Here is a 54200-nt window from a genome sequence, read left to right as displayed (position 1 = left end):
TGCTCGATCTGCAGCCCAGCGCCCCGCGCCAGGTGGCCGAGGCCATTGCCGCCCGCATCCGCGGCTGGATCGATGCGCGTCGCCCGCTCACCGGCCGTGGCCGCGCCGTCACCGCCGATGATGTGCTGATCCTGGTGCAGTCGCGCGGCCCCGTGTTCCAGGAGGTCATCCGCGCCCTGCGCAAGGCGGGCCTGCCCACCCCCGGCGCCGATCGCCTCGGCGTCACCGGCCATATCGCCGTGCTCGATCTTCTGGCGCTCTGCGATGTGCTGCTCAATCCGGCTGACGATCTGCAATTGGCGGCCCTGCTGCGCTCGCCGTTGTTTGATATCGATGAGGACCTGCTGTTTGCCGTGGCGCAGCCGCGCGCCGACCGCCAGACGCTCTGGCAGGCGCTGGCCGCCCATGCCGACCCCGCCGCTGTCGCCGCCGCCGAGCGCCTGGCCCGCTGGCGTGGCGAGCTCGATTTCGAGCGCCCCTTCGAATTCCTCGCCCAGGTGCTCTATGCCGAGGGCGGCCTCCGCCGCTTCCACACCCGCTTTGGCCCGGAGGTCGACGACATCGTCGCCGAACTGCTGGAGCTGGCGCTCAGCCACGAGCAGGGCGCCCAGCCCTCGCTGCAGGGCTTTGTCGCCGACATGCGCCAGCGCTCGGGCACCATCAAGCGCGAATTGCCCGATGCCGGCGCCGGTGTTCGCGTCATGACCGTGCATGGCGCCAAGGGCCTGGAAGCCCCCATCGTCATCCTCGCCGATGCGGCCACCAAGCCCAGCAAGCAGATGCTCGGCAAGCCGGTCTATCTGCTCGCCGAAGCCCCCGGCCCGCTGCTGGTCCATGCCGCCGGCAAAGGCGATCACGTCGAGGCCACGCTGGGCATTAAACAGGCTGTCGATGACAATCTGGAGCGCGAATACTGGCGCAAGCTCTATGTTGCCATGACCCGCGCCGAGGACGAGCTCTATGTCACCGGCGCGCTGACCCCCGGTTCCGAAGCCGCCACCCAATTGGCCGGCAGCTGGTACGAGGCCGTTGAAACCGCGCTCCGCCCCCTGTCCGAGACGCAGACGGACGATGCCGGGGTCGAAACCGCCATCATCTATCCGCGTGAGCGCATTGCCCCAGTCCCGGTGCCGGATTCGGCGCCCACGGCCGATGCCGGCCTGGCGCCCTTGGTGTTGCCGCCCCTGCCGCCGGCGCCGGTGATCACCCGCGTCTCGCCCTCCCAGGCCGCCACTGGCGCCAGCGCGACTGCCGCGCTCGATAGCCTCGCCGAACAGCTGCGCGACGCCGAAGCCGCCCGCCGCGAGGGCATTGCGCTCCATGCCCTGCTGCAACATCTGGGCACGCTCGACCGCGCCATCTGGCCAGCCATTGCCGAAAAGGCGCTGATGGCTCTGCTGCCTGATTCGCCCGCTGATCATCCGCGCCTGGCCACAAAGGCCATGTCCATCCTGCGTCGCCCCGCGCTGGCGCGGCTGTTTGGCCCCATGAGCCGCGCCGAAGTCCCCTTTGCGCTGGACCTTTTGCGCGACGGCGAGCCTGTTCGTCTCAGCGGTCGCATCGATCGTCTGGTGATTGACGAACAGGGGGTGTTGGTGGTCGACTACAAGTCCGATGCGTCGGTGCCACAAACCGTGGCCGAGGTGCCGGGGAACTACATCACCCAGCTCGGATTGTATGCGTTGGTTGCAGGTCAGCTTTTCCCCGGTCAGGTCATACGGGCGGCAATTTTGTGGACGAGTTTGGAATCATTGATGAATCTGCCATCAGATGTGTTGGTGGCGGGCGCCCGCGGCTTCACCATGCGGTGATCTCTGTTGCGCCCACGCTGGACTCTTCCCAGCTTTAGGCGCACACAGACCGCCGCTTTAAACAAAAGGCAAAAACCCATGACTAGTCACGTTTCCGATGCCAATTTTGGCGAGGAAGTCCTGAACTCCAAAGAACCCGTCCTGGTGGACTTCTGGGCGGAGTGGTGCGGGCCCTGCCGTGCGATCGCACCCGTGCTCGATGAGCTGTCCGTCGAACTGGCCGGCAAGGTCAAGATCGTCAAGCTCAATGTCGATGACAACCCGGGTACCGCCAGCAAGTATGGTGTGCGCTCCATCCCCACCATGATCCTGTTCAAGGGTGGCGAAGCCGCCGACATGAAGATCGGTGCAGGCACGCCCAAGGCCGGCCTCACCAAGTGGCTCGAAGGCCACGCCGCCTGATCCTTCGGGCGCCAGCGAATTTGTGAGCACCGCCGGGGCAACCCGGCGGTGCTTTTCTGTGTTTGGCGCCTTCTGCCGGATAATTGCCTTGGTTCCGCTGCAACCAGCCATCTGCTAAGCCTTGCAGCCAACAAGAAGACTGGGGAGGAAGCCAATGGCTCCCATCGATCTCGCCGCCGCGCCGTTTCACCTCGATGATGCCGCCATGGCCTGGGTCCATGCCACCCGCGACGCCCTGAGCCCGCGTGACAAGCTGGCCCAGCTCTTTGTGCTCTTGGCCCGTGGCACGCCCGAGGAAACCATCGAGGCTGTGCGCAGCTTCAAGCCGGGCGGCATCACCCGCATCTATTCGGACGATCTGATCGCCGAATACAATCTGGCGCGCGAACTGTCCGCGCTCAGTGCCATTCCGCTGCTGGTCAGCGCCGATCTCGAAGGCAGCCGCATGAGCCTGCCGCTTGGCACCAGCGTGCCCAATCCGCTGGGCCTGGCCGCGGTCGATGATCTCGAAGCCACCACCGCCATTTCCACCCTCATGGCGCGCGAGGCCAATGCCGTCGGCCTCAACTGGAGCTTCACCCCCGTCATCGATCTCAACATCGCCTGGCGCAGCGCCATTGTCGGCACCCGCTCCTATGGCAGCGACATCGACAAGGTCGAGCGCCACGCCCTGGCCCAGATCGCCGCCTTCCAGGCCAATGGCGTCGCCGCCACCGTCAAGCACTGGCCCGGCGAGGGCTTCGACGACCGCGACCAGCATCTGGTCACCACCGTCAATCCGCTCTCCATGGCCGATTGGGAGGCCAATTTCGGCCGCCTCTACCGCAAGGCCATCGATGCCGGCGTGCTCTCCATCATGTCCGCCCATATCGCGCTGCCGGCCTATGCCCGCGCCATCGATCCCGATTGCGGCGCCGAGGCCTATCGCCCCGCCTCGCTGTCGCGCCTGCTCAATCACGATCTGCTGCGCCGCGAACTGGGCTTTAATGGCCTGATCGTCTCCGATGCCACGCCCATGGCTGGCATGGGCGATTGGGGCCCGCGCGACCAGACCCTGCCCGAAGTCATCATCGCGGGCTGCGACGTCATCCTGTTCAGCGACGATCCCAATGCCGACCTGATGCGCCTGGTCAAGGCCGTGGCCGATGGCCGCCTCAACCAGGATCGGGTCGACGAGGCCGTCACCCGCGTACTGGCCCTCAAGGCCCATCTGGGCCTGCATGCCGCGCCCGAGGCGCCGACCCTCGAATCCGTCGCCGGCCTCGTCGCCTCCGACGCCCATCTGGCCACCGCCAAGGCCGTCACTGCCCGCGTCCCCACCCTGGTCAAGGATGTCCAGGGCCTGCTGCCGCTGTCCCCGCTGCAGCATCGCCGCGTGCTGGTGTTCTCGGGCGGCGCCGTCGTCCCCTTCGTGCCCCATCCCTTGCCGCTGAGCCTGCCCGACCGGCTCTCTGCCGAGGGCTTTGAGGTGACGCTCTTCACCCCGGACCTCGAGATCAAGCCGACCGATTACGATCTGGTGCTCTATCTCTTCGCCGAAGAGACCACGCTCACCCGCAGCCGCATTTTCCTTGATTGGGTCAAGCTCACCGGCTCGGTCTTTGGCGGCATGCGCCGCTATTGGCACGATCTGCCGACCCTGATGGTGTCGCTGGGCTATCCCTATTATCTCTACGACGCCCCGCGCGTGCCCACCTATGTCAACGCCTATGGCTCTTCGGAAGCCATCCAGGCGGCCGTTGTCAATGCCCTGCTGGGCCGCACGCCCTTTGCTGGCACCAGCCCCGTCGACCCCTTCTGCGGCAGCGATCAGGCCCGCTACTGAGCGGGCCGCGCCATCAGTCCGGCGGCGTCTGGTTCTTGGCCAGCACGTCGCCGGCCAGATAGAGCGAACCACAGATCAGCACGCGGGCATTGGGCACCTCGGCCGCCGCCTTGAGTGCCGACAGGATCGAGCGCTTCGGCGCTGCTGCAAAGCCCCTGGCCCGTGCCGCGCTGGCGATGTCATCGGCCTTGTGTGCATTGGGCTCGCCTGGCACGGTCAGCGTATAGATCTGCTGCACCTGCCCGGCGAAGGGCATCAGGAAATCGCCGGGATTGCGCGTGTTCATCATGCCCATGATCAGCACCAGCGGCGCCGATCGCGTGCGGTTCATCTCGGCAATCGCCGCCGCCAGTGCCGTGGCGCCATGCACATTGTGCCCGCCATCCAGCCACAGTTCGCTGCCGGCATGCAGCATGTCGCGCAGCTTTCCATGTAGCGGCATCATCCGCGCCGGCCACACCACTTGGCGCAGGCCCGTGGCGATATCGGCGTCGCTCACCGGCAGCCCGAAATGCCGCGTGGCGGCAATGGCCAGCGCCGCATTGTGGAACTGGTGCCCGCCGATCAGCGCCGGTGGCGGCAGGTCGAGCAGCCCGTCCTCGTCCGAAAAGACCAGCCGCCCGTCCTGGGACTGGCCATGGAAATCCTCGCCCTGCCAGATCGGCCGCACGCCCAGCCGATGCGCTGTCCGTTCGATCACGGCACGGCCCTCCGGCTGCTGCAGCCCGATGACCGCCTTGCTGCCGCGTTTGAGAATGCCGGCCTTGTTCACCGCGATCTCGGCAATGGTCTTGCCCAGGAAGCCCTGGTGGTCGAGATCGACCGGGGTGATGATCACGCCCAGCGGATGCTTGACCACATTGGTGGTGTCATAGGTGCCGCCCATGCCGGTTTCGAGCAGTAGATAGTCGGCCTTGGTCTCGGCATAGAGCAGCATGGCGGCCACCGTGGTCACCTCGAAAAAGGTGATCGAGCGCCCCGCATTGACCGCCTCGACCCGCTCCAGCGTCGCATTGAGCCGGCGCGTATCCACCAGCTTTCCGCCCAGGCGAATGCGCTCGTTGAAGCGCACCAGATGGGGGGAATTATAGACGTGCACGCTCTGGCCGGCCGCTTCGAGGAACGCCCGCAGATAGGCGATGGTCGAGCCCTTGGCATTGGTCCCGGCCACATGGATCACCGGCGGCAGATGCTCCTGCGGATTGCCCAGATCGGCCAGCAGCGGCATCATGCGATCCAGGCTCAGGTCGATCAGCTTGGGGTGCAGCCCCGAAAGGCGCTTGAGGATGGCATCAGTACGCGACATGGCAGCGGTCCATTGATCTGGGCCCGCTGAGTTAGCGCCGATTCTGCCCCGGCTCAATGCTCAGTTGCACGGGCCGGGGCTGCAGTCTGGGCAGGGCCAGGGCTTTAGAACTCGTTCCAGTCCTGTTCGGCCGGCGCCGCATTGCCGCGGCGCAGGTAATTGCCCGCCACCGCCTTGAGCTTGTTCTGCATGCCGCGCACCACATTTGTCGCGGTCGCGGTCGAGGGCGCCGGCGCAGCGGCCGGCTTGGCCGGCGCATTGCCGATGGTGAAGATGTCAACGATCCGGTCGAGCTCGCTGGCCTGGGCCTCGGTCTGCTCGATGGCGGCATTGGTCTCTTCCACCAGCGCGGCATTGTGCTGGGTCATCTCGTCCATCTGCCGCACGGCGATATTGACCTCTTCGAGCGCGCTGGCCTGCTTGCGGCTGTCGTCCGAAATGGCGCGCAGCGCGACCGTGCTGCCGCGGATGCCGTCCAGCATGCTGGCCAGCTTTTCGGCCGCCTCGGTGACCAGGCGACTGCCGCTATTGACCTCGCTGGCCGATTGCTCGATCTGCGTCTTGACGTCGGCCGAGGCGCTGGCCGCGCTCTGCGCCAGGCGCCGCACTTCCACCGCCACCACGGCAAATCCCTTGCCGGCGTCGCCCGCCCGCGCTGCTTCCACCGAGGCATTCAGCGCCAGAAGGTTCGTCTGGAAGGCGATATCGTCGATCAGCCCGATGATATTGGAAATCCTGGTCGACGACTGCGTGATGCGCTCCATCGCCTGGGTCGCCTTCTCCATCACCACGCCGCCCGCTTCGGCGGTTTCAGACACGGTGATGGCCTGCACGCTCGCCGTCTCGGCCTTCTTGGCATTGCCCAGCACCGTGCTGACCAGCTGTTCCATGGTCGCCGAGGTTTCCTCGATCGTGGCCGCCTGGCGGGTGGTGCGTTCGGAAAGGTCATTGGCGCCACTGAGGATTTCCCCGGTCGCGCGCTTGAGCGCCCGCGAGGTGTCGCGCAGCTGGCCGACGATCTCGCCCAGCTTCTCGGCCACCGCATTGGTATCCTGCTTGAGCCGGGCAAAGGCGCCGTCATAGTCGCCGCGCACGCGCCGCGTCAGATCGGTATCGGCCAGCGCCGCCAGCACTTCGCCGGTTTCGCCCAGCCCGCGGTCCACCGTTTCCACCAGCACATTGACCGATCCGGCCAGGGCATTGAGCTCGGCATCGGGGAAGCGCGCATCCACGCGCTTGGAAAAGTCGCCGGCAATGGCCGCATCCACCACATGGCCAAAGGCCTGCTGCAGCTCGGTCATCATCGCCGCGCGCTCGGCCTGGCTGCGGATGATCTGGGCCGCCTCGGCCTCGGTCATTTCCGTCATCTTGATGCCATTGGCCCGGAACACTTCCACCGCCCGCGCCATGGCGCCCAGCTCGTCCGAGCGGTCGGCGCCGCGCACTTCGATGTCCAGCTGCCCCTTGGCCAGCGCTTCCATGGTGCCGGTCAGGCGGGTGATCGGCCGGGTAATGCGCTGCGAAAAGATCAGGCCCAGCGCCGCCACCACGGCCAATAGACCCGCGCCGATCGCCAGCATCAGATTGCGCATATTGGCGACCGGCGCCAGGATCTCGTCCTTGCCCATCACCGCCACTGCCGCCCAGTTCTGGCCCGGGGTGGTGATCGGCGCTGCCGCCACGATCATGTCCATGGCGCGATAGCTATTGGTCTCGCCTTCGCTGCGCGTGCCGGCCAGTGCCGTATTGAGCACAGGGCCGGCAAAGCCGGTCACCATGGCGTCATTGTCGGGCGTAAAGCTGGAATCATTGCGCAGCAGCCCATCCGAGCCGGCCACCAGCACTTCCCCGGTCTCGCCCAGGCCGGTGCGGTCGCCCACCACGGCGTCGAGCCGCTCTGATGGCAGCTGGATGGCCAGCACGCCCACCTTGCGCCCCTGGGCATTGAACACCGGCTTGGCAAAAAAGGCCGCCGGCAGCCCGCCCGCCGGCCCATAGGCGGCAAAATCGGCAAAGGCGATGTCGTCGGGGTTCTCGATGGCCAGCGCCTGCGTAACCACAGCGCCCAGCGTCGTGGTCTCAAACGGGCCACCCTCGGCAAAGCGGGTGCCGAAATCGGCAGATTTGGTCACCGAATAGACCAGGAAACCCTTGAGATCGAACAGATAGAGGTCGCGATAGCCGCGTGCCGCAATGGTATTGCGGAAGCCGGCATGGAAGCGGGTATGGGTCGCGTCATAGGCGCCCGTCGTCCCCAGCGTTTCCAGCGCCGCCAGATTGTCCGGATTGGGATTGGTATCGACATAGAGCTTGCGCACTTCAGCGGTCGGGTCGACCTTGAACTGCAGCCAGGCGCCGCCGAAATCGCGCAGCGACTGCACGGTGGCCTCCGATCGCGAGGTCGACACCAGATCGTCCCGCACGGACTTCAGATAGGTGGAGACCGCGGACGCGCGCTCGCTGGCCAGGGTCATCAGATTGGTCTCGGCCGCGCCGCGCAGGGCCTGGCTGCCGATCATATAGCTGCCGATGCCCACGCCCAAACTGACCAGCAACGCACTGCCCAGCAGTGCCAGAGGCAGTTTGCGGGCAATTGGAAGCGAAAAGATCGACATGAAATGACCCCTGCTGCTGCCAACAAACAACCGGCCGCGCCAATGCGACTGTCGTGCAGCTTTCCAGCACGGTAGGTCAGGGGTGTTAAACAGCCGTAAAGGCTGTTCCGCCGCAGGAGCTATTCGGCGTGCGCTGCCGCTGGCATGGCGCCGAGGTCCGCGTCATCGCCTTCGGCGGCAACAGCGGCGTCGCGCAGGCTGGTGCCACGCACCACACTGGGGCTCATCGCGCTGGTCAGCGCTTCGGGCGCATCCGCCTTGGTCAGGATCGCGGCGAGCGAACCAATGGTCGAGCGCAGATTGTGCCGATGCACCACCATGTCCACCATGCCGTGCTCCAACAGATATTCGGAACGCTGGAAGCCCTTGGGCAGTTTTTCGCGGATGGTCTGCTCGATCACGCGGGCGCCGGCAAAGCCGATCACCGCGCCCGGCTCGGCCAGGTGCACATCGCCCAGCATGGCATAGGATGCCGTCACGCCGCCGGTGGTGGGGTTGGTCAGCACCACAAAGAATGGCAGGCCGGCCTCGCGCAGCCGCAGCACGGCCACGGTGGTGCGCGGCATCTGCATCAGGCTGAGCACGCCTTCCTGCATGCGCGCGCCGCCCGAGGCGACGAACAGCACGAACGGCGTCTTGCGGGCAGCAGCGGTCTCAAGCCCGGTGATGATGGCCTGGCCAGCGGCCATGCCCAGCGAGCCGGCGAGGAAGTCGAAATCCTGCACCGCCACGGTCACCGGCCGGGCAAACAGCTTGCCGGTCGCCACAATGACCGAGTCATCATAGCCGGTCTTGGCGCGGTTTTCCTTGAGCTGGTCGACATAGCGCTTCTGCGCGCGGAATTTCAGCGGATCAGCCGGGGCCGAGGGCACCGGCACCAGCTCATAGGCGCCGTCATCCAGGAAGGTCTTGAGCCGGTCCACCGGCTTGATCTTCATGTGATAGCCCGAATTGGGCACCACCCACTGATTAGCCTCAAGGTCCCGGTAGAACACCATTTCGCCGGACTCGGGGTCCTTGACCCACAGATTCTCCGCAATGGTCGGCTTGGTGCCGAGAATGGAGCGAATCTTGGGGCGGACGAAGTTGTCGATCCAGTTCATGGCAGGCCTCGTGCGGTGACGCTGAGGCCACCTAAGCTAGAATTGTGGCAATTCTTATCAGGGTGGCGCCATCAGCGCAAAGGGCGCCGCCATCGGCCTGTGGACAGCGGGGGACTAGCCCCGCGCCCGCTTCACCCCGCTGAAGATCTCGGCGACCAGGGTCCGCACGGCGTCCACGGTCTGGTCGGTCGCCTTGCCGTCCACCAGCGAGCGCGCCACCGCGTCCACCAGCACCGAGCCCACCACGATGCCGTCGGCATGCTTGCCGATCTCGGCGGCGTCCTCGGCGGTCTTGATGCCAAAGCCAACCGCCACCGGCAGGTCGGTATGGCTCTTGATGCGGTCCACCGCATCGCCCACCGCCCCGCGCGACTTGATCACCGCCCCGGTCACCCCGGTCATGGAGACATAATAGACAAAGCCCGAGCTGTTCTTGAGCACAGCCGGCAGGCGCTTGTCGTCGGTGGTCGGCGTGGTCAGGCGAATGAAATTGAGCCCCGCAGCCATGGCCGGCAGGCAGAGTTCGTCGTCTTCTTCGGGCGGCAGGTCGACGATGATCAGCCCATCGGCGCCAGCGGCCTTGGCCGCCGTCACAAAGGCCTCGACGCCAAAGCTATAGACCGGGTTGTAATAGCCCATCAGCACGATGGGCGTTGTTTCGTCCTTGCGGCGGAAGTCTTCCACCATGCCCAGCACGCCGCGCAGCGTCTGCCCGGCAGCCAGCGAACGCTGCCCCGCCAGCTGGATGGCCACGCCATCGGCCATCGGGTCCGAAAACGGCATGCCCAATTCGATGATGTCGGCGCCCGCCTGCGGCAGGGCTTCGAGAATAGCCTGGCCGGTGGCCAGGTCCGGGTCGCCCGCCATCACATAGGTGACGAGGGCCGGGCGGCCCTCAGCCTTGAGGGCGGCAAAACGAGTATCGATACGCGTGGTCATGACTAGAGCAGCCCCAGATATTTACCGACGCTCTCGACGTCCTTGTCGCCGCGCCCAGAGAGGCACAGCACGATCGATTGGTCCTTGTCCATGCTGGGCGCCACCTTCATCAGCTGCGCCAGCCCATGCGCCGATTCCAGTGCCGGGATGATGCCTTCAAGCCGCGTGCACAGCTGGAAGGCCTCGAGCGCCTCGGTGTCGGTGATGGGCGCATAGGTCACGCGCTTGCTGTCGTGCAGGAACGCATGTTCCGGCCCCACGCCGGGATAGTCCAGGCCCGCCGAAATCGAATGACCCTCGAGGATTTGCCCGTCCTTGTCCTGCAGCAGATAGGTGCGGTTGCCATGCAGCACGCCCGGGCGGCCGCCGGTCATGCTGGCGGCATGGCCGTTCTCGACGTCGATGCCGTGCCCGCCCGCTTCGGCGCCATAGAGCTTGACGTCAGGATCGTCCAGGAACGCATGGAAGGTGCCGATGGCATTGCTGCCCCCGCCCACACAGGCCACCACCGCATCGGGCAGCTTGCCCTGGGTGCGGGCAAACTCGTCCTTGATCTCGGTGCCGATCACCGACTGGAAGTCGCGCACCATTTCGGGATACGGGTGCGGGCCCGCCGCAGTGCCGATCAGGTAATAAGTGCTGTCCACATTGGTCACCCAGTCGCGCAGCGCCTCGTTCATGGCGTCCTTGAGCGTGCCGGCGCCGGCCGTGACGGGGCGCACTTCGGCGCCCAGCATCTTCATGCGCAGCACATTGGGCATCTGCCGTTCCACGTCCGTGGCGCCCATGAAAATGGTGCAGGGCAGTTCGAACTTGGCGCAGACCGTCGCCGTGGCCACGCCATGCTGGCCCGCGCCGGTCTCGGCGATCACCCGCGTCTTGCCCATGCGCTTGGCGAGCAGGATCTGCCCCAGGCAATTGTTGATCTTGTGGCTGCCGGTATGGTTGAGCTCCTCGCGCTTGAACCACACCTTGGCGCCGCCCAGGTGCTTGGTCAGCCGCTCGGCAAAATACAGCGGGCTCGGCCGGCCGGCATAATGCACCGACAGGTCATTGAGCTCGGCCTTGAACGCCGGATCCACCTGGGCCGCGCGATAATGCGCCTCCAGGTCCAGGATCAGCGGCATCAGCGTTTCGGCGACAAAGCGCCCGCCAAAAATACCGAACCGGCCGTCGTCGTCCGGGCCGTTGCGCAGCGAATTGATACCGGTGGTGTCCACGTCTGCCTCAAGAATGCTCTGGCGTCCGATCATCCGGCCCGGCGGGGCAGGGCGATGCTGAACGCCAACAAGGGTCTGGCCAGGGCCTGTGCGGTGGCGCGTCTGCCACCTGGCCCGTTGCGGCCATCCTCCCCGATTGGGGAGGGGCGAATGTCTTATACGGCGGCGCGGGCGTTTCGGATGAACGCTTCGATCAACCGCTTGTCTTTTACGCCCGGCGCGCTTTCCACCCCCGAGGACACGTCCAGCCCCATCGGGCGCACGGTCTTGATGGCGTCGGCAACGGTGTCAGGCGTCAGCCCACCCGAAAGCATGAAGGGGATGGAAGGGTCAAGCGCCTTGAGCAGGCCCCAGTCGAAGGTCTCGCCCAGCCCGCCAGGGCGGTCGGCGCCCTTGGGCGGCTTGGCGTCGAGCAGCAGCCGGTCTGCCACCTCGGCAAAGCCGGCCACATGGGCCACGTCCTCGGCGCTGCCGATGGGCATGGCTTTCATGATCTCCACACCCGCCTCGGCGCGGATCGCCGCCACGCGATGCGGCGTTTCCGGGCCATGCAGCTGGATCCAGTCCGGGCCCAGCGCCGCCACCTCGGCCACGCAGCTATTGTCGGGATTGACCAGCACCACGCAGGTTTCCACCCGCCCGCGGGCTTCGGAAATCAGCGTGGCGATGTCTTCAATCGACACATGCCGGGGCGAACGCGCAAAATGCATGAAGCCCACCATATCGGCGCCTGCCGCAATGGCAGCCTCCAGGATTTCGGGGGTCTTGATGCCGCAGATCTTGATCACAATAGGGTCGGCCATGGGGGTGCTCAGCGCAGCTCCAGCAGATCGTCGACTTCGGTTTTTGGTGTGCTCTGGCGCTGCGTCTTGCGCAGGCCCTTGAGCTCTTCATTGAGCAGATGGGCTTCGCGCCGCCAGTGCTTTTCCCGGCGGCGGTGATGACCCTGCGCAAACCAGGTTGCCGTGCCGCCCAGCAGCACGCCCACCAGCAGCACCACATAGAGCACCACAAACAGCGGCACGCCAAAGCCGGGCAAGGCCGTGGTGTCAATTTTCGCGAAGGGGTTGAAGTTGATGGCCACCAGATGGGTGTTCGCCAGGGCGATCACGATCAGCCCCACACTCAATGGAACAAGGACGATCCAGCCGACGATTTTATTGACCATGCCTATGGTTGCCTATGGAGCCCTGGCCCCGTTACGAGCGGTTCAGCCGCTCGCGGATTTCCTTGCCGGCCTTGAACTGCGGCACGTATTTCTCGCCCACATCCACCTGCTCGCCAGTGCGCGGATTGCGACCGACGCGGGCCGGGCGGTTCTTCACCGAAAAGGCCCCGAAGCCGCGCAGCTCCACCCGGTCACCCCGGGCCATGGCGTCGCCGACCTCATCGAGGATGGCGTTGACGATATTCTCGATATCGCGCTGGAACAGATGCGGGTTCTCTGCCGCAAGCTTCTCGACGAGTTCCGATTTGATCATCTTGGTCTCCCGATCGCAGTCGTTTTGCCTCGCCGGTTCATGAGGCTGGTCCAACCTGCCAAAGCGAGACAAGGCCGTCAAGCGGCATGGCGCCATCGGCCAGGCCAAGCAGGCTCTTGGCCTGACCACCCAGTATGGTGCCAACCAGGTCAAATCCGGTCTCCGGCCGCGGCCAGGCGGTGTGCACATCAAGGTCCTTGGGCACGCCTTTCTCGTCTTCCAGCCAGGCAATAGCCTCCAGCTCGCCGCCAATGGCGTCGATCAGCCCGGCGTCGATGCCCATGCGGCCGGTGACGATGCGGCCGTCGGCCAGCGCTAGCGCCGCCGGGCGGGCCAGCCCGCGGCGTTCCGCCACAATATCGACGAACCACTGGAAGCTGTCGTCCACCAGGGCGGCAATCGCCGCCCGCGGCGCACCCTCCATCGGCTCGTCAAAATCCGGCTCGGCCTTCAGCGGCCCCGAGGCCACCTTGTCGAAATCCACCCCGATGGTGTCGAGCAGCTTGCCGGCGTTGACATGCTGGAACAGCACGCCGATCGAGCCCACGATCGAGAGGCGCCGCGCAAAGATGCGGTCGGTGGCAATGGCCGTCATATAGGCCGCCGAGGCGCCCAGCTCCTTGATCACCGCCACGGTCGGCTTGGCCGCCCGCAGCTGGCCCAGCGCTTCATAGAGCTCTTCCCCGCCCGCCGTAGTGCCGCCCGGCGAATTGATCGCCACAATCACCGCCTTGACGCTGTCATCCTCGGCCAGCGCATTGATCGCCGCCAGCCGCGCCGGATCGGTGGCAATCGTGCCATCGATCACCAGTCGCGCAATATGGTCCCCGCTTGCCTGCGGCAGGCCAAAGCGCCCCAGCCCCAGGATCACCGCCAGCGCCAGCGCGATAAAGGCCAGCACCCGCCACAGCCCGCGCGACGTGCGAAAGCGCTCCGCCGCGATAACAGCATGGGGGTCAGTGGGGGCGTGGTCGGTCATGGCCGGCTCCGGGACAATTGGCCCTATGGGCTAGTCCGCCCCAGGCGGTTTGGCAAGCGGCCCGCCCGGGGCGTCTTGCCTCAGGCCGGCTTGACCATGAAGCGGGCGCTGGCCTCGTAGCTTTCGAGCTTTTCGGCCAGTTCGGGCGCCTTGACGGCGCGAAAGCCATGCTTGTGCCAGAAGGGCACCGAGCCATTGACGGCGACCAGGCTGGTGGTCGGCAAGCCTTGCGCCCGCCCGTGCCGCAGGATGGCGCCCACAATGGCCGCTGCCGCGCCCGTGCCGCGTGCCTTGGGCATCAGCGCCAGATCATGCACATAATAGGTGTCGGCATCCGCCGGCAGGCCGCCCAGCAGCGTATTGAGCGCCGGCAGGTCCATATAGCGCCAGGGGTGGCTGAGCAGATAGCCCGAGGCCAGCCCGTCGATCTCGAGCAATTGCGTGCCGTCGGGATAGAGCGCCAGCCGCTCGGCGAACACCGCGTCGTCCTCGGGGAAATCCGGATGCACCTGCCGCGCGATCTCGGTCACGGCGGGCAGGTCGCGTTCGGTCAGGGGACGCCAGGCAATGGTGCTGTTCATGGCTGTCCTTAAAAAGCAAAAGGCCCGCGCTGTGAAGCGCGGGCCGATCGATTGCAGCGAACAAAGATTACTCTTTGTCGCGATCCTTGAGGGCAGCGCCCAGGATGTCGCCGAGCGAAGCGCCCGAAGCGGACGAACCGTAGTTGGCCACGGCTTCCTTTTCCTCGGCGATTTCCAGTGCCTTGATCGACAGCTGGATGCGCTGGGTCTTGCGATCGTACTGGGTGACGCGAGCGTCGACCTTCTCGCCCTTGGAGAAACGCTCCGGGCGCTGGTCGTTGCGATCGCGGCTCAGGTCGGCACGGCGGATGAACGCGGTCATCTCGCTGTCGGCGATGCGCACTTCGATGCCGCCATCGTTGACCTCGGTCACGGTGCCGGTGACGATCGAACCCTTGCGGATGCCGCCTTCGGTGCCGGCCGTGTCGGCGACTTCGCCGGTCGACAGCTGCTTGATACCAAGCGAGATGCGTTCCTTCTCGACGTCAACATCGAGGACCTTGGCCTGAACCATGTCACCGCGGTTGTAGTCTTCCAGGGCCACTTCGCCCGACTTCTGCCAGTCGAGGTCCGAAAGGTGAACCATGCCGTCGACATCGCCGTCCAGGCCAATGAACAGGCCGAATTCGGTCTTGTTCTTGACTTCGCCTTCGATGACAGCGCCCACGGGGAACTTCTCGGCGAAGCTTTCCCACGGATTGGCCAGGGTCTGCTTGAGGCCCAGCGAGATACGACGCTTGTCGGGATCGACCTCGAGCACGACGACTTCGACTTCCTGGGAGGTCGAAACGATCTTGCCGGGGTGGACGTTCTTCTTGGTCCAGCTCATCTCGGACACGTGGATCAGGCCTTCGATGCCCGGCTCCAGCTCAACAAAAGCACCGTAGTCGGTGATGTTGGTGACGCGGCCAGTGAACTTGGCCTCGATCGGGTACTTGGCCTCGATGCCTTCCCACGGATCAGCCTGCAGCTGCTTCATGCCCAGCGAGATACGGTGGGACTCGTGGTTGATGCGAACGATCTGGACCTTGATGGTCTCGCCGATCGTGAGCACTTCGGACGGGTGGTTGACGCGACGCCATGCGATGTCGGTGACATGCAGCAGGCCGTCGATACCGCCCAGGTCAACGAACGCACCGTAGTCGGTGATGTTCTTGACCACGCCGTCGACAACCTGGCCCTCTTCGAGCTGCTGCACGATCTCCGAACGCTGTTCGGCGCGCGACTCTTCGAGGATAGCACGACGCGACACGACGATATTGCCGCGACGCTTGTCCATCTTCAGGATCTGGAACGGCTGCGGCACATTCATCAGCGGTGCGATATCGCGGATCGGACGGATGTCCACCTGCGAACGGGGCAGGAAGGCCACGGCGCCTTCCAGGTCCACGGTGAAGCCACCCTTGACCTGGTTGAAGATGGTGCCTTCAACGCGCTCGTTGTTGTTGTACATGACTTCGAGCTTGACCCAGCTCTCTTCACGGCGGGCCTTCTCGCGGCTCAGCACGGCTTCGCCGGCAGCGTTCTCGACGCGGTCCACATAGACCTCGACGACCGAACCCACCTTGATGGTGCCGTCACGGCCAGCCTGGCCGAATTCCTTGAGCGCAATACGACCTTCGGTCTTGAGACCAACGTCGATGATCGCCAGGTCCTTTTCGATCGCAACGACCGTACCCTTGACGACGGCGCCTTCCAAAGGCTCGTTGTCAACGAACGAGTCCATCAGCAGCGATTCAAAGTCTTCTTTCGTCACAGTTTGCTGTGCCAAATGTCTTCTCCAGTCGTACCGGTGGTTGGGGGTTGGCATCGCCAGAAACGAGACCCGCCTGCTGACATCATCAGCAGCCGGTACACGGGGCCCGTTCGGAAACGGCGATGAAATTGTATAAGTCCGCCTGGCTACGCTGAAGGCTGATTGTCGGGGCCGGGTCAGCGCAAGGTTGGATTTAGGGCGTTTGCCCTGCCTTGCGCGCCATGGTCCCATCGACAATCGCGATGGCTGCGCGGAGTGCGGCTTCTATATCGAGAAGTGTCGTATCGAGCAAGTGCGCGTCCGCCGCTTTGTAAAAGCCGCCATGCGGATTGGCCATGTCCCGGGCGTCACGCTCTTCGATCTGGTGATAGAGGGCGTAGCGGTCAACCACCTGGCCGCGCGCTTCGAGCTGCCGGGCCCGGCGCTCCATGCGCGCCTTGCTGTCGGTCTGGATGAACAGCTTTACATCGGCATCGGGCGCAATTACCGTGCCGATATCGCGTCCGTCGAGCACCGCGCCGCCGGGCTGGGCGGCAAAGCCGCGCTGAAAGGCAAACAGCGCCTGCCGCACCCCTTCGATCACCGCCACCTTGGAGGCCAGCACGCCCGCTTCGGCGCTGGTCAGCGTCGCGGTGTCGCTGAGGTGCACGGCGTCGAGCCCCTGCGCCGCCGCGATGGCCTTGGCCTCGAAGGCCGGCGTGTCGACCGCATCGCGCACCGCCCAGCCCACGGCGCGATAGAGCAGGCCCGTGTCCAGATGCGGCAGCCCATAATGGCGCGACAGGCCCGTGGCCAATGTGCCCTTGCCCGATGCGGCGGGTCCGTCCACGGCAATGATCATGCTCTAGCGCCCCTTGAGACTTGGGAAGTGCCCGCCCAGCGCCGCCATGGCCTGCACGAACCCCGGAAATTGTCTGTCGATGGCGGTGACATCCTCGATCACCACCTTGTTCTTGCTGCCCAGCCCCAGCACGGCAAAGCCCATGGCCAGCGCCGCATCGCCCTGGCTGGACACCGCGCCGCCGCCCGGCACCTTGCGCTCGCCAGAGATCACCAGCCGCCCGCCCTCGAGCCGCGCCTTGACGCGATTGGCGGTGAGCCCGGCCGCCAACGCGGTGCCCAGCGCCGTGCCATCGAGCCCGGCAATCGTTGTGTCGCCCTCGGCAAAGCTCGCGGCCATTGCCAGCGCGACAACATCGTCTCCCAGCAGGCGCGCCCGCTCGGCATCCACCGCCAGCCCGCGCAAAAAGCTCGAGCGCACGCGCAGATCGGCCACATGCTCGCCCATCACCTCGCGCTGGTTGGTGAAGGCAATGTCCCCGCCCATCTCCAGCAGGGCATCGATTAGCCCGGTCCGCAGCGGATTGACCAGCACGCCTTCGACCACCAGTTCCGATCCCGGCACGATCAGCCCGGCGACAAGGCCGAAGCCGGCCAGCGTGGGATCGCCGGCAATGGTCACGATCTTGGGCGCCAGTTCCTGCGCGCCGCGCAGGCGGATCAGCCGGCTGCCGTCGGCCTCTTCGCTCACGCTGATCTCGGCGCCAAAGCCGGCCAGCAGGTTTTCCGTATGGTTGAGCAGCGTCGCCGGCGCCCGCAGCTGGCTCAGCCCCGGCATCTGCGCCGCGGCCAGCAGCAAGGCCGACAGCACCAGCTCATCGGCCACCTCAAAGTCCGTCGTGATCGGCAGCGGCAACATGGCGCCGCGCCAGATCGCTGCACCATCCGCGCCCGGCACCAATACGGCCCCGATGCGCCCCAACGCCGTCAGCACAGCGTCCGGTACGTCCGCGCCCTGCGTCACCGCGCAATCCATGTCCTGACTGGCCAACGCCCCGAGCAAGAGCCCAGCCATGGGCCCTAGCCCACCCAGCGCCAGCGGCGCCGTTGGGGCCAACAACCCGCCCACGCCCAGCCCGCGCACTGTCCAGCGTCCGCCGTCGCGGCCGATCACCACGCCCAGGGCTTCCAGCGCCTCAGCCAGGGCCGCCAGCGCGCCGCTCTCGGGCATGCCCATCAGCGTGCTGGGGCCCACTGTCAGCGCCGCCACCAGCAGCGCACGCGCCGCCAATACGCTGTCGCCCGGCACGGCAAATCGTCCGGTCAGCGGGTCGGCGCCGTGGGCGGTCAGCGGGGCGGGGCTCTGGCTTTTGTCGGTCATGGGCGGCTTGGGCTTAGCATGCGCGCCCGCCCGATTGCCATCACCCCATTGGACTGCAGCCCAGCTCTCCACATTTTCGGTTTGACAGGACCCGGGTTTGCCCATAACCGGACTGACCGAACACGGGCCGAAACGCCCCCAAAACCCTACGAAAAGGAACATCGATGGCCAGTTCCGAACGCGGCACCAAGCGTACCGACCCCGAAACCGGGAAAAAGTTCTACGACCTCAACCTCGATCCGATCGTCTCGCCCTATACCGGCAAGAGCTATCCCCGCTCCTATTTCGAGCAGGCGCTGACCGCCAAGGCCGCCGCGGTTGCCGCCTCGGCCCGCAAGGTCGCCGATGACGAAGATGAAGTCGAAGAGGAAATCGAAGACGTCACCGCACCGGTGATCGTCTCGCTCGAGGAAGCCGATGCCGAAGAAGGCGTCGATGATGACATCCCCGAGACCGATGATGTCGACGTCGAAGTCGAGGAAGACCTGGGCGACGATGACGCCGATGTGTTCCTCGAAGAGGACGAAGATGAAGACGATGAACTGGGCTTTGACGTCGGCGGCGACGAAGAGCCTTGATTTTCAATGCGGATTCGGCCGGCTGTGACAAACAGCCGGTCGAATAAAAAAGTGTCATTTAGGCACTTGCGGTCTGCGGAATCATCCAATAGGTTCCGCCTCGCTTCGGACGGCAACCGCCGCCGAGACCCACGGAATGGGGCCATAGCTCAGCTGGGAGAGCGCTTGCATGGCATGCAAGAGGTCAGCGGTTCGATCCCGCTTGGCTCCACCAATTCCACTTCGGCCTGCGGGCCCGTTTCAAGACACATCTGATAGCGCGCCGGTCTGAGCCGAACGCTGCACCGTGCCGCGTCCTGCGGCTCAGCTCTGTCTCGTGCCGCCATTTGCTACGATTTGTCGAACACTGCGGTCGCGCCCCCGCGATTGTCCATGGCCGCCCGCGCCCCTACCTCAGCGCGTCGCCCTGTCTGATACGACATCCTCCCGAGGTTCCCCCCGACTATGACCGCCGCTTCTCCCCGCAGCACTGAACACAAGATCGATCCCGATATGCTGGCGCGCTGGTCGCCCCGCGCCTTCAGCACCGAGATCATGCCCGAAGCCGACCTGCTCACCGTGCTCGAGGCGGGGCGCTGGGCGCCGTCGGCCTTCAATGCCCAGCCCTGGCATTTCATCTATGCCCGTCGCGACAGCGCCGCCTGGGATGGCTTTGTCGATCTGCTCAACCCTTTCAACCAGGCCTGGGCCCGCCACGCCTCGGCGCTGGTCTTTATCGCCTCCAATTTGACCCGCGCTGATTCCAAGGGCCAGCGCCTGCCCGTGCGCTCGCATGCCTTTGATGCCGGCGCCGCCTGGAGCCTGATGGCCCTGCAGGCCACCAAGCTCGGCTGGCATGCCCATGCCATGGCTGGCTTTGATCACGACCGGGCCATGGCGGCCCTGGGCGTGCCCGAGGACTGGCGCCTTGAGGTGGCCGTGGCCATCGGCCGCCGTGGCGACGCCACCAGCCTGCCCGAAGGCCTGCGCGAACGCGAAGTGCCCAGCGCGCGCAAGCCCCTGGCCGAAATCGCCACCGAAGGCCGTTTCATAGCCTAACGCGATTGGAGCGGGCCGGGCTGTCTGCCACAGTGACGATCCCGTCCAACGGAATCGAATCAGCTTGGCCCCCCGTTCCGCTCCCCACCGCATCGACGCCGCCCGCGCCCGCCACATCTGGATTGCGGCGCAGCGGCTCGATACGGCCGCCCCCTTCGGCAGCGGCCCGGCCGCCACGCTCGCCGCCATAGCCCATCTGGGCTATGTGCAGATCGACACTATCAATGTCATCGAGCGCTGCCACCACCACATCCTGTTCTCGCGCATTCCCGACTATGCCCGCAGCGATCTGGCCCATATCCAATCCGCCGACAAATCGGTGTTTGAATACTGGACCCATGCGCTGAGCTATGTGCCGGTTGCCGATCTGCCCTTTTTCCTGCCGGCCATGAAGGCCCAGCGCAGCGGCCTCAGTCGCTGGTTTGGTTCGGTCACCCCAGCCGAGACCAAGGCCATGCTCAAGCGCCTCCGCGCCGAAGGCCCGCTCTCCATGCGCGACATCAGCGATGAGCCCCTGGTCGACAAGAATCATCCCTGGGCCAGCCGCAAGCCATCCAAGCGCGTGCTCGAGGCGCTGTTCTATCAGGGCCTGGTCACCATTTCGGCCCGCCAGGGCATGCTCAAGAGCTATGATCTGATGGACCGGCATTTCGCCGGGATCACGCCACCCCGCGCCGCCACCGCCCGCCAGGTCGCCGCCTATAAGCTCGATCGCGCCCTGCGCAGCCAGGGCCTGGTGAGCCTTGATTCCATCTGCCACCTCGATGCCCCCGGCAAGGCCGATGTGCTGGCGCTGATCGAGGCCCGCGTCCGCCGCCGCGCGCTGGTGCCGGTCGTCATCGCGGGTGCCGACACGGTCACCCATTGGGCCACGCCAGAGACCTTGGATAGGCCCGCCGACGTGCCCAATCTCGTGCATATCCTCTCGCCCTTTGATCCCCTGGTCATCCAGCGCAAGCGGCTGAGCCTGTTTTTCGGCTACGACCATGTCTTTGAGGCCTATGTCCCGGCCGCCAAACGCCGCTTCGGCTATTTCGCCCTGCCGGTGCTCTCCGGCGATGCCATCATCGCCGTCCTCGACCTCAAAACCGACCGCAACGCCAGAAAGCTGCTGATCCAGCAAGCCACCTGGCTGGCTGACGTCGGCGCGGAGGGTAGGGCCGCGGTGGACGAAGCGTTGGGACGGTTTGAGCGGTTCCAGCTGGAGGCGTGAGGGGGCAGGGCTACCCTTTGTTGGCGTCCAGCTGAGTAATCCCCCTTAGGGGCCAGCCCCGATGCGACGCAGCCCGCTTGTGTGCCCCACATGGGCGGTGTCGGGGCGCAGGGGGCGCGCCGCTTTTTCAGCGCGCATGGCGCGCAGGGGGCATGTTTTGAAAACCGCGATTGCACTTCTTCTCGCTTTGGCGCTGGCCGGCTGCGGCTCAACCACGTCGAAGATGCCAATAGCGCCCGGTTTTACCGCCATCACGCCGGGCGGCATATTGAAGGTGGGGCATCTCTATTTTTCCGGGCGCGGCAAGTACCCGGCATTCACCGACTCCAGTGGACGCCTGTTCAGCGAGTTCTGCTGGAGGGACTACCTCAAGGACGCGGTGCTCAAGGACATTGAGCGCTTTGTCGAGGTCCAGCCCGATCCGCTGACGGCCTACCGGGGCGGCGCCGATGCCTCATTTGCGCTCGGCGTCCCCAATATTGCCAGCGCTTCGGGCTCTGCCAAGGCCGATGCGACAGTCAGCGGCATCAAGCGGCTCACGCTCAACGCTGAGGGCCTGGAAGCGGTCTTGGCCAATCTGGGTGAGACCTGCCGCGCGCAAATCCCGGAGTATCTCAAGAGCTATGACGTGGTCTTGCTGATCTCTGCCCAACGGGCCGACAGCATGAAGCTGAGTGCCGATGCCAGGCTCGATCTCGAGGTCGCGGCCGGAAAAGCCCTGGGGCTCAACCCGCCCAAGGTCGGGGTGCATGGCGAGCAGGCGCTCGACTACCAGATGGTCTACCTCTCGGCCAGTCTGGGATCGACCAACCCCGGGGAACCCTGAAGTCCCCCGCCGAACCGATCTCCCACCCCCCGCCTTTCCAAACCCCTGCTTCGCGCGCTAAAACCCATGCCGCGAAGTGGGGATTGAGTATGGCGACTTTTACTGACATGGCGCGCCGGGTGTATAACCACACCTGGAAGCTCGATCCCATCGTGCGCAGCCTGCTCGATACCGACTTCTATAAGCTCTTGATGTTGCAGATGATCTGGGGGCTCTACCCCAAGGTCGATGCCACCTTCTCGCTGATCAACCGCACCCAGTCGGTGCGCCTGGCCGATGAGATCGACATCGATGAGCTGCGCGCCCAGCTCGACCATGTCCGCACCCTGCGCTTCACCAAAAAGGAAATGATCTGGCTGGCCGGCAACAGTTTTTACGGCTCCCAGCAGATCTTCTCGCCCGAATTCCTGCGCTGGCTGGCCGATTTCCACCTGCCCGATTATCGCCTCGAGCGCCGCGACGGCCAGTTCGTGCTCGAATTCCCCGGACGCTGGCTGGAAACCACCATGTGGGAAATCCCGGCCCTGGCCATCATCAACGAGCTGCGCAGCCGCGCCGCACTCAAGCATTACGGCCCCTTCACGCTCGATGTGCTCTATGCCCGCGCCAAGGCCAAGATGTGGGAAAAGGTCGAGCGACTGCAAAAGCTGCCCGATCTCAGGATTTCCGATTTCGGCACCCGCCGCCGCCATTCCTTCCTCTGGCAGCGCTGGTGCGTCGAAGCGCTCAAGGAGGGCATTGGCGACAGTTTTACCGGCACCTCCAATATCAAGCTGGCCATGGACAATGATCTCGAAGCCTTGGGCACCAATGCCCATGAGCTGCCCATGGTGCTGGCCGCGCTCGCCCCCAATGACGATGCGCTGCGTGCCGCGCCCTATCAGGTGCTCACCGATTGGGAGAGCTATTATGGCGGCAATCTCAAGATCGTTTTGCCCGATGCCTTCGGCACCGACGCCTTCCTGCGCAATGCCCCCGATTGGGTCGCCGATTGGACCGGCTTCCGCCCCGACAGCGCCCCGGCCATTGCTGGCGGTGAGCGCATTATCGCCTGGTGGAAGAGCCGCGGCCGCGATCCGCGCGAAAAGCTGCTGATCTTCTCCGACGGGCTCGACGTCGACATGATCGAGGAGGCGTACCTCCATTTCGACGGCAAGGTGCGCATGGCCTTTGGCTGGGGCACCAATCTCACCAATGATTTTGAGGGCTGCGTGCCCAATGGCCCCAATCCGGGGCTCGATCCCATTTCCATTGTCGCCAAGGTCAGCCAGGCCAATGGCCATCCGGCCGTCAAGCTCAGCGACAATCCGGCCAAGGCCACCGGCACGCCCGAAGAAATCGCCCGCTATATCGCCATTTTTGGCGATGCTGGCCGCGTGGAGCATGCCGTCAAGGTCTGATCGCGCCGCCAATCCCCGCCCACATTTGAGCTGTGGAAAGCGCCGCAGACTGTCATCCGTTAGGCGATTGGGAACCCGTGCGGCTTAATTTTGCCGCCGGGGGCTCCCATGGAGCCAGCATGACTTTGCAATTGATCGATATTTCCGTCCAGGACAAGCAGGCCCATCCGCGCCTGCCCGGCCGCAGCACCGGCCATGTCCGCGCCGTACTCACCGAAACCATTGATGGTCAGGAACAGACCCATGAATTGACGGTCGCCGCCTGGGCCGATCACGCCGCCGATGCCACACCCGAGGATATCGACATGGCGCTGATGCTGCGCGCCGCGCGCATCATTGCCCGGCTCAAGGGCAACCTGGATGGTCCGGTCAGTCTGCCTTGACCATGGCATTGAGAAAGGCGCGCTGGCTCGGCGTCAGCCCGCCGGTGCGCAGCGCCGGCTGGGCCATGGCCACGGCCGGCTGCGGCGTCAGCTGCGGGCGGTTCGCCCGGTTCGGCCGGCTGGCGGCATGCCAGTGCCGCGCCCGCGCGCGGGCCTGGCGCATGTCGGCTTCGCTGCGCAGGAAGCTGACCACCACCGGAATCACGATGATCCAGATCGCCAACACCTGCCAAGCCATATGCGCCTCCGTCCAATACCGGATCGGCTATAGCTAACAAATCCCTAACGGCCCAGCAGAGCCTGCCGTTAGGCTTACTGGCTAAAATTGCAGGCTTTGGCTGATCGGCGGCAGCGGCTTGCCGCGGTTGAGCGCCACCAGCATGGCGCGCACATCGTCCTCGGCGGCCTTGGTCACCACCTTGCGATTGTCGCTCTCGCGCAGCGGCCGCGGCGCGCCAAAGGCCACCGTCACCTCTTTGCGCGGGCCCGACAGGATCTCGAAGATGTTCTGTTTCACCGATTTCGATTTGATCCAGGCGATCAGCGAGCGCTCGCTGCGGCTCACCGGCAGGCCCTGCAGGCTCGTATAGGCCACCGTCAGCGGCTGGATCAGCACATCGGTGGCCCCGGCCTCGATCATGGCATGCTGGGCCGCGCCCACCAGCGCCGAGCGGAACGGCAGCACATGGGTGCCGATGTCGCTCTGCCCCTCGGCAAACAGCAGCACGGCATTGCCACCCGCCATATGCGCGCCCATTTCCCGGCTGGTTCGACCGGCGTCGGTGCGCCGCGTGCGATCAACGAAAATCGTCTTTTGCAGCCGGGCCATCATGCCCACGAAAAACCAGTCGCCCACTTCGCGCTTGGCCACAAAGGTCACATCGGCCACCGAGCCGATGGCCACGATATCGGTCCAGCTCACATGGTTGGAGACCAGCAGCGTTGCGCGCCCCGTGGCCGGCTGGCCGATCACGGTGACCTTGAGCCCCAGGAAGATGCAGCCCATGCGGTGGAACAGCCGGGGCAGGGCCTGCCAGAACGGCAGATGCAGCGCATTGATCAGGGCCTGCAGCGGGATGATCACCACCATCACCGGCAGCAGCACGAAGATGAAGAACAGCACGCGAAAGATCATGACTTGCTCTTGTCGTCTCCAGTTATCGGCACCGCATAGAGCTCCAGCCGGTGATCCACCAGCCGATAGCCCAGCCGCTTGGCAATCACATCCTGGATGGCTTCGATTTCCTCATTGCGGAATTCGATCACCGTGCCGCTGCGGATATCAATGAGATGGTCGTGGTGTTCGTCCGGGATCAGCTCGAAGCGCGCCCGTCCGTCCTTGAAATCATGCTTGGTGACGAGCCCGGCTTCCTCGAACAGATTGACCGTGCGGTACACGGTCGAAAGCGAAATGCGCGGGTCCACCGCCGAGGCGCGGCGATAGAGCTCTTCCACATCGGGATGGTCTGCGGCGGCCTCGATCACCCGGGCAATCACGCGCCGCTGGTCGGTCATGCGCATGCCTTTGGTGACGCAGGCCTCTTCCAGCGTCGGGTCAGTCTGGCCCTTGCTCATGCCATCGCTCCGAACCGGTTTGTCAGGCTTCCGGGTTACCCAAGATCGCGCGACATGACAAGCGCGGTGGCTGCAGAGCCGTCCGGCTTGGGATAATAGCCCTGCCGCCGCGCCACCGTGGCAAAGCCCTGCCGCGTGTAGAGCTTGATGGCCGGCGCATTGTCTTCGCTGACTTCGAGAAACATGCGCCGCGCCGGGCTCATCATCAGATCGGCGAAGGCCGCCGTAAGCAGTGCCTGCCCGATGTGCTTGCCGCGCCATTTGGGGTCCACCGCAATGGTCAGCAATTCGCTTTCATCGGCCGCCAGCCGCACCACGGCAAAGCCGGCAATGCGGCGCTTGGCGTCGCAGGCCACATAGACCCGGCTTTCCACTTCGCCCAGAAAGCCCGCCATCTCCTGGCTCGACCAGCCGCGATAGAACCCCTTGGCATGGATGGCCGCCAGCGCCGCGGCATCGCCCGCCTGGCCCGGCTCGATATGCAGCCCGCCCGGGGCCATCCACAGCTTGATCACGCGCCCGTCCTTTCCACCCGCCCCGCCGTCTGCGGCTTGGCATCGGCCTCGCGCACATAGGCCGCCTCGGGCAGGTGGCTTGCCGGGTCCGCCACGGCGCCATAGCGAGCCACGAGGGTAATATCGACAAAGGGCTCCCCGATCACCACCGTGCCGGGAGGCACGGCCGCCTGCGCCAGCACCAGCGGCACAATATCGGCCTCCGTCAGCGGCGCCGCCGGCCCGGCAAAGATCTGGAAATAGGCCTCGCCCCGCCGCGCATCGAGCAGCACCGTCGAAGCCCCCGACACCGCCAGCGACAGCGCCAATAGGCTCGGCACGCCAATCACCGGAATATCCCGCGCCAGCCCGATGCCGCGCGCCGCGCTCAGCCCAATGCGCAGCCCGGTGAACGAGCCTGGCCCTGTGGTAGTCACCACGCGCGTCAAATCGGCATAGCGCAGCCCATTGCGCGCCAGCAGCGTCGCAATGCGCTCAAAGATCAGCTCGGCATGGCCGGTGGCGATGGCGTCGATCGACACATCGACGTTTCCATCCGCCAGCAGCAGCCCCAGCTGCAACCGTGGCGCAGCCGTGTCGATGGCCAGCACCACAGGCGCTCCTGTGTCCGTCGTTGCGGCCGTCATGCCCCACTGGCCTGGTTGCGCAGGCGCGAGGCCTCGGCCATGGCCCGCTTGCGCGCCCGTGCCGCTTCCGCCGCCGCCGCTGCCGCATCGCCCAGATGCGCCCCGCCACGCTTGCGCGCCAGCTCCATCTGTTTCTGCCGCTCCTGCGCCGCCGCATGCTTGTCCGCATCATCGGCGCAATGCGGGCAGCTCACGCCCTCCACATAGGCCGGCAGGGCGCGCTCGGCCGGTGTCAGCGGATGGCGGCAGGCGCGGCACAGCGTCGCCTCACCCTCCACCAGCCCATGGCCCACCGACACGCGCTCGTCGAACACAAAGCATTCCCCGGCAAAGCGGCTCTCCGCCTCGGGCACCACTTCGAGATATTTCAGGATCCCCCCCTTGAGGTGGAACACCTCCTCAAAGCCCTGGCTCAGCAGATAGCTCGAGGCCTTTTCGCAGCGGATGCCGCCGGTGCAGAACATGGCGACCTTCTTGTCCCGCTTGGGGTCGAGATGCCTAGCCACATAGTCCTTGAACTCGGTGAAATTGGCGGTGTGCGGGTCGAGCGCCCGGCTGAACGTGCCCAGCCCCACCTCATAGTCATTGCGCGTATCGAGCAGCACCACGTCATTGCGGTCAATCAGCCCGTTCCAGTCTTGGGGCTCGACATAGGTGCCCACCTGCAGCGCCGGATTGGCCTCGGGCGCCCGCAGCGTCACGATCTCGGGTTTGAGCCGCACCTTCATGCGCAGGAACGGCATATCGCTGGCGAAAGAATATTTCACCTCCGCGCCGGCCAGCCGGCCGCCAAAGGGGCCCTTCTCGAACAGGAGTTCGGCCAGCGCGTCGATGGCCTCGGGCGTGCCCGCCACAGTGCCATTGATCCCCTCGGGCGCCAGGATCAGCGTGCCCTTGATCCCTTGGCCGCAGCACAGCGCGGCCAGCACCGGTTGCAGGGCGGCGGCGTCGGGCAGGTCGGCGAATTTATAGAGCGCCATCACCTTGTATGGCAGATGCGCTTGGTGCAGATTGTCGGTCATATCAGTGTTCGGGCGGGTCATTGGCTCGCTCATATCACTGGCCGCGCCTGCGGCCAAATCGAGAAATTGCCCGGCGGGTCCGCCGCGAACCGCCCCCACCCAGTCTGAATTTGAGAATCGGGAGCTTTCCATGACCTATCGGGCCGATCCGGCACGCTATGATTCCATGCAATATCGGCGCTCGGGCCGCTCTGGGCTCAAGCTCCCCGTGGTCAGCCTCGGCCTCTGGCAGAATTTCGGTGGCACGCGCGACTACCCCTCCGCGCTCGAAATCCTCGCCCATGCCTTTGATGCCGGCGTCACCCATTTCGATCTGGCCAATAACTATGGCCCCCCCGCCGGTTCCTCCGAAGAGCTGTTCGGCCAGGTCATGGCGCGCGATTTCCGCCCCTATCGCGATGAGCTGATCATCTCGACCAAGGCTGGCTACACCATGTGGCCCGGCCCCTATGGCGATTTCGGCAGCCGCAAATATCTGCTCGCCAGCCTCGACCAGTCGCTCAAGCGCATGGGTCTGGACTATGTCGATATCTTCTATTCCCACCGCTATGACCCCGAGACCCCGCTGGAAGAAACCATGGGCGCGCTGGCCCATGCCGTCCGCTCCGGCAAGGCGCTCTATGTCGGCATTTCCAGCTATCCCGAGGCGCAGACCCGCCAGGCCCATGCCATCCTGAAAGAGATGGGCGTGGCCACCACCATCCACCAGCCGTCCTATTCGGTTGTTAATCGCTGGATCGAGAACGATCGCACCATCGATGCCTGTGGCGATCTCGGCATCGGCATGATTGCCTTCTCCCCGCTCGCCCAGGGCGTGCTCTCGGGCAAATATAACACTGGCGGCACCTCTGGCAGCCGTGGCGACAATCCCAACGGCACGCTGCGCGCCAGCCATATCGAGCCGCGCGTGCTCGATGCGGTGAACAAGCTCGGCGAAATCGCCAAATCGCGCGGTCAGACCATGGTGCAGCTCGCCCTGAGCTGGGTGCTGCGCCGACCCGAAATGACCTCGGCGTTGATCGGCGTGCGCACGCTCGATCAGCTCAAGGACAATCTGGGCGTGCTCAACAATCTCGATCTCTCGCCCGAAGAGATCGCCGCCATCGATGAGGCCACCAAGGACGGTCAGATGGAGCTCCATCCGCGTCCCTCCGGCTGGCTGCGCTGATGGCTATCTCCCGCGACCGCCTCATCGAGCTGATTGGCCTCGACGAACCCGCCATCGCGCTGGTCTCGGTGACCACCGTCGAGCATGCCGATTACGCCGTCGAAACCCTCACCCTGCGCATCGGCACTGCCGATGTGCGGGGGTTCCTCACCCGGCCACTCAAACCAGAGGGTCGCCTGCCGGCGATCCTTTATGCCCATTCCCATGGCGGCGGCTATGCCATCGGCGCCGCCGAACTGCTCGATGGGCGCGAATATCTGCTCGATCCGCTTGGTCCGGTCTTCGCCCGCGCTGGCTATGTCACGCTCTGCATCGACATGCCGGTCTTTGGCCTCCGCTCCAATGTCACCGAATCCGCCGCCACCAAGGCGCTGCTCTGGATGGGTCAGTCGCTCTTTGGCCAGATGCTGAGCGAAGAGGCCGCCGCGCTGACCTATCTGGCCACCCGGCCCGATGTTGATCCCGATCGCATCGGCGCCTATGGCATCTCCATGGGGTCGACCCTGAGCTATTGGCAGGCCGCCATGGACACCCGCATCAAGGCGGTGGTCCACCTCTGCTGCTTTGCCGATCAACGCACCATGATCGAACTGGGCGCCCATGATGGCCATGGCATCTATATGATGGTCCCGGGCCTGTTGGCCGAAGCCGACGCCGGCTCCATTGCCGCGCTCATCGCCCCGCGCCCGCAATTGGTCTGCCTCGGCGAGGCCGATAGCCTCACCCCGCCTCTGGCCGTCGCCCGCGCCTGGGCCGAACTCGCGCCCGCCTATGCCGCCACACCCGACCAGCTCGCGCTGCTCAGCGAACCCGGCATCGGCCACCAGGAAACCCCAGCCTCCCGCGCCGCCGCCCTCGCCTTCTTTGCGGCCCGTCTCTAGCGGTCGGCGCAGCGTCGTCCACAGCGCCCGGGCACCGGTGCCAGGACCGCGCCGCCATGCACGTGATCAGCGGCAGTTGGCATGCGCCACAATCAGGATCAGGCCTCCCAAGGCGCATCCTGCCGCAACCAGAAGAGGTTTCTGTTCGCGGCAGGTCTGACGGCCTGGCGAGGGACCAGCCGCAAGTGACTGTGCTGTCAGGCTGCGTCTGAGAATTCGACAGCGCCGGTCTGGAAGTTGTAATAGGCGGCGATGACCTTGACTTTGCCCTCTTCCACCAGCGTGGCGATGATGGGACTGTCCTGCAGGATCAGCTCGACACCCTTGGCAGCATTGGCGCGAATCGTCTTGTCGCCGAGATCGGGGTCGTCAGCACCAATGCCCAGGGCGACCGGCAGGATGGGTTGGATCATCTTGCCGATGGATCCCTCATATTGCGTGCCGTTCACCACTTGGTCCACGGCCGCTCCGACCGCACCACACTTCTCATGGCCCATCACCACGATCAGCGGCGCATGCAGATGCTCGGTGCCATATTCAAGCGTGCCCAGCACATCGGTATCGACAATATTCCCCGCGTTGCGGGCAACGAACAATTCGCCCAGCGACACGCCGCCAAAGATCAGTTCGGGTGTGACGCGGCTGTCCGAGCAGGTCAGGATCACAGCATAGGGATGCTGGCCAAGCGCCACTTCGGCACGGCGTGTTGTCAGGTTTACCGCGCATTGTTCTGCATCCGCCACAAACAGGGCATTGCCTTCGCGGAGCTTCTTCAGGGCCTCGTCCGGCGTCACATCGGCGCCGGCCTCTTCTGCCATGGTCGGCGCAGCGACCATCAGCGATGGGATCGCTGTCGCCGCAGCGCCAAGCATGGCCATTTTGAGAACCGACCGGCGCGAGGCCATTGTCGTATCGCAGTTTTCGCACATAGGTGTCGCCCCCAAGCGTGTCCGATTTCGCGACGTGCAGCTCGTGACTCGCGACAGCAAGCTTAATGGCGGATTCTCTGCCAAATCCAGTGCAATTCTGCAGCCCTTGCGCCACGTCTTTGCGGTGAAGTGAGCGGGTTTTTGCACGGCGAGACCGCCCCCCACCGCGCGTCGCTCTGGGGCTTGCCCCGAGATCTCCTCACGCCCACCTGTCCTTACAAGTGAACATCGTCAACATTACTAATGTATACATCGTCAACATTACTAATGTATACACCGTCAACATGCGCGCGATAGCCACCTCGCCAGGTCGGCCAATTCCCCCGCGACATCCCGTCCACAAAAGATGATATTTGCACTCTTGTTATTATCCCCTGTCCGGGCCTATACCCCCGCGCAGTTGACGGCGAGACCACCCGCCGCACGCATAGGATCTGATAACACCATGAAATTGCCCGTTCTTGCCGGTCTCGGCGCGCTGCTTGGCCTCGTGGCCACCTCCGCCTTTGCCGCCCCCACCACCTATCCGCTGACCATCGACAACTGCGGCGTCAGCGTCACCTTCACTAAGGCGCCCGAGCATGCCGTCGCCCTGGGGCAAAACAGCGCCGAAATCCTGCTCATGCTGGGCCTGGAAGATCGCATGGTCGGCACGGCCTTCTGGCCCAACAAGGTGCTGCCGCAGCTCGCCGAGGCCAACGCCAAGGTGCCGGTGCTGACGGTCGAATTCCCCACCTTTGAATCCATCCTGGCCACCAATCCCGATTTCGTCGCTGCCGCACTGCCCAGCCTGCTCGGCCCCGACAGCAAGGTCGCCAAGCGCGAAGACTTCGATGCGCTCAACGTGCCCAGCTATATCTCGCCCAGCACCTGTGTCGCCGCCGGCACCGCCACCGACAAGTTCGGCTATGGCGACCGCAGCGCCCTTTGGAACATGGATACGCTCTATAAGGAGATCGACGACCTCGCCCGCATCTTCGATGTGGCCGACAAGGGCGAAGCCGTGATTGCCGATCTCAAGGCTCGCGAAGCTGCCCTGCGCGCCGATGCGCCCAAGGACGGCAAGCCGCTCTCTTATGTCTTCTGGTTCTCCAGCCCCGAGCCCTCGGCCGATGCCTATGTCGGCGGCAAATACAGCGCCTCCGGCTTCATCGCCGATGTCTTGGGCGGCACCAATGCCATCACCAATGCGGCCGAATCCCCCGCCGTCAGCTGGGAGAGCATCATTGCCAGCAATCCCGATGTCATCGTCGTCACCCAGGTGGATCGCAACCGCTGGGAGCTCGACAAGGCCCAGTCCAAGATCGACTTCCTCAAGTCCGATCCGGCCACCAGCCAGATGCCGGCCGTGCAGAACAATGCGCTTATCATCATGCCCGCCCAGGCCATGAACCCCAGCGTGCAGACCATCTTTGGCGCCGAACAGGTGGCCGAACAGCTCAAGGCTCTCGGCCTCAAGTGACCGCCACTCTCGCCACCATCAGCGCGGCGCAGCCGCTGCGCCGCTGGCTTGTGCCGGCGGCCTGGCTCCTGGCGAGCCTGCTCGCCATCGCGCTGGTGGTCGCCATCAGCGTGGGGGTCGGCGATCTGCCGATCTCCATGTCGACCACCTTTTATGCCATCACCAACAAGCTGGGGTTCACCGCCGTCGCGCTCAATCCCATGCATGAGACGGTCATCTGGGAATATCGGCTGAGCCGCGCCCTGGTCGCCGTCTTCTGCGGCGCCGGCCTCGCCCTGTGCGGGGCAATTATGCAGTCCCTGCTGCGCAATCCGCTGGCCGAACCCTATGTGCTGGGCATTTCCGCCGGCGCCTCCACCGGCGCTGTCGCCGTGGTCATCCTGGGCATTGGCGCCGGCGCCATCTCCCTCTCGGCTGGCGCCTTTGTCGGCGCCTTCGCCGCCTTTTTCCTTGTGGCGCTGCTCTCCAACGGCGCCCGCGGCGGCGCCGACCGCACTATCCTTGCCGGTGTCGCCGCCTCCCAGCTCTTCAATGCCGCCACCGCCTATATCGTCACCACCTCGGGCAATGCCCAGCAGGCGCGCGACGTCATGTTCTGGCTGCTGGGCAGTTTCGGCGGCGTGCGCTGGCCTGAATTCGCCCTGGTCTCGGTGGTCGTCGGCGTGGCGCTGGTCGTCTGCCTGCTCAATGCCCGCGTGCTCGATGCCTTCGCCTTTGGCGATGAGGCCGCCGCCTCCCTCGGCGTCGATGTCGGCCGCACCCGCATCCTGTTTTTCGCGCTCACCGCCGTCATGACCGCCACGGTGGTCAGCATGGTGGGCGCCATCGGCTTTGTCGGCCTCGTCGTCCCCCATGCCGCCCGCTATGTTGTCGGGCCCCTGCATGCCCGCCTGCTGCCCGCCTGCGCCATCACTGGCGCCATCTTCATGGTGCTGGCCGATATCGCCTCGCGCAGCCTCATCCCCCAGCAGGTGCTGCCCATTGGCGTGGTCACCGCGCTGGTCGGCGTGCCCTTCTTCGCCATCATTCTCTATCGGCTGCAGCGCGCCTCATGACCATCAAGGCCGACAATCTCATCTGGTCGATCGGGTCCAAGCCCATCGTCAATGGCGTCTCGCTCACCGTGCAGCCCGGCAAGACGCTGGGCCTGCTCGGCCCCAATGGCTCGGGCAAGACCTCGCTGTTGCGCCTGCTCACCGGCCTGCGCCGCCCCCATGCCGGCCAGGTCACGCTTGATGGCACCGACATCGCCACCATTGGCCGCCGCGCCCTTGCCCGCCGCGTCGCCTTCATCGAGCAGCATGCCACCACCAATGCCAATCTGCGCGTCATCGACGTGGTCAAGCTCGGGCGCTTCCCGCACCAGACCATGTTCTCCGGCTGGACCGCTGCCGACGCCACCGCCGTTGCCGAAGCCCTGGCGCGCACCGGCCTCACCGACAAGGCCGAACAGTCCTGGCAGAGCCTTTCGGGCGGCGAGCGCCAGCGCGCCCAGCTCGCCCGGGCCCTGGCGCAATCGCCGCGCGAACTCATCCTTGATGAGCCGACCAATCACCTGGACGTGCAGCACCAGATCAGCCTGTTGCGGCTGGTGTCAGATCTGCCGGTCACCAGCATCATTGCCCTGCACGATCTCAACCATGCCGCCATGTTCTGCGATGAACTGCTGGTGCTGCGCGCCGGCCAGGTCGTCGCTGCCGGCACGCCCGAAGCCGTGCTCACCCGCGATCTCCTCGCCGAGGTTTTCCACGTCGACGCCCATGTCGACGCCTCGCCCTACCACGCCCGGCCCCATATCCACTTCGCGCGATAAGGGGCCAGCGCGGCTAAGGTCGAAGCGGCGATGGCGGTTCCGATCCTGTCGGTGCCGGCCTCAGGCTGCCGCAGCCGCCTTGCCCTTGGCGCGGGCCTTGCCGAGCTGGATGACGCCGAACACCAGCGCGGCGCCAACCGCAATGATGATCAGCGACAGCAGCGGGCGATAGAAGAACCAGGCAATCGCGATGGTCAGCGTGCCGACCGACAGGCCCATGATCCAGGCGATGATGCCGGTGCCAAAGCCCACGATCGAGCCGAGGAAGGGCACGACGCTGGCGATGACGCTCAGCGGCCCGGTGACCAGGGCAAAGCCGGTGATGAGCAGCAATAGGCCGACGCTACGGATGATCCAGGTGATGAGGTTATTCTCATCAGCCGCCGCCTTGAACATGGCCGGTGCGGCGACGACGCCGTTATCGACCAGCTGCAGCGCATCGCCGGCCTGGGTCTGGTAGGGGGCAAAGCTGTCGCCCGACTGCTGGGCGATCACGCTAATATCGCCCAGCGGGACCAGCTGATAGGCGATTTTGAGGTCGCCAACGCGCGGCGACGCCGGATTGGCGCCGGTGACGATGCTGCCATCGATCAGCGCGACCGGCACGCCCAGCGTGTTGGCCTCGGTGATGGCGTCGAGCTCGGCGTTCTTGATGGGATAATCCTTGGCGCCGCCCACCTGGTCCAGCACGCTTTCGGTCAGCGCAAAATCGCCCAGCGTGCCATCATCGATCTGGAAGGTCTGGCTCTCGAGCGCGGCCTGCGGGTTCTGGTGGTTATTGGGCTGCTTGAATTCGGCGGAATTCACGCGCCCCTCCTTCCACGCCTTGGTGTAGGTGTAGGTGGTGAAGGTTTCCTCGCCGCCGCCCAGCGTGGTCTTCTTCTCCGAGCTCTCCGACTCGACCCACTGGTACATTTCGACCGTGCGCACCAGGCGAATGCCCTCGGCCGCAATGCCAAAGGCGTCGTCGGTGAGCACCTGCCCGGTCACGACCGGACCGGTGACATGGATCAGCCTGCCCTCATTGGCCGGGTCAACCGGCGCATTGTCCACCAGCACCACGGCGCCCGCGCCTTCGGCCAGCGCCTTTTCGGTCTGCACCGCGCGGCCCTCACTCCAGAACAGCAAGACAATCATGCCGACAATCAGCGCCAAACCGATCAGCACGCCCGCAAAGGAATTGCCGATGCGGCTGAACCAGGATTGGTGGGTCGTCGTGGTAAAACTGTCGCTCATGGTCTGCCTCCCCAAGGGCAAAGAAAATGCGGGCCCGAGGCCGCCCAAAACGCCTCGCCCGCACAGGCTGATACTCGGCGATATTCTTAAGTTCCGCAGAAATCAACGGGCCCGTGCAATGGCGGTAAAATATCGCCCGCGCGGCCGGTCCGAACCGCCGAAATGGGTGCAACGCGGCCCGGCGCGCCGCCGCCACAACGGGCTCCCTGCATTGCCGTCTTGCAGCCGGCGGGCAGGCCTGTCGGTCCTCAGCCGAGGGCCAGCATCATGACGCTGGGTAGAAGAACACCAGTTCGGGGTCGCCCTCATCGAGATTGTCGATATAGCCGCTCGACCGGAAACCCGCCTTCAGCAACAGGCTTTGCATCGGGTGGTTGGACAGGTTTGTGGAGGTGAACAGCTTTCGGCCTCGACAGCTGTCCTGGAAATGGCGAACCAGAGTCAGCCCTATTCCGGATCGGCGAAAGCCGGCGCCCACCACGATGAGCGCGATGAAGTGTTGACCAAGGAACTCGGTGGTCATGACGCCATAGGCGGCCAACGTCCCGCCGGCATCAACGACATGGCAAGCGCCCAGATCGATCCAGCGACCAATCTCCGCCTGCCGCTCCAAATGGTCGGCGGCATAGCTGTCCAGCCGGCACAGGGCCGGGAAGTCGTCTTCGCGAGCAGGGCGGATGTCCATGACCCCACCTTGCCAGAGCCAGCGCAAACTTTGAAGCGCAGGTCATGGCAGGTCCAATCGGGTCGGTTTGCGACCGACACCCAAGCCTGGGACAGCGTGCGCGCGATGATTGCGGCGATTGGCCTTGAAAATCTGCGAGCAGGCCGGCTTCATCCGCCCCTGCAATTGGCTCGATCCAAGGCTGTCGTTCATCCAAATGCACTGCTAATAGGATGATATATTGGGGTAAAAACCCCAGGCGTTCGAGTGGACCGAAACGAGACGGACCGATGTTCTTGCCCAAGCTGTTTTGCCACGATCACCCGTGGTCCAAGGGGCAAGCCCATCACCACAAGGCGCCATCCCACCCCACCATGCAGTCCAAAGTCCAACCAGAGCGGAACAGCACACAAATGCCCAGTCAGACACCCAAGGGACCAGGCACGACCTCCAACATCGTCGCAGCGCTATTGGCCACGACGCTGCTGAGCCTGGCGGCGTCCGGTCCAGCCCAGGCGGTGATTATTCTGGACAGCACCTGGGCCGATCAGGGCGGGGCGGTGGGTGCGGAAGGCGACGGCTTCGGCGCCGCCAGGGCGCTGGCCATGGAGCCGCAATTCTGCGCCATCATGAGCTTTTTCGACGGCGAGCAGATTGGCGGCTCCGGCACATGGATCGGCAATGACCAGGATGGCACGGCCTATGTGCTGACGGCGGCGCATAATTTCGGCGACGGCGACGATCCCGCCACCTGGACCTATTACACCCGCGCCGGCACCGAATTCACCGGCAAGGCCGTCCATATCCATCCCAATTACGACGCCAACAGCGAAGAGACGCCGGGCTACGACATCGCCATCGTCGAATTGAACGGGCCGGTCGAGGATTGCGATACCCCGCCTCTCCTCTATGGCGGCAGCGATGAATTGGGTCAGCTCGCCACCATGGTCGGCTTTGGTTCGCGGGGCATTGGCTCGGTCGGCCAGGATGACAAATACTATACCAGCGAAGATGCCGCTGCGGCCCGCAACATCATCGACGTGGTCGAGGATCCGGACCCCGATGGCAAAGCCGGCAATCAACTGCTGGTCGATTTCGACAGCGAGGATGGCTCCACCAATGTCTTCCCGGACGGCGATCCCCTGCCGGTTGATGAATATGAAGGCGTGCTGGGCTCCGGCGACAGCGGCGGCTCGCTGTGGATCGAGACCGACGAGGGTTGGGCCATTGTCGGCGTCAACGATTGGGGCGACGACGCCATCTATGGGTCGACCGGCGGCTTCGGGCGCATCAGCCCGCAATACGACTGGGTCAAATCCATCTTCGACGCGCATTTCACCAACGAATAGGGGGACGGCGAACGGCGGCTGGCGACCCCGTTTCTGTCGTTGAGCAGAGCCCGGCGAATGCCCGAAAAGCTCACATCGCTGGCGATTCCGTTGACTGGAACATGCCCGGCAACCACCGCGGCTCTCCAAGGGGCCGGACATAGCCGTCCACAAGCGGACTGTCTCTTCGGCTTAGCTCGATTGTGAGGCTTGGTAGGCCAGCGCGACATAGTCCCGGACGTGGTGGCTCTCGATGTCGCTGATGGATCCGAGTTTTATGTGTCGGCGGCCCTTTCCCTTCCCCTCAAGCCGTTGGTGGGGATCAGGCAGGCTCGCGCCCTCGCTGAATTCGAGCGTAACGTGATTGGCATAGGAGAAAATGCCACAAAAGCCGCGGTGGCCGGCAAAGAGGATGCCACCATACTTGATCTCCTCCCCGATTGAGGGGCCGACCTGAAGGACGATCGCTCGCACGCTCTCGATCAGTTGATACCGGATCTCGTCGTTGTTCCGCAGTGCGGCCAACCATTCAGCGACTGACGGGGTGGCCATGCCTTAACTCCTCAAGAATGGCTTGAATTCGGCGGTGGGCGCGCGGTCTGAGTAGACCTAGAGCATGAGGCCGATTCGATCCAAGCCCCCAAAGCCGCGATCACCCTAGGGGTGGTCATCACTGGGCAGTGTGGGCGTCGGAACCGCCGGAGCTGACCTGTCGCAGACGCTAGACCGTCAGCTGATCCAAGAAATCGACGACAATCCGCCCTTCCGCTCCCTCCCCAACTTAGCCGTCCAGGCCATGCCGTGTCCGAGGGGGCCCCAAGCCCGACGGCGAGGCCCACGCGCCCGCCTGTCCAGCCTAGGCTTGGTCATCATCGCTGCTGTCGTGCTCAGGCTTGTCATAGTGGCCCTTGATGGCCTTCTCGCGCTCCCGATGCAGGTCCAACTGCGAGCGCACCATCGCGACGCTGCTGATGCGTCCGTACGTCACGAAGCCAACAACAACAAGCAGGACGATCAGCAGAACGGCGTAGTCCAGAAAGTTCATGCGCCTGTGCTCCGACGAGTAGTAAGTATATCAGTACATTAGGCGCTAAGCCGGCGGGTCCAGCCGCAGTCCACCTGACGTGGTGGGCCACATTACCTTGGTCTCAGTCCGCCGGCAAAGCTCCCGCCGTTACACCCCGGTTCCCCCGAGGGTAGCTGAACCGCCAACGCCGCGATAAGTTCATTGACCGCTAGAAGGAAGATCGAGCTAACAAATGGAAGAAGAAGTCCCAAGATTCAGGCGGTCTCTCATTGTTCGGAGGTCGGACGGAACAGAAACGCCATTTGAAATATACATAGGGAGGCCGCATGTTTCGGCAACAGGGGATTTTTTCTGCGTCATTCAATCAACCGATGTCATTTTTGACGGCGAAAAGAAGATTTACGGAGTCGATGAAATAGATTGCCTGGATCAGGCGATCTTTGTGATCGACTCGCTGTCGACGGACTTCGCTGGCGGCACCCTGCTATGGCCTGACCGAAGTCCTTACCGCCGGGTACCAACAACCAAGAAAATGGGATGGGGCTAGCTCGGGGAGCAATTCTCTTCCTTGCGCAGGTGTTCAAGGGGCGCTGGTAGGTTGAGCCGGCATATCTGCATTGTCAGAATCGAACAGTATTTCTGAGCGTGCAGCCCGTGTTTCAAGAGCAGTCGGTCCGCTCTCCACCCCATACTAGACGCCGGTCCGTGGCAAAGCCGACCGGCAGCTTTCGGGTCCACGTGAAGGCTGCCTGAATGTCTGAGGTGGGGCGCGTAGCGGATTGGCGGCTATCGACCCCATTTCGGTCGTTGCCGGCGCCGGAACACAATCCTGGAAGCTGTCGCTCATCGACGAGACGTTAGGGCGCTGCAGCGGTTCAAGGCCCAGTTGACGAAATCGGCATCACCGTCCGTCGCCGCATCGTGGGCTGATTGCAATCCGATGCGAAGTTGATAGCAAAGCAGCCTGTCCGCATCCCAACCGCGACGATCCAGATGTGGTTCGAAAAAGTTCGCCTGCTGCTCCATGCACGCTAGCCAGGTTCGCCAGAAAAAGATGTTGGCGACGTCGTAGAGTGGGTCACCTAGCATCGCTTCCGACCAGTCTATGACGGCGGTTACCTGACCGGACGAAACCAAGACATTGTTCGATCCGAAGTCGGCATGAACGAGTTGCCGAGCGTCGGGGCATGTCGGCGCCAGTTCAGTCACCCGGTCCAATAGCGGCTGCACTTTGGCAGAAGGTGCAATGCCAGACACCGCAGACCAATCGAAGTAGTTCGGGTCGCCAATAGCGGCCAGGTACTCGCACCAATGGTTGAAGGGGCCTCGGCCACCGGCATTAAAGGCCCCGAAGCCGGAAAGAGTCGAGACATCGGTGGACGCTATGGCGTCCATGGTATCTGCGACAGCGCGGGCGTAGGTTCCTGCTTCGCTGGATAAGCCTTGCAATGTCTGCCCGGGAGCACGAACGGATATGCAGAGCCATTGATCGTCGAACGCCTCTACCGATCTGATTTCTGGCACGGGCAAAGCCGCAGATGCGAAATGGCGATGTGCGTAGTGATCTTTGTCGAAGCCGGTCCTCGTCTTGTTGGCACGGACCACTAAACTTACGCCGTCCCCCTCGAAGGCAAACGCCTGCGATTCTTCACCCTCGGTCAGCGGCACGAACCCCTCGACATGCCCGTAGCGGGAAAGCAAATAGTCTTCGACTTGCGCTGGCGCGAAGTTTGGCTTCCTCACGACCATCTATCCACTCGGTTGGTTCGGATCACGGCAGCTTACCGCATGATCCCGCCAAAACCAGACTGACCGCAAACCACCCCATAACGGCCTAACTCTTCCCTGGCAGCCATTGTCCCCGTCGCCCCCCTCCCATGCCCCCGGTTCCCCCGGGAACAGCCGCCCCCGCCAACTAACGATTTCCTCACGCCAGCTTTCATCAGGAGATCGCCCATGCCCGCCACCGCACCGTCCGTCCCCACCAGCACCCCAACGCGCGCGCCGATGCCTGCAGCCAAAGCCGTGCTGCTGGCCGGGTTGTTTGCCGCGCTGTTCGTTTCGGGCGCCGCCGCCAGCGATCTGACAACGCCCGAAGCCGCCGTTGCGGCCTATCTTGATGGCGTGGCCTCTCATGATCTGGCGGCCGTTCTGGCGGCCAGCGCCGTCGAGCCGATGAGCGAGCAGTTCGATTTCCCCGCCTATGTCGATCGCTATCAGGCGCTCAACGTCGCTGTGCCCGTGCCTGCGACTGATCCCATGCTTGTGGCGATCAACCGCGCCAATTTCACCGCCCAGATCGTCAGACAGGTGCAGTTTCTAACCTATGGGCTGCTGAGCACCGTCGATATCGATCAGGGGCGCCCGCTCCCCATGGACGCTGCCGCCGCGTCGGCCTTCGCCGCTGAGATCGATCTGTCCCGGCTCGAAGCTCTGGTGGTGCGCCAGATCGGTGAAGTGGAGCTGCCGGCCGACAAGCAGCCGCGCTATCGCGCCAATGCCGCCGCCCAGGCTGTGACCTATGGCGCCTACGAACAGGTGGAACGCGGCGCCGTGCTCGACTTTGAGGGGGCGAGCTATCTGGTGGGCTTCACCCTGCTGCGCTACGGCGATACCTGGGGCGTCAGCAGCCAGTCATCGGCCCTCTTGGGCACCAGCAGCCTGGGCGCCCCGCAGCGGGTCACGCCCTAACCGGGTGCCGGTCGAGGCCATGGAGCAGGGCCCCGCCTATTCCGGAAATTCCCGCTCCGTCCGGACATAGCCCGGTGCCGTTGGGCGGCGCCGCCGTTCGGTGGCCTTGCATTTCTTGATGATGGCGCGCACGCGCTTGATCACGCCAATGCCCATGCCCTCGATATCGAGCAGTTCGGGTCCGGTGAGCTTGTCGATCTGGCCCAGGGTTTTCAGCCCGCAGAACTGCAGCCGCTTGCCGGTGCCGTCCTCGTCCCGCAGGTCGATGACGTTGATCTCCTGCCATTTGACGGCGCCGCGCAGCCACGCCCGATAACTATCTGCCATGGTTGTCCATACAACCGCGCGGGTCGGCAACGCCAGCCTCGTCGCGCTGCTGCTTGAGATAACCGCAGGCGCTGGCCGGCACTTCCTGCGCCAGCCAGCGGCGCAGCGCCCGCAGCTTGCCGCTCTCGCGCTTGCCCCGCCCCACGACGAGCCAATAGCCCTGCGGCCCGTCCACGCTCAGCCCGAACGGCCGCACCAGCCGCCCATCGCTCACCGCATCGGCGCTCATCATGTCGGCCGCCATCAGCACGCCCTGTTCGGCAATCGCCGCGTCAAAGGCCAGCGAGGCATCCGAATAGACCGGGCCGTCCAGCACCACCGCCGGGTCCAGCCCTGCCACCGCGCGCCAGGCCTCCCAGCTCAGCATGGTCGTCTGGTCCTGGATCACCGGCACCTTTGCCAAATCGGCCACGCTGCTCAAGTGCTGCGCCACCTTGGGCGCGCACACCGGTTGATAGCGCGTGCCGCCAATCAGGCTCGCCTGCACCCCCGGCCATTGCCCCAGCCCGAAGCGGATGCCGCAGTCGACATCGGCGCGGCTGAGATCGACCATCGTCGCCGATACATTGAGCCGCACCTCGATCTCGGGATGCAGGCGCGCAAATTTGGCAATGCGCCAGATCAGCCAGCGCGAGGCGAACACGCTGCCCACCGTCAGGTTCAGCACGCCGTCTTCGTCGCCTTTCAGACTCCCCAGCCCATCGGCCAGCGCCGTGAATCCGGCCGTCAGTTGTGGCAGCGCCGCGCTCAGCGCGGGCAGGGGGCGCAAGCCGCCGCCCGTCCGGTCAAACAGGTCCACGCCCAGCCGCTCCTCGGCCCGGCGCAGATGTTGGCTCACCGCGCCAATGGTCACGCCCAATTCGTCTGCCGCCGGGGCCAGCGCCCCGCGCCGCGCCACGATTTCGATGGCCCGCAGCGCATTGAGCGGAATGGGAAATGGGTTTGTCATATAGTTTTTCTATAGTGTCGGGGCGCCTCTGTCCATTGCGACGCTGCGGTGACAGGCGCAGATTATGGATCGTTATCCCGCAATTCCCTTTGGAGGCTGACACAAAATGTCTCGCTTGCTGCATTCTCTGCGCCAGCGCCTCGCCGCTCTGCTGCGGCCCGAAGCGCCCATCCAGGCCCCGCAACTCTCGCCGCGTGATTGGGCCGATCTGCCCGTCTATCATCCACAATGCGAGACGGCGCCGTTCTGAAGCCACATTCGGCACGTTCAAGGGGGCAACCGATCCGCTTTCAGGAAGTTCCCATGATCCCCGCCGTTCTTCCCCGCACATTCCCGGCCCGCCGCACTGGCCTGGCCTCGCTGGCCTTCCTTGCCCTGCTTGGCCTCGGCCACGCCGCCGCCCAGGCGCAGGAGGCCACGCCCGCCGCCCCCGCCGCAACCGAGGCCCCCGCCAATGTGGTCATCGATCCGGCGGCCGATGTCTCCAAATCCCCCAAGCAGAGCAGCCTGCTCACCGGCTTTTATGCCACCCAGGCGGTGATCGAGCTCTGCGCCCTGCCGGTGGACGAGGCGATCAAGACCGGCATGGCCGGCGATCTGCGGCGCCTGGAGGCCAGCGTTGGGCTCGATGAGGCCTCCGGCGCCACCGCCTATGCCAAGGTCAAGGCCGATGTCGAAAAGACCAAGCCCGATTGCGCCGAGGGCAGCGCCGACCGCGCCAGCGTCGAAGCCGTCACCGCCATCTATGCCGAAGCCGCCGCCAAGGCCGCTGCCGCCCAGGCTGCCGCCGGCGCAGTCGCCCCGGTCGATCCCGCCGCTGTCACCCCGGCCCAATAGGCCCCCGCCGGCCCCGCCCGGATCGCCCTCCAGGCGCGATCCGGGGTGTCGCGCCGCCCCAGGCGCGAAAACGCTGGGTTAACCTGCGCTAAACCATCTTTGCGCGCCCCCGGGCTTCTGCTATCAGCGCCCCATGACAACGCCGCTTTCCCATATCCGCAATTTCTCCATCGTCGCCCACATCGACCATGGCAAATCCACTCTGGCCGATCGGCTGATCCAGTCCACCGGTGGGCTGGATTTGCGCGAGATGAAGGAGCAGGTGCTCGATTCGATGGATATCGAGCGCGAGCGCGGCATCACCATCAAGGCCCAGACCGTCCGGCTGACCTATAAGGCGCTCAACGGCGAGACCTATATTCTCAACCTGATCGACACGCCCGGCCACGTCGACTTCGCCTATGAAGTCTCACGGTCCATGGCCGCCGTCGAGGGTTCCCTTCTGGTCGTGGACGCCTCCCAGGGCGTGGAAGCCCAGACGCTGGCCAATGTCTATCACGCGCTCGATGCCAATCACGAGATCGTGCCCGTCCTCAACAAGGTCGATCTGCCCGCCGCCGATATTCCGCGCGTCAAGCAGCAGATCGAGGATGTTATCGGCATCGACGCTTCTGACGCGCTCGAAATCTCCGCCAAGACCGGCATCGGCATCGACACCGTGCTCGAGGCCATTGTCCATCGCCTGCCCGCCCCCAAGGGCGACATCGATGCCCCGCTCAAGGCGCTGCTGGTCGATAGCTGGTACGATACTTATCTGGGCGTCGTGGTTCTGGTGCGCATCATCGATGGCACCATGAAAAAGGGCCAGCGCATCCGCATGATGGCCTCCGGCGCCATCTATGAGCTCGATCGCGTCGCGGTGAACACGCCCAAGCTGGTGGAAGTCAAGGAACTCGGCCCCGGCGAGCTCGGCGTCTTCACCGCCTCGATCAAGGAAGTGGCCGATACCAATGTCGGCGACACCATCACCGACGACAAAAAGCCCACGGCCCAGCCGCTGCCGGACTTTCGGCCGGCCCAGCCCGTGGTGTTCTGCGGCCTCTTCCCCGTCGATGCCAGCGACTTTGATGAGCTGCGCGCCGCCATGGGCAAGCTGCGCCTCAACGACGCCAGCTTCAGCTTCGAAATGGAAACCTCAGCGGCCCTGGGCTTCGGCTTCCGCTGCGGCTTCCTCGGGCTATTGCATCTCGAAATCATCCAGGAACGCCTCAGCCGCGAGTTCGATCTCGATCTGATCGCCACCGCCCCTTCGGTGGTCTATGAAGTCGCCATGCGCGACGGCAGCACGCTGATGCTGCACAATCCGGCCGATCTGCCCGATGTCATGCAGATCGAGGAGATCCGCGAGCCCTGGATCAAGGCGACGATCCTGACGCCCGACGAATATCTCGGCGCCATTCTCAAGCTCTGTCAGGATCGCCGCGGCATCCAGAGTAACCTGAGCTATGTCGGCAATCGCGCCATGGTCGAATATGATCTGCCGCTCAATGAAGTGGTGTTCGATTTCTATGATCGGCTGAAGTCGATCTCCAAGGGCTATGCCAGCTTTGATTACAAGCTCGACACCCATCGCCCCGGCGATCTGGTCAAGCTGTCGATCCTGGTCAATGCCGAGCCGGTCGATGCGCTCTCCATGCTGGTCCACCGCACGGTCGCCGAAACGCGCGGCCGCGTCATGTGCGAAAAGCTCAAGGAGCTGATCCCGCCGCACCTGTTCGTCATTCCCATCCAGGCGGCCATCGGCGGCAAGATCATCGCCCGCGAAACCGTCCGCGCCATGCGCAAGGACGTGACCGCCAAGTGCTACGGCGGCGACGCCACCCGTAAGCGCAAACTGCTCGACAAGCAGAAAAAGGGCAAAGCCAAGATGCGCCAATACGGGAGTGTGAACATCCCCCAGGAAGCCTTCATCAAGGCGCTGAAGATGGGGGACGACTAGCTCCTAGGAGTGAACGTCAATCTGAAGTTCTTGGTTGAGTACAGCGCTTTCCACAAAATTGCTTAACCGCTGGGCAGTTGAGCTATAAATTTCGGAATCGCTGCCGCCGCAAAAGGTCAAAACAAACGCGACATCTTGCTTACCAAGTTCTCTTTGACTGGTGATGTCGAATTGAAAGAGGTCTCTTGCAAAGATTCTTGCGTGAAGCCTCATGCTATTACCAGAGAACGCTAGACCGGTGCGCCCGCTGAAGTCGCGCGCGTGTCGGCGGACAGGGTTCCATTTGGCCAAGTCCGAACGGGCCTCTTCCTCTGCCGCTTTGTCCTCTCGCATCGATCCCAGCAAGTTTCCAGTCTTCCCTGACCCTTGACTATACTGAAGCGCAACCTGGAGACGTGTGGAAAAGTAATTTTGAGTTCCCTGCTGAGACACCAGCGGCTTCAAAATGGCAGTTAGGCGAGCTTTGCCGTATAGCTTTCCGTTGCGAACTAGCTCTGGAGGAATTGGAATATCGTTCCAGTAGTAAGCGTATCCTGGAAGCAGTTCAGACCTCCACGCCATCGTCACCGTTCCGTCGCCGCACATCCAAGGCATTGTGCCATCATATGGTGTACCCCAACCAAGCGCGGAATCGTGTTGCTCCAGCTCGGCGCGGTCAATAAGCAGCGCCTTAACTAAATCTGGCGATGGACTTTTTAGGTTCGCATATGTGTGCGCTGCCAAAGAAGACACGAGCGGCGTGGCATAGCTACTGCCAGTATGCGCAGAGCCACCGATCGTCTTGACGTTCGAGAACCAGGATAGATCAGGCTTTATCATGCCGTCAGGCCCAGGGCCCCTCAGCGAGATATCGCATGCCCCGCTTGGCCGTCCATTATTGTCGTATTTTCTGCCTGAGACAGTTATCGCCGCCTCGCAATCAGCAGGGGGGCACATTTTCTTGTTTGGGTTGTTTGGACTCTGGTTTCCAATAGAAATTATCGGAAGTATATCAAATTCGCGCGCGATCTCTCTTATTTCATGGCCAAGGTAGCTAACCAACTCCAGGTCATCGTCAGGCTCAATCTGATTGAATGACATGTTCCATATCTTCACCTCCGGAAATCGAATGGCCACTTGGCGGAGGTAGTCGATTAGCATCTCAGTATTAGTCGCTGTATTGGTTCCGGCCCTGGGTATTGCCTGAACAGTGCCGAATTGACAGTCCAGAACTGGCAGATTCAACTGGTTGTTCAGCGCATGGGCATGAACTACCAAAGAAGATACTCTATTGCCATGCGCATGATCTGCCACACGGTCTGGCAATAGGCTAGGAGCTTTCCATGCCTCCAATGCTCGATAGCTTTGTGCGGTCATCCCACCGTCGACTACTGCAACTACGGGCTGCGTTCCCGAGTGAGGCACAGGCGGAGTGGGCTCAGCGCCCACCGATGGTGAGGTGACCTCGATCTTCCGGACAGGATCAATCCTTGTCACCGTTCCTGATGAGACAACTTCAACAAAGGCCGCTTTACTTGATATCTGAATAAGTGCTCTGGCCGCCCCGTCAGATCTGTAATGGCGCGCTGCTCGAACTATTGAACTTTGATCCGGATTAATTACCCGAACCAGTTCCTCGCCACTTACTCGGCCTCCAAACGGCGGAATGGTAACACCAGAAAAAATGGCTCGGATTTGTCCGTCAGCTTCAAATCGCTCTAGAGTGCTTACGACATGAGTTCGTGCCAACTGGTCAAAGAAAGGCGCGAGCCAAAGGATGAACGCCTTTCCGGTGTCCAGTCTTTCCGCCTCGTCCCAAATGACATCGGGCGTCTTACCGTGCAAAATGTATGCTGCTGATACGGGCTTAAGTGACTTTACGCGCGAGATTGATGTCCTCGCTTCAATGGAGCTCGCCGTGCGAACATAGCTGGCGTGCCGACGTAGTTGCTGCCGGTCAAGTTCAAGCAAGTATCCGCCCGCCGCAGGTCCGGCCAACCGGCTGCCTAAGCGGTTGTCCACGATCCCTCGTGGCGTCCAAGTCGGCGCGTAAGAATCGCGAAACATGGTAGCGACCACGTGCAGCTTGCCTCCGTGATCGGCTGAATCGTCAGTCTCTGCAAGTCGATCCAAGTCGGCGGACAGAGCCGCTCTCTGCTGCGAGAGCCGTTCAACAACAATACCTGCTTCACCTTGACCACTCACAGGTGGGGATTCAGGTATCGGCTCCTTTGTTAGCAACAAGACGGGATTCAGTAGAGGTGTTCTCCGATCTTCCGCCATCATTCACTCCTTAAGTACCCCGACACGGCTTGCCTGCTAACACCCAGCAACTTAGCGGCGCTGGCCCCGCTGAGATTCGCTTGCGAAAGCGTAGCCGCAAGTTCCCGCCGTTGTTCGGTTGTGGTCTCCGCGCGGTCAGGAAGCGCACGCACTCCCTTCCTGTTTTGCAAGGTGGCCCAAGCCAAATTTGCGAAACTCACAGGACGACTGTCGAGAATCGAAATTCGTCTTGCCGCATGAGCCAAATTTTGAATGTCAGCCCCACTCAGGCCATCAGAAAGTTGCGCAAGTCCGCTTGCGATAGAGTTGTCACCTTCGTCCAAGAAATATTTCCAAAGTTCGGAGCGCAAATCCTCGTCCGGCAAGCCCATGTCCATTTTATAAGGAAACCTCCGCCATATTGCCGGATCTAGCAATTGGGGATGATTCGTTGCGCCAATTACAATTGCATGGTCATCGATCGCGTCTAGGGCCTGGATAACTGTATTAACAACACGTTTCAACTCGCCTAGCTCATGTTGGTCGTCTCGAACTTTTGCGACCGCGTCCATTTCATCAAGAAAAAGGACGGCATTTCTGGTTGGCGTATATTCGAATACGTGTCGTATGTTCTTTGAGGTGTCCCCCAACAAGGAAGATACTACCGCGTCGAGCCTAACAACATAGAGCGGGCGACTGAGCTGATTGGCAATGTGCCCCGCCAGAAGGGTCTTGCCGGTGCCGGGGGGGCCGGATATCAACATCGACAGGCGAGTAGATAGCCCTTTTGCTACAAGCATATCGACGTTTCGCACGTCCTCCAAAAAGGAAGCATATGTTGCGGCGTTTTCGCGGTTCAAAAAGACAGGCGTTGCGGGAGTTGGTTGCTCTTCGATCAATGGAAGTCTTGATTTGGCATCAACCGGAAGGGCCTCTGAGTATCCAGACGACTTCAGTGGGACGCCCCGCTTGCGGATAATTGATTTTATCGCCTTGGCGGTTTCAGCGTCGCTTGCGGACAGAGCTTGAGCGATTCTTCCGCCTGCCCGGCGGACCCGCGTATAGTCTGCCGCCAGCGCGGCGTCGATAAGTTCGACGATGTCGTTTTTGTCGATGTTCATATGGCTACCGGAAAAAGATTCTGGTGATTTGTAAATCAAAAAACTGACGTTGACAACGAAAATAGCCATATTGTAAACAAAGACGTGGGGTCAATCTCGTCCCACTCTTTGCAATGAAGGAAACGCAATATGTCTGGCAAAGACCAACACATCGTCCCGCACACCGACGGGTGGGCGGTAAAGGGCGCCGGTAATGCCCGTGCAACGTCCGTCCACAACACGCAGCAGGAGGCGATTGACCGTGGTCGCGCGATCGCCCAAAACCAGAAGTCAGAGCTTCTGGTTCATGGTCGAAACGGTCAAATTCGCGCCCGCGACAGCTTCGGCAACGATCCTTATCCGCCCAAGGGCTAGTTGTGGTGACTAGCGGAGCTAAAGGACGGGGCGCCTGTAGTTGTGCCCCGCCACCTTATCCCCACCCCCTCCACCCCGCCTTACCCTCTCCTGTCCGGCACAACGCCGCCAACGACAGGAGACAGCATGCCCCACCCCTTCCGTTCCGCCGCCAAAGCCGCGCCGCAGGACGATGAACCTGTCCGAAGACCCACGGAGGCCAGCACCACTGCCGCCCTGGCCGCGCGCCATGAGGCGCTGTCGCTAGCGCTGAGTGCTTTGCACACCGACACCATCGCCCTGGGCGCCAAAAAGCCTTGTGCGCCTGTGTCCGACGCGGCGCGCATCCAGGCCGAAAGCCTTTTGGCCGATTGCGCACCCTTCATCCGCCAGCTCTTCCCCCCACCTTCCCGCCCCCTTCATTCCCTGTTAACCTCCATTCCGGGGCATATTCCCGCGGTGACGCGGGCAGAGGGAGACTTTTTTCATGCGTTCTCGTTTGGCCAGGCTTGTTCTGGCTGTCGCGCTGCTGCTGGCTGGGTCCGCCACGCTGGCCCAGGCCCAGCAATTTGACAGCTATTGCGCGCAGATTTCCGAGCAGGACAAGGTGGCCTCGGACGGCTATCCGCTCACCGACGCCGGCTCCATCCTGCGCCAGGATCGGGCCAATTATCACCGCTTCGGCCTGGCCGATGATCTCGATCAGACCGATCTGACCTTTGCCAGCAGCAAGGCCCGCGCCGCCATTCCTTCCATGCTCGATGCCGGCGCCACCGATCCCAGCGTGCTCAAGGCCATCGTCAACGACTATCCCTTCGTCTGCATGGACGTGTTCGCCCAGTCCATCGACGCCTATATCCTCGAGCCCGAAGGCGACCCCGGCGATGATTCCGGCCCGGTCATGCCCTTCAATGGCCGCTGGGATTGCGAAGTCGCCATCTTCACCTTCGACGCCTATACCTACAACAATGGCGAAGAAGACCTGCCCATCCAGGATATCCAGGAAAATACCGACGGCAGCTTTACCCTGATGTTTGCCGGCGATTATTTCATCACCGTCGGCGATTTCACCGCCACGACCATGACCTGGCTGTCCGGCCAGAGCGGCGACAGCTTTAGCTGCACCCTGCTCGACTAGCGCGGCGGGGCCACCCTGTCTGGCGCTTCCTTGCCTCACGGGCAGGGGAGTGCTAGACAGGATGACGTTTTCAGCCTTTCAAGGCTTGCCGACCGGTTCCGGCATGTCCCGGGTCGCGGCGATCCCCAGAACTTTGCGAACGTTGCTGCCGACGCGTGCATGTTGCCGCGGCGGAAAACGCTCGTTGCCACCTGCGCGGGCTTCTCGGGATATCTGTCATGGCCACCAACGGCACCGTTAAATTCTTCAATTCCACCAAGGGCTTTGGCTTTATCCAGCCCGATGGCGGCGGCGAGGACACCTTCGTGCACATCTCCGCTGTCGAGCGCGCCGGCCTCTCCGGTCTCAATGAAGGCCAGAAGGTCAGCTTCGAGATCGAAAAGGGCCGCGATGGCCGCGCCAGCGCCACCAATCTGGCCGTTCTCTAGAGATTTTCTGCGGGCCGCTGTCCTTTTCGGGCAGCGGCCCGTGCCTTTTGCGGAGCCGCGCCATGCACAAATATGCCGTCGACCAGACCCTTGATCTCCTGCCCAGCCATGGCAGCAGCACGCGCCGCGCCGCGCCCTGCCGCATCGTGGCCCTGCTGCCCTATGAAGGGCGCCTGGTGCAATACAAGGTGCAGTCGAGCCTGGAGAGCTATCAGCGCATCGTCAGCGAAAACGATCTGCGCGTCCCCGCCGAGATCGCTGTCGCCATCGCCGCGCCTGAGGTCGAGCCCCAGGTCTAGCCCCAGGTCGAGCCCTCAACCAACTAGGCCGACAAAAAATCTGTCGCCCTGGGCGCAGTTTGCGCTAGCATCGGCACATGACCCAGCCCCAGACCCTTTCCGATTTCATCCTTCCGCGCCTTGATGGCACGCTCCAGCCGCTGTCGGCCTATGCAGGCCAGCTCGTGCTCATCGTCAACACGGCTTCCAAATGCGGGCTCACCCCGCAATATGAGGGGCTCGAGGCGCTCTATCGCCGCTATCGCGACCAGGGCTTTGTGGTGCTGGGCTTCCCCTGCAACCAGTTTGCCGGCCAGGAGCCGGGCAGCGCCGACGAGATCGCCAGCTTCTGCAGCCTCACCTATGATGTGAGCTTTCCGCTGTTCGCCAAGCTCGACGTCAATGGGCCGTCCGAAAGCCCGCTCTACACCTGGCTCAAGGCCGGCCATCCCGGCGATATCGAGTGGAATTTCGCCAAATTCCTCATCGACCGCGACGGCAGCGTGGCCCAGCGCATCGCCCCCGATACCCAGCCCGAGGCCATCGTCCCGGCCATCGAGCGCCGCCTCTAGTCGCGGCGAGGCGGCCATGGACAGTGCCAAGCCCAGCGTTGCCATCACCTATTGCACCCAGTGCAACTGGCTTTTGCGCTCCGCCTGGATGGCGCAGGAGCTGCTCTCCACCTTCAGTCTTGAGCTGGGCGCGGTGACCCTGGTGCCCGGCACCGGCGGCATTTTCGAGATCACCATTGATGGTCATCTGGTCTGGGAAAGAAAACGCGATGGCGGCTTCCCCGACGTCAAGGCGCTCAAACAGTTGATCCGCGACGTGATCGACCCACAGCGCGATCTCGGCCACATCGATCGCCCCAAACTGCCCCCTTCCATTTGATCGCGCAGCGGTTAGTCTTGCCTCTGACCGGCGCAATCACGCCGCTTCACAGGGGGGAGAAGGGGCCATGGCCCATACATTCAAGATCAGCGCCGCCGCCGGTGGCCAGTTCAAATTCGCCTTTGTCTACAATGGCACGACCATTTTCTGGTCGGAAAACTACAAGGCCAAGGCCAGCGCCAAATCGGCCATCGACTCGCTCAAGGCCCATGCGCCCGGCGCCGCTACGGCCGATCTCTCCAAGGGCGAGACCGGCAGCGGCTACCGCTTCGAGATCGTCGCCTCCAAGGATGGGCAGCATTTCGTGCGCTTCGTGGCCAGCAATGGCGAGACCATGGTGCGCACCGAGACCTATAAGTCCCGCTCCAGCGCCAAAAACGCCATTGCCTCGCTGATCAAGAACGGCCCGGGCGCCGCGCTGGTCGAGGCAGGCTGACGCACCCGCCCGCCTCAAAAACTGAGGTTACAAGCACCGCTGCCGTAGTTTAGTCTCCCCGTCACAATCACCGTTCGGGAGCCTGCCGCCTCATGTCCAAATTCCTCGTGCGCCTCGCCGCCGCTGCCGCCACGCTGGCCCTGGCCGTTTCGACTGTGCAGGCCCAGGGCCTGCCCGATCTGGCCGGCCGCGAGATCGTCGCCGTCACCGAAAACGCCTATGTGCCGCTCAATTTCGCCGATCCCAAGACCGGCGAGGGCATTGGCTTTGAGTATGACCTGTTCAACGAGATCGCCAAGCGCCTCAATGCCAAGGTCAAATGGGAGCTTTCCAGCTGGGACGTCATGATCCAGTCGGTGCGCGATGGCCAGTTCGAAGTCGGCATGGATGGCATCACCATCAATGACGAGCGCAAGTCGCAGGTGGATTTCTCCGACAGCTATCTCACCAGCCAGCAGTTCATGCTGGTGCGCGCCGATGAAACCCGCTTCACCGATGCGGCCAGCTTTGGCGCCAATGCCGAGTTCCTGGTCGGTGCCCAGGCCGGCACCACCAATTTCTACGTCGCCGTCTATGACGTGCTCGATGGCGACGAGGCCAATCCGCGCATCAAGCTGTTCGACACCTTCGGCGCTTCGGTGCAGGCCCTGTTGGGCGGCGATATCGACACCGTGCTGATGGACCAGACCTCGGCCGATGGCTACATCGGCGCTAATCCCGGGGCTTTCAAGGTTGTCGGCACGCCGCTGGGCACCGAGGATTTCGGCTTCATTCTCACCCCCGGCTCCGATCTCACCGCGCCCATCAATGCGGCGCTGGCGGCCATCAAGGCCGATGGCACGCTGGACACCATCAAGAAGAAGTGGTTCTACGACTACAACGCGGCCCAGTAATCCGCAGGGCCGGGCGCCATCCCCTCTCCCGCACCCGGGGGAGGGGCCGTCCCGCGCCGGCCACCCTGCCTTCGCCTGGGCTGACCTCAGCCCGCCGCGCCATTCCGATCGGCCCTGATGAGCTATACCCCCCGCAAGCCCAGCCTGCTGTCCCGCCTGCCCTGGTGGCTGATGGCCATTCTGCTGCTGTTCGTGCTCGGCTATTGGGGCATTGCCACCAATGCCACCTATACCCAGATCTTCCGCACTGTTTCGGGCGGGCTGCAGACCACGCTCTGGGTGACGCTGGTGGCCTTTTTCGCCGCCACCGCGCTGGGCCTGCTGGTGGCGCTGGCCCGCACCTCGAGCAATCGCATCCTGGTCGAGCTCGCCACCTTCTATGTCGAGATCATCCGCGGCATTCCCGTGCTGGTGTTTCTGTTCTATGTCGCCTTCGTTGCCGCGCCGGCCATGGTGGCCGCCGCCAACTGGCTGCTGCAGCCCACCGGGCAGACCATCACCGTGCGGCAGTTCGACTTTGCCTGGCGCGCCATTGTGGCGCTCACCGTCTGCTACTCGGCCTTCATCGCCGAGATCTTTCGCGCCGGCATCGAGGCGGTGACGCGCGGCCAGCTCGAAGCGGCCAGTGCTCTCGGCCTCAGCCGCTGGCAGCGCTTCCGCCACATCACCTTCCCCCAGGCGCTGCGCACCATCCTGCCGCCGCTGGGCAATGACTTTGTCTCCATGATCAAGGACAGCGCCCTGGTCTCGGCCCTGGGCGTGCAGGACATCACCCAATTGGGCAAGGTCTATTCCTCGGGCAGCTTCCGCTTCTTTGAAACCTATAATGTGGTGGCGCTGCTCTATCTCTCGCTCACCATTTCCCTGTCGCTGCTGGTGCGCCTGCTCGAGCGCTATTTCGACCAGTCCAAGCGCTGACTTGGCGGCTTGCGTATCTGCCGCCGCAGAACCCTTGCACTGGCCCCCGTGGTGGCCCATCTGTTGATCACCACTTCGGGAGCCGCTCATGAACCGCCTTGCCGCCGTCGCCGTCGCCGCCACTCTTGCCGTCACCCTGGCCGCCTGCGGCGACAGCCGCGAAGTGGGCTCCGTGGGGGTCGACTGGACGGGCAATGACATCGCCATCGATGCCCTGGCCGATCCCGAAGTCTCGGGCGTCGTCTGCCACCTGGCCTATTTCAACCGCTCCTTCATCGATCGCATCAGCCAGGGCAATTGGTTCGAGGATCCCTCCTATTCCGCGCTCGACTGCTCGGTTACCGGCCCCATCACCATCGGCGATATTTCCACCAGGGCCGGCGGCGAGGAAATCTTCAAGGAAGCCCGCTCGCTGATCTGGAAGTCGCTGCGCGTCACCCGCATCTATGACGCCGCCAACAACTCGCTGATCTATCTGGCCCATGCCCGTCAGATCCAGCAGGGCAGCGGCAAGATGAGCCTGTCGGTCATTCCGCTGGCCACCGAGCAGGTCATCTGGACCAATGGGGCGCCGACCAGCAACTAGCCTCATCCTCGCGGCGAGGCGCCGCATGGAACGCCATGGCGCTCCAACCACGGACAACATAAAAACATTCCGCTCCCGGCCGCTTCTTTGCGCAGCCGGGCGCACGATATCATAGGCAGCAGATCATGGGTCCGTCCGGGGCCCCGAGAGGACGAGCACAATGGCTATTTTGATTGGCGACACCGCCCCCGATTTCACGGCCGACTCCAGCGAAGGCCCCATCCATTTCTACGACTATATCGAAGGCTCCTGGGCGGTGCTGTTCAGCCACCCCAAGAATTACACCCCGGTCTGCACCACCGAGCTGGGCTTCACTGCCAAGCTCAAGCCC

Annotated in this window: 60 protein-coding genes, 1 tRNA gene and 1 pseudogene (2 of these 62 running past the window's edge); 33 read left to right on the top strand and 29 right to left on the bottom strand. The window is 63.8% G+C overall.

Annotated elements, in window-relative coordinates; all coding sequences use genetic code 11:
- The 3 genes from addA to E8M79_RS01960 form a co-directional block, all read left to right on the top strand.
- A protein-coding gene (addA, locus tag E8M79_RS01970; RefSeq protein WP_171015670.1) for a double-strand break repair helicase AddA crosses the window boundary here: on the top strand, positions 1-1811 show its 3' portion. It extends 1621 nt beyond the left edge of the window; only the last 1811 of its 3432 coding nucleotides appear in the window; the start codon falls outside the window, past its left edge; its stop codon occupies positions 1809-1811.
- Positions 1812-1889: 78 nt separating this feature from the next.
- Positions 1890-2213: a thioredoxin gene (gene trxA / locus E8M79_RS01965; protein WP_137150248.1), complete on the top strand. Its 324-nt coding sequence runs from the start codon at positions 1890-1892 to the stop codon at positions 2211-2213.
- 154 nt (positions 2214-2367) lie between these two features.
- The gene (locus E8M79_RS01960) at positions 2368-4038 is read left to right on the top strand and encodes a glycoside hydrolase family 3 N-terminal domain-containing protein (protein ID WP_137150247.1); all 1671 of its coding nucleotides are present in this window, start codon (positions 2368-2370) and stop codon (positions 4036-4038) included.
- A gap of 13 nt (positions 4039-4051) precedes the next feature.
- Here E8M79_RS01960 and E8M79_RS01955 read toward each other — a convergent pair whose 3' ends face one another.
- From E8M79_RS01955 to E8M79_RS01895, 13 genes are all read right to left on the bottom strand, one after another.
- A complete protein-coding gene (locus E8M79_RS01955; protein WP_137150246.1) occupies positions 4052-5344 on the bottom strand; it encodes a folylpolyglutamate synthase/dihydrofolate synthase family protein in 1293 nt (430 codons plus the stop codon).
- A 104-nt stretch (positions 5345-5448) separates the two neighbouring features.
- Positions 5449-7959, bottom strand: coding sequence for a methyl-accepting chemotaxis protein (locus tag E8M79_RS18525; protein WP_137150245.1), 2511 nt, complete (start codon positions 7957-7959; stop codon positions 5449-5451).
- A gap of 119 nt (positions 7960-8078) precedes the next feature.
- The gene (gene accD, locus E8M79_RS01945; protein WP_137150244.1) at positions 8079-9062 is read right to left on the bottom strand and encodes an acetyl-CoA carboxylase, carboxyltransferase subunit beta; all 984 of its coding nucleotides are present in this window, start codon (positions 9060-9062) and stop codon (positions 8079-8081) included.
- Between the two features lie 114 nt (positions 9063-9176).
- Positions 9177-10001 carry a tryptophan synthase subunit alpha gene (gene trpA / locus E8M79_RS01940; RefSeq protein ID WP_137150243.1) on the bottom strand — a complete coding sequence of 275 codons (825 nt, stop codon included), beginning with the start codon at positions 9999-10001 and terminating at the stop codon, positions 9177-9179.
- A 2-nt stretch (positions 10002-10003) separates the two neighbouring features.
- Entirely contained in the window at positions 10004-11221 is a 1218-nt protein-coding gene (gene trpB, locus E8M79_RS01935) for a tryptophan synthase subunit beta (protein WP_248304862.1), read from the bottom strand.
- Positions 11222-11376: 155 nt separating this feature from the next.
- A complete protein-coding gene (locus E8M79_RS01930) occupies positions 11377-12024 on the bottom strand; it encodes a phosphoribosylanthranilate isomerase (protein WP_137150241.1) in 648 nt (215 codons plus the stop codon).
- An 8-nt stretch (positions 12025-12032) separates the two neighbouring features.
- A complete protein-coding gene (locus tag E8M79_RS01925) occupies positions 12033-12389 on the bottom strand; it encodes a lipopolysaccharide assembly protein LapA domain-containing protein (protein ID WP_137150240.1) in 357 nt (118 codons plus the stop codon).
- 31 nt (positions 12390-12420) lie between these two features.
- Complete coding sequence (locus tag E8M79_RS01920) at positions 12421-12702, bottom strand: integration host factor subunit beta (RefSeq protein ID WP_137150239.1); 282 nt, start codon at positions 12700-12702, stop codon at positions 12421-12423.
- Positions 12703-12739: 37 nt separating this feature from the next.
- Complete coding sequence (gene sppA, locus E8M79_RS01915) at positions 12740-13681, bottom strand: signal peptide peptidase SppA (protein WP_137150238.1); 942 nt, start codon at positions 13679-13681, stop codon at positions 12740-12742.
- A gap of 80 nt (positions 13682-13761) precedes the next feature.
- Positions 13762-14262, bottom strand: a complete 501-nt coding sequence (locus E8M79_RS01910) for a GNAT family N-acetyltransferase (RefSeq protein ID WP_137150237.1) — start codon at positions 14260-14262, stop codon at positions 13762-13764.
- 67 nt (positions 14263-14329) lie between these two features.
- Entirely contained in the window at positions 14330-16033 is a 1704-nt protein-coding gene (gene rpsA, locus E8M79_RS01905) for a 30S ribosomal protein S1 (RefSeq protein ID WP_137150236.1), read from the bottom strand.
- Between the two features lie 178 nt (positions 16034-16211).
- Entirely contained in the window at positions 16212-16859 is a 648-nt protein-coding gene (locus E8M79_RS01900) for a (d)CMP kinase (protein WP_137150235.1), read from the bottom strand.
- A gap of 3 nt (positions 16860-16862) precedes the next feature.
- A complete protein-coding gene (locus E8M79_RS01895; protein WP_171015669.1) occupies positions 16863-18179 on the bottom strand; it encodes a 3-phosphoshikimate 1-carboxyvinyltransferase in 1317 nt (438 codons plus the stop codon).
- Positions 18180-18343: 164 nt separating this feature from the next.
- Between E8M79_RS01895 and E8M79_RS01890 the strand changes: the two genes are divergently transcribed.
- From E8M79_RS01890 to E8M79_RS01860, 7 genes are all read left to right on the top strand, one after another.
- Positions 18344-18757, top strand: coding sequence for a TIGR02300 family protein (locus E8M79_RS01890; protein WP_137150233.1), 414 nt, complete (start codon positions 18344-18346; stop codon positions 18755-18757).
- A gap of 138 nt (positions 18758-18895) precedes the next feature.
- Positions 18896-18971, top strand: a tRNA-Ala gene (locus tag E8M79_RS01885).
- Positions 18972-19201: 230 nt separating this feature from the next.
- Positions 19202-19795, top strand: coding sequence for a nitroreductase family protein (locus E8M79_RS01880; RefSeq protein ID WP_137150232.1), 594 nt, complete (start codon positions 19202-19204; stop codon positions 19793-19795).
- Between the two features lie 64 nt (positions 19796-19859).
- A complete protein-coding gene (locus E8M79_RS01875) occupies positions 19860-21008 on the top strand; it encodes a crosslink repair DNA glycosylase YcaQ family protein (RefSeq protein ID WP_137150231.1) in 1149 nt (382 codons plus the stop codon).
- 223 nt (positions 21009-21231) lie between these two features.
- A complete protein-coding gene (locus tag E8M79_RS01870; protein WP_137150230.1) occupies positions 21232-21834 on the top strand; it encodes a hypothetical protein in 603 nt (200 codons plus the stop codon).
- A gap of 89 nt (positions 21835-21923) precedes the next feature.
- Positions 21924-23234, top strand: coding sequence for a nicotinate phosphoribosyltransferase (gene pncB, locus E8M79_RS01865; RefSeq protein WP_137150229.1), 1311 nt, complete (start codon positions 21924-21926; stop codon positions 23232-23234).
- Positions 23235-23353: 119 nt separating this feature from the next.
- On the top strand, positions 23354-23617 hold the full coding sequence (locus E8M79_RS01860) for a hypothetical protein (protein ID WP_137150228.1): 264 nt from the start codon (positions 23354-23356) through the stop codon (positions 23615-23617).
- Here E8M79_RS01860 and E8M79_RS01855 read toward each other — a convergent pair.
- The 6 genes from E8M79_RS01855 to E8M79_RS01830 all read right to left on the bottom strand — a co-directional run bounded on the left by E8M79_RS01855 (position 23604) and on the right by E8M79_RS01830 (position 27376).
- Positions 23604-23855: a hypothetical protein gene (locus E8M79_RS01855; protein ID WP_137150227.1), complete on the bottom strand. Its 252-nt coding sequence runs from the start codon at positions 23853-23855 to the stop codon at positions 23604-23606. The genes E8M79_RS01860 and E8M79_RS01855 overlap by 14 nt on opposite strands.
- Positions 23856-23936: 81 nt before the next feature.
- Positions 23937-24752 carry a lysophospholipid acyltransferase family protein gene (locus tag E8M79_RS01850; protein ID WP_137150226.1) on the bottom strand — a complete coding sequence of 272 codons (816 nt, stop codon included), beginning with the start codon at positions 24750-24752 and terminating at the stop codon, positions 23937-23939.
- Positions 24749-25192, bottom strand: a complete 444-nt coding sequence (locus E8M79_RS01845) for a Fur family transcriptional regulator (protein ID WP_137150225.1) — start codon at positions 25190-25192, stop codon at positions 24749-24751. The genes E8M79_RS01850 and E8M79_RS01845 overlap by 4 nt, the downstream gene beginning before the upstream one ends.
- Positions 25193-25227: 35 nt before the next feature.
- On the bottom strand, positions 25228-25707 hold the full coding sequence (gene rimI, locus E8M79_RS01840) for a ribosomal protein S18-alanine N-acetyltransferase (protein WP_137150224.1): 480 nt from the start codon (positions 25705-25707) through the stop codon (positions 25228-25230).
- Entirely contained in the window at positions 25704-26297 is a 594-nt protein-coding gene (gene tsaB, locus E8M79_RS01835; RefSeq protein ID WP_171015668.1) for a tRNA (adenosine(37)-N6)-threonylcarbamoyltransferase complex dimerization subunit type 1 TsaB, read from the bottom strand. Before tsaB ends, rimI begins: the two co-directional genes overlap by 4 nt.
- Before the next feature lie 32 nt (positions 26298-26329).
- Positions 26330-27376 (bottom strand): rhodanese-related sulfurtransferase, encoded by a 1047-nt coding sequence (locus tag E8M79_RS01830; RefSeq protein WP_248304861.1) that lies wholly within the window; start codon positions 27374-27376, stop codon positions 26330-26332.
- A 109-nt stretch (positions 27377-27485) separates the two neighbouring features.
- Here E8M79_RS01830 and E8M79_RS01825 point away from each other — a divergent pair, with 109 nt between their 5' ends.
- Positions 27486-28523 carry an aldo/keto reductase gene (locus E8M79_RS01825; protein WP_137150222.1) on the top strand — a complete coding sequence of 346 codons (1038 nt, stop codon included), beginning with the start codon at positions 27486-27488 and terminating at the stop codon, positions 28521-28523.
- Positions 28523-29404 (top strand): dienelactone hydrolase family protein, encoded by an 882-nt coding sequence (locus tag E8M79_RS01820; RefSeq protein WP_137150221.1) that lies wholly within the window; start codon positions 28523-28525, stop codon positions 29402-29404. The genes E8M79_RS01825 and E8M79_RS01820 overlap by 1 nt, the downstream gene beginning before the upstream one ends.
- 197 nt (positions 29405-29601) lie before the next feature.
- Here the strand turns inward: E8M79_RS01820 and E8M79_RS01815 are convergent, their stop codons facing one another.
- On the bottom strand, positions 29602-30282 hold the full coding sequence (locus E8M79_RS01815) for a carbonic anhydrase (protein ID WP_248304860.1): 681 nt from the start codon (positions 30280-30282) through the stop codon (positions 29602-29604).
- Between the two features lie 496 nt (positions 30283-30778).
- Here E8M79_RS01815 and E8M79_RS01810 point away from each other — a divergent pair, with 496 nt between their 5' ends.
- Genes E8M79_RS01810 through E8M79_RS01800 form a run of 3 tightly spaced genes read left to right on the top strand, consistent with a single transcriptional unit; the run spans position 30779 to position 33608 of the window.
- Positions 30779-31795 carry an ABC transporter substrate-binding protein gene (locus E8M79_RS01810; RefSeq protein ID WP_137150220.1) on the top strand — a complete coding sequence of 339 codons (1017 nt, stop codon included), beginning with the start codon at positions 30779-30781 and terminating at the stop codon, positions 31793-31795.
- Positions 31796-31812: 17 nt separating this feature from the next.
- Positions 31813-32850 carry an iron chelate uptake ABC transporter family permease subunit gene (locus E8M79_RS01805; protein ID WP_137150839.1) on the top strand — a complete coding sequence of 346 codons (1038 nt, stop codon included), beginning with the start codon at positions 31813-31815 and terminating at the stop codon, positions 32848-32850.
- Positions 32847-33608 (top strand): ABC transporter ATP-binding protein, encoded by a 762-nt coding sequence (locus E8M79_RS01800; RefSeq protein WP_137150219.1) that lies wholly within the window; start codon positions 32847-32849, stop codon positions 33606-33608. The genes E8M79_RS01805 and E8M79_RS01800 overlap by 4 nt, the downstream gene beginning before the upstream one ends.
- Positions 33609-33668: 60 nt before the next feature.
- On the opposite strand, the gene E8M79_RS01795 is transcribed toward E8M79_RS01800, so the two are convergent.
- Together E8M79_RS01795 and E8M79_RS01790 are read right to left on the bottom strand one after the other, a co-directional pair.
- A complete protein-coding gene (locus E8M79_RS01795; protein ID WP_137150218.1) occupies positions 33669-34844 on the bottom strand; it encodes a TMEM43 family protein in 1176 nt (391 codons plus the stop codon).
- Between the two features lie 265 nt (positions 34845-35109).
- Positions 35110-35529: a GNAT family N-acetyltransferase gene (locus E8M79_RS01790; RefSeq protein WP_137150217.1), complete on the bottom strand. Its 420-nt coding sequence runs from the start codon at positions 35527-35529 to the stop codon at positions 35110-35112.
- Positions 35530-35921: 392 nt separating this feature from the next.
- On the opposite strand from E8M79_RS01790, the gene E8M79_RS01785 reads away from it, so the two are divergent.
- Positions 35922-36857 (top strand): trypsin-like serine protease, encoded by a 936-nt coding sequence (locus tag E8M79_RS01785; RefSeq protein WP_171015667.1) that lies wholly within the window; start codon positions 35922-35924, stop codon positions 36855-36857.
- 171 nt (positions 36858-37028) lie between these two features.
- Here the strand turns inward: E8M79_RS01785 and E8M79_RS01780 are convergent, their stop codons facing one another.
- Both E8M79_RS01780 and E8M79_RS01775 read right to left on the bottom strand, forming a co-directional pair.
- The gene (locus tag E8M79_RS01780) at positions 37029-37388 is read right to left on the bottom strand and encodes a DUF1801 domain-containing protein (protein WP_137150215.1); all 360 of its coding nucleotides are present in this window, start codon (positions 37386-37388) and stop codon (positions 37029-37031) included.
- A 304-nt stretch (positions 37389-37692) separates the two neighbouring features.
- Positions 37693-37881 carry a hypothetical protein gene (locus E8M79_RS01775; protein ID WP_137150214.1) on the bottom strand — a complete coding sequence of 63 codons (189 nt, stop codon included), beginning with the start codon at positions 37879-37881 and terminating at the stop codon, positions 37693-37695.
- A 214-nt stretch (positions 37882-38095) separates the two neighbouring features.
- Here E8M79_RS01775 and E8M79_RS01770 point away from each other — a divergent pair, with 214 nt between their 5' ends.
- Positions 38096-38410 (top strand): hypothetical protein, encoded by a 315-nt coding sequence (locus E8M79_RS01770; protein ID WP_137150213.1) that lies wholly within the window; start codon positions 38096-38098, stop codon positions 38408-38410.
- A 296-nt stretch (positions 38411-38706) separates the two neighbouring features.
- Here the strand turns inward: E8M79_RS01770 and E8M79_RS01765 are convergent, their stop codons facing one another.
- Positions 38707-39606, bottom strand: coding sequence for an aminoglycoside phosphotransferase family protein (locus E8M79_RS01765; protein WP_171015666.1), 900 nt, complete (start codon positions 39604-39606; stop codon positions 38707-38709).
- 213 nt (positions 39607-39819) lie between these two features.
- On the opposite strand from E8M79_RS01765, the gene E8M79_RS01760 reads away from it, so the two are divergent.
- Entirely contained in the window at positions 39820-40554 is a 735-nt protein-coding gene (locus E8M79_RS01760) for a hypothetical protein (RefSeq protein WP_137150211.1), read from the top strand.
- A gap of 36 nt (positions 40555-40590) precedes the next feature.
- On the opposite strand, the gene E8M79_RS01755 is transcribed toward E8M79_RS01760, so the two are convergent.
- Entirely contained in the window at positions 40591-40881 is a 291-nt protein-coding gene (locus E8M79_RS01755; protein WP_137150210.1) for a hypothetical protein, read from the bottom strand.
- Positions 40871-41830, bottom strand: coding sequence for a LysR substrate-binding domain-containing protein (locus E8M79_RS01750; protein ID WP_137150209.1), 960 nt, complete (start codon positions 41828-41830; stop codon positions 40871-40873). The genes E8M79_RS01755 and E8M79_RS01750 overlap by 11 nt, the downstream gene beginning before the upstream one ends.
- A 106-nt stretch (positions 41831-41936) precedes the next feature.
- Here E8M79_RS01750 and E8M79_RS18295 point away from each other — a divergent pair, with 106 nt between their 5' ends.
- From E8M79_RS18295 to lepA, 3 genes are all read left to right on the top strand, one after another.
- Positions 41937-42080, top strand: coding sequence for a hypothetical protein (locus tag E8M79_RS18295; protein WP_171015665.1), 144 nt, complete (start codon positions 41937-41939; stop codon positions 42078-42080).
- Between the two features lie 53 nt (positions 42081-42133).
- Positions 42134-42667 carry a hypothetical protein gene (locus E8M79_RS01745; RefSeq protein WP_137150208.1) on the top strand — a complete coding sequence of 178 codons (534 nt, stop codon included), beginning with the start codon at positions 42134-42136 and terminating at the stop codon, positions 42665-42667.
- Between the two features lie 133 nt (positions 42668-42800).
- A complete protein-coding gene (gene lepA, locus E8M79_RS01740; RefSeq protein ID WP_137150207.1) occupies positions 42801-44606 on the top strand; it encodes a translation elongation factor 4 in 1806 nt (601 codons plus the stop codon).
- A 3-nt stretch (positions 44607-44609) separates the two neighbouring features.
- Here lepA and E8M79_RS01735 read toward each other — a convergent pair whose 3' ends face one another.
- A complete protein-coding gene (locus E8M79_RS01735) occupies positions 44610-46868 on the bottom strand; it encodes a S8 family peptidase (protein WP_137150206.1) in 2259 nt (752 codons plus the stop codon).
- Positions 46868-48037 carry an AAA family ATPase gene (locus E8M79_RS01730; protein ID WP_248304859.1) on the bottom strand — a complete coding sequence of 390 codons (1170 nt, stop codon included), beginning with the start codon at positions 48035-48037 and terminating at the stop codon, positions 46868-46870. The genes E8M79_RS01735 and E8M79_RS01730 overlap by 1 nt, the downstream gene beginning before the upstream one ends.
- A gap of 60 nt (positions 48038-48097) precedes the next feature.
- Here E8M79_RS01730 and E8M79_RS01725 point away from each other — a divergent pair, with 60 nt between their 5' ends.
- The 12 genes and pseudogenes from E8M79_RS01725 to E8M79_RS01675 form a co-directional block, all read left to right on the top strand.
- Complete coding sequence (locus E8M79_RS01725; protein ID WP_137150205.1) at positions 48098-48322, top strand: DUF2188 domain-containing protein; 225 nt, start codon at positions 48098-48100, stop codon at positions 48320-48322.
- 466 nt (positions 48323-48788) lie between these two features.
- A complete protein-coding gene (locus E8M79_RS01720) occupies positions 48789-49439 on the top strand; it encodes a hypothetical protein (protein ID WP_137150204.1) in 651 nt (216 codons plus the stop codon).
- A gap of 218 nt (positions 49440-49657) precedes the next feature.
- Complete coding sequence (locus E8M79_RS01715) at positions 49658-49867, top strand: cold-shock protein (protein WP_137150203.1); 210 nt, start codon at positions 49658-49660, stop codon at positions 49865-49867.
- A gap of 62 nt (positions 49868-49929) precedes the next feature.
- Positions 49930-50166: a hypothetical protein gene (locus E8M79_RS01710; protein WP_137150202.1), complete on the top strand. Its 237-nt coding sequence runs from the start codon at positions 49930-49932 to the stop codon at positions 50164-50166.
- A gap of 77 nt (positions 50167-50243) precedes the next feature.
- Positions 50244-50717: a glutathione peroxidase gene (locus tag E8M79_RS01705; RefSeq protein ID WP_137150201.1), complete on the top strand. Its 474-nt coding sequence runs from the start codon at positions 50244-50246 to the stop codon at positions 50715-50717.
- A 16-nt stretch (positions 50718-50733) separates the two neighbouring features.
- A complete protein-coding gene (locus E8M79_RS01700; protein ID WP_137150200.1) occupies positions 50734-51036 on the top strand; it encodes a SelT/SelW/SelH family protein in 303 nt (100 codons plus the stop codon).
- Between the two features lie 67 nt (positions 51037-51103).
- Positions 51104-51259 (top strand): annotated as a pseudogene (locus E8M79_RS18705) (DUF1508 domain-containing protein); the annotation flags it as partial.
- A 51-nt stretch (positions 51260-51310) separates the two neighbouring features.
- A complete protein-coding gene (locus tag E8M79_RS18700; RefSeq protein WP_349236037.1) occupies positions 51311-51472 on the top strand; it encodes a YegP family protein in 162 nt (53 codons plus the stop codon).
- A gap of 92 nt (positions 51473-51564) precedes the next feature.
- Complete coding sequence (locus tag E8M79_RS01690) at positions 51565-52365, top strand: transporter substrate-binding domain-containing protein (RefSeq protein ID WP_137150198.1); 801 nt, start codon at positions 51565-51567, stop codon at positions 52363-52365.
- Between the two features lie 117 nt (positions 52366-52482).
- On the top strand, positions 52483-53283 hold the full coding sequence (locus E8M79_RS01685) for an amino acid ABC transporter permease (RefSeq protein ID WP_137150197.1): 801 nt from the start codon (positions 52483-52485) through the stop codon (positions 53281-53283).
- Between the two features lie 88 nt (positions 53284-53371).
- A complete protein-coding gene (locus E8M79_RS01680; protein WP_137150196.1) occupies positions 53372-53869 on the top strand; it encodes a CreA family protein in 498 nt (165 codons plus the stop codon).
- A 160-nt stretch (positions 53870-54029) separates the two neighbouring features.
- Positions 54030-54200: the beginning of a peroxiredoxin gene (locus E8M79_RS01675; protein WP_137150195.1), read on the top strand. 465 nt of this gene lie beyond the right edge of the window; only the first 171 of its 636 coding nucleotides appear in the window; its start codon is at positions 54030-54032; its stop codon lies beyond the right edge, outside the window.

The sequence above is a fragment of the Devosia sp. FKR38 genome, assembly GCF_005222805.1.
In the GTDB taxonomy this organism is placed as follows: Bacteria; Pseudomonadota; Alphaproteobacteria; order Rhizobiales; family Devosiaceae; genus Devosia.
Note: the sequence above shows the minus strand (reverse complement) of the source record. Positions and strands in the feature narration are given on the sequence as shown.

What these genes read in the sequence shown, in the direction of transcription:
- trxA (WP_137150248.1), top strand. Translation starts at nt 1,890, where the DNA reads ATGACTAGTCACGTTTCCGATGCCAATTTTGGCGAGGAAGTCCTGAAC.
- E8M79_RS01960 (WP_137150247.1), top strand. Translation starts at nt 2,368, where the DNA reads ATGGCTCCCATCGATCTCGCCGCCGCGCCGTTTCACCTCGATGATGCC.
- E8M79_RS01955 (WP_137150246.1), bottom strand. Translation starts at nt 5,344, where the DNA reads ATGTCGCGTACTGATGCCATCCTCAAGCGCCTTTCGGGGCTGCACCCC.
- E8M79_RS18525 (WP_137150245.1), bottom strand. Translation starts at nt 7,959, where the DNA reads ATGTCGATCTTTTCGCTTCCAATTGCCCGCAAACTGCCTCTGGCACTG.
- accD (WP_137150244.1), bottom strand. Translation starts at nt 9,062, where the DNA reads ATGAACTGGATCGACAACTTCGTCCGCCCCAAGATTCGCTCCATTCTC.
- trpA (WP_137150243.1), bottom strand. Translation starts at nt 10,001, where the DNA reads ATGACCACGCGTATCGATACTCGTTTTGCCGCCCTCAAGGCTGAGGGC.
- E8M79_RS01930 (WP_137150241.1), bottom strand. Translation starts at nt 12,024, where the DNA reads ATGGCCGACCCTATTGTGATCAAGATCTGCGGCATCAAGACCCCCGAA.
- E8M79_RS01925 (WP_137150240.1), bottom strand. Translation starts at nt 12,389, where the DNA reads ATGGTCAATAAAATCGTCGGCTGGATCGTCCTTGTTCCATTGAGTGTG.
- E8M79_RS01920 (WP_137150239.1), bottom strand. Translation starts at nt 12,702, where the DNA reads ATGATCAAATCGGAACTCGTCGAGAAGCTTGCGGCAGAGAACCCGCAT.
- sppA (WP_137150238.1), bottom strand. Translation starts at nt 13,681, where the DNA reads ATGACCGACCACGCCCCCACTGACCCCCATGCTGTTATCGCGGCGGAG.
- E8M79_RS01910 (WP_137150237.1), bottom strand. Translation starts at nt 14,262, where the DNA reads ATGAACAGCACCATTGCCTGGCGTCCCCTGACCGAACGCGACCTGCCC.
- E8M79_RS01900 (WP_137150235.1), bottom strand. Translation starts at nt 16,859, where the DNA reads ATGATCATTGCCGTGGACGGACCCGCCGCATCGGGCAAGGGCACATTG.
- E8M79_RS01895 (WP_171015669.1), bottom strand. Translation starts at nt 18,179, where the DNA reads ATGACCGACAAAAGCCAGAGCCCCGCCCCGCTGACCGCCCACGGCGCC.
- E8M79_RS01890 (WP_137150233.1), top strand. Translation starts at nt 18,344, where the DNA reads ATGGCCAGTTCCGAACGCGGCACCAAGCGTACCGACCCCGAAACCGGG.
- E8M79_RS01880 (WP_137150232.1), top strand. Translation starts at nt 19,202, where the DNA reads ATGACCGCCGCTTCTCCCCGCAGCACTGAACACAAGATCGATCCCGAT.
- E8M79_RS01870 (WP_137150230.1), top strand. Translation starts at nt 21,232, where the DNA reads ATGCCAATAGCGCCCGGTTTTACCGCCATCACGCCGGGCGGCATATTG.
- pncB (WP_137150229.1), top strand. Translation starts at nt 21,924, where the DNA reads ATGGCGACTTTTACTGACATGGCGCGCCGGGTGTATAACCACACCTGG.
- E8M79_RS01860 (WP_137150228.1), top strand. Translation starts at nt 23,354, where the DNA reads ATGACTTTGCAATTGATCGATATTTCCGTCCAGGACAAGCAGGCCCAT.
- E8M79_RS01855 (WP_137150227.1), bottom strand. Translation starts at nt 23,855, where the DNA reads ATGGCTTGGCAGGTGTTGGCGATCTGGATCATCGTGATTCCGGTGGTG.
- E8M79_RS01850 (WP_137150226.1), bottom strand. Translation starts at nt 24,752, where the DNA reads ATGATCTTTCGCGTGCTGTTCTTCATCTTCGTGCTGCTGCCGGTGATG.
- E8M79_RS01845 (WP_137150225.1), bottom strand. Translation starts at nt 25,192, where the DNA reads ATGAGCAAGGGCCAGACTGACCCGACGCTGGAAGAGGCCTGCGTCACC.
- E8M79_RS01830 (WP_248304861.1), bottom strand. Translation starts at nt 27,376, where the DNA reads ATGACCCGCCCGAACACTGATATGACCGACAATCTGCACCAAGCGCAT.
- E8M79_RS01825 (WP_137150222.1), top strand. Translation starts at nt 27,486, where the DNA reads ATGACCTATCGGGCCGATCCGGCACGCTATGATTCCATGCAATATCGG.
- E8M79_RS01820 (WP_137150221.1), top strand. Translation starts at nt 28,523, where the DNA reads ATGGCTATCTCCCGCGACCGCCTCATCGAGCTGATTGGCCTCGACGAA.
- E8M79_RS01815 (WP_248304860.1), bottom strand. Translation starts at nt 30,282, where the DNA reads ATGGCCATGCTTGGCGCTGCGGCGACAGCGATCCCATCGCTGATGGTC.
- E8M79_RS01810 (WP_137150220.1), top strand. Translation starts at nt 30,779, where the DNA reads ATGAAATTGCCCGTTCTTGCCGGTCTCGGCGCGCTGCTTGGCCTCGTG.
- E8M79_RS01800 (WP_137150219.1), top strand. Translation starts at nt 32,847, where the DNA reads ATGACCATCAAGGCCGACAATCTCATCTGGTCGATCGGGTCCAAGCCC.
- E8M79_RS01795 (WP_137150218.1), bottom strand. Translation starts at nt 34,844, where the DNA reads ATGAGCGACAGTTTTACCACGACGACCCACCAATCCTGGTTCAGCCGC.
- E8M79_RS01790 (WP_137150217.1), bottom strand. Translation starts at nt 35,529, where the DNA reads ATGGACATCCGCCCTGCTCGCGAAGACGACTTCCCGGCCCTGTGCCGG.
- E8M79_RS01785 (WP_171015667.1), top strand. Translation starts at nt 35,922, where the DNA reads ATGCCCAGTCAGACACCCAAGGGACCAGGCACGACCTCCAACATCGTC.
- E8M79_RS01780 (WP_137150215.1), bottom strand. Translation starts at nt 37,388, where the DNA reads ATGGCCACCCCGTCAGTCGCTGAATGGTTGGCCGCACTGCGGAACAAC.
- E8M79_RS01775 (WP_137150214.1), bottom strand. Translation starts at nt 37,881, where the DNA reads ATGAACTTTCTGGACTACGCCGTTCTGCTGATCGTCCTGCTTGTTGTT.
- E8M79_RS01770 (WP_137150213.1), top strand. Translation starts at nt 38,096, where the DNA reads ATGGAAGAAGAAGTCCCAAGATTCAGGCGGTCTCTCATTGTTCGGAGG.
- E8M79_RS01760 (WP_137150211.1), top strand. Translation starts at nt 39,820, where the DNA reads ATGCCCGCCACCGCACCGTCCGTCCCCACCAGCACCCCAACGCGCGCG.
- E8M79_RS01755 (WP_137150210.1), bottom strand. Translation starts at nt 40,881, where the DNA reads ATGGCAGATAGTTATCGGGCGTGGCTGCGCGGCGCCGTCAAATGGCAG.
- E8M79_RS01750 (WP_137150209.1), bottom strand. Translation starts at nt 41,830, where the DNA reads ATGACAAACCCATTTCCCATTCCGCTCAATGCGCTGCGGGCCATCGAA.
- E8M79_RS18295 (WP_171015665.1), top strand. Translation starts at nt 41,937, where the DNA reads ATGTCTCGCTTGCTGCATTCTCTGCGCCAGCGCCTCGCCGCTCTGCTG.
- E8M79_RS01745 (WP_137150208.1), top strand. Translation starts at nt 42,134, where the DNA reads ATGATCCCCGCCGTTCTTCCCCGCACATTCCCGGCCCGCCGCACTGGC.
- lepA (WP_137150207.1), top strand. Translation starts at nt 42,801, where the DNA reads ATGACAACGCCGCTTTCCCATATCCGCAATTTCTCCATCGTCGCCCAC.
- E8M79_RS01735 (WP_137150206.1), bottom strand. Translation starts at nt 46,868, where the DNA reads ATGGCGGAAGATCGGAGAACACCTCTACTGAATCCCGTCTTGTTGCTA.
- E8M79_RS01730 (WP_248304859.1), bottom strand. Translation starts at nt 48,037, where the DNA reads ATGGCTATTTTCGTTGTCAACGTCAGTTTTTTGATTTACAAATCACCA.
- E8M79_RS01725 (WP_137150205.1), top strand. Translation starts at nt 48,098, where the DNA reads ATGTCTGGCAAAGACCAACACATCGTCCCGCACACCGACGGGTGGGCG.
- E8M79_RS01720 (WP_137150204.1), top strand. Translation starts at nt 48,789, where the DNA reads ATGCGTTCTCGTTTGGCCAGGCTTGTTCTGGCTGTCGCGCTGCTGCTG.
- E8M79_RS01715 (WP_137150203.1), top strand. Translation starts at nt 49,658, where the DNA reads ATGGCCACCAACGGCACCGTTAAATTCTTCAATTCCACCAAGGGCTTT.
- E8M79_RS01710 (WP_137150202.1), top strand. Translation starts at nt 49,930, where the DNA reads ATGCACAAATATGCCGTCGACCAGACCCTTGATCTCCTGCCCAGCCAT.
- E8M79_RS01705 (WP_137150201.1), top strand. Translation starts at nt 50,244, where the DNA reads ATGACCCAGCCCCAGACCCTTTCCGATTTCATCCTTCCGCGCCTTGAT.
- E8M79_RS01700 (WP_137150200.1), top strand. Translation starts at nt 50,734, where the DNA reads ATGGACAGTGCCAAGCCCAGCGTTGCCATCACCTATTGCACCCAGTGC.
- E8M79_RS01690 (WP_137150198.1), top strand. Translation starts at nt 51,565, where the DNA reads ATGTCCAAATTCCTCGTGCGCCTCGCCGCCGCTGCCGCCACGCTGGCC.
- E8M79_RS01685 (WP_137150197.1), top strand. Translation starts at nt 52,483, where the DNA reads ATGAGCTATACCCCCCGCAAGCCCAGCCTGCTGTCCCGCCTGCCCTGG.
- E8M79_RS01680 (WP_137150196.1), top strand. Translation starts at nt 53,372, where the DNA reads ATGAACCGCCTTGCCGCCGTCGCCGTCGCCGCCACTCTTGCCGTCACC.